Annotated in this window: 46 protein-coding genes, 1 tRNA gene, 1 pseudogene and 1 riboswitch (1 of these 49 running past the window's edge); of the genes and pseudogenes, 22 read left to right on the top strand and 26 right to left on the bottom strand. The window is 62.1% G+C overall.

Annotated features, from left to right (window positions below):
* A pseudogene (locus tag PQR67_RS24220) lies at positions 1–70 on the bottom strand (recombinase family protein) (its annotated part extends 173 nt beyond the left edge of the window); the annotation flags it as partial.
* Positions 71–358: 288 nt separating this feature from the next.
* Here PQR67_RS24220 and PQR67_RS24215 point away from each other — a divergent pair.
* From PQR67_RS24215 to PQR67_RS24200, 4 genes are all read left to right on the top strand, one after another.
* A complete protein-coding gene (locus tag PQR67_RS24215) occupies positions 359–8,860 on the top strand; it encodes a beta strand repeat-containing protein (RefSeq protein WP_408464839.1) in 8,502 nt (2,833 codons plus the stop codon).
* Between the two features lie 1,346 nt (positions 8,861–10,206).
* Entirely contained in the window at positions 10,207–12,264 is a 2,058-nt protein-coding gene (locus PQR67_RS24210; protein WP_408464837.1) for a two-partner secretion domain-containing protein, read from the top strand.
* Positions 12,265–12,332: 68 nt separating this feature from the next.
* Positions 12,333–14,075, top strand: coding sequence for a ShlB/FhaC/HecB family hemolysin secretion/activation protein (locus PQR67_RS24205; protein WP_408464969.1), 1,743 nt, complete (start codon positions 12,333–12,335; stop codon positions 14,073–14,075).
* A gap of 128 nt (positions 14,076–14,203) precedes the next feature.
* On the top strand, positions 14,204–14,923 hold the full coding sequence (locus PQR67_RS24200) for a peptidylprolyl isomerase (RefSeq protein ID WP_408464835.1): 720 nt from the start codon (positions 14,204–14,206) through the stop codon (positions 14,921–14,923).
* A gap of 270 nt (positions 14,924–15,193) precedes the next feature.
* Here PQR67_RS24200 and PQR67_RS24195 read toward each other — a convergent pair whose 3' ends face one another.
* The 3 genes from PQR67_RS24195 to PQR67_RS24185 form a co-directional block, all read right to left on the bottom strand.
* Positions 15,194–15,775: an acyltransferase gene (locus PQR67_RS24195; protein WP_408464833.1), complete on the bottom strand. Its 582-nt coding sequence runs from the start codon at positions 15,773–15,775 to the stop codon at positions 15,194–15,196.
* Positions 15,776–15,891: 116 nt separating this feature from the next.
* Positions 15,892–17,199 (bottom strand): toxin-antitoxin system YwqK family antitoxin, encoded by a 1,308-nt coding sequence (locus PQR67_RS24190; RefSeq protein ID WP_408464831.1) that lies wholly within the window; start codon positions 17,197–17,199, stop codon positions 15,892–15,894.
* A 10-nt stretch (positions 17,200–17,209) separates the two neighbouring features.
* Entirely contained in the window at positions 17,210–19,189 is a 1,980-nt protein-coding gene (locus tag PQR67_RS24185) for an acyltransferase family protein (RefSeq protein WP_408464829.1), read from the bottom strand.
* A gap of 158 nt (positions 19,190–19,347) precedes the next feature.
* Here PQR67_RS24185 and PQR67_RS24180 point away from each other — a divergent pair, with 158 nt between their 5' ends.
* The gene (locus PQR67_RS24180) at positions 19,348–19,716 is read left to right on the top strand and encodes a helix-turn-helix domain-containing protein (RefSeq protein ID WP_408464827.1); all 369 of its coding nucleotides are present in this window, start codon (positions 19,348–19,350) and stop codon (positions 19,714–19,716) included.
* Here PQR67_RS24180 and PQR67_RS24175 read toward each other — a convergent pair.
* From PQR67_RS24175 to PQR67_RS24140, 8 genes are all read right to left on the bottom strand, one after another.
* Complete coding sequence (locus PQR67_RS24175; protein ID WP_408464825.1) at positions 19,713–20,063, bottom strand: hypothetical protein; 351 nt, start codon at positions 20,061–20,063, stop codon at positions 19,713–19,715. The two genes, PQR67_RS24180 and PQR67_RS24175, sit on opposite strands and share 4 nt — an antisense overlap.
* Position 20,064: 1 nt before the next feature.
* The gene (locus PQR67_RS24170; protein WP_408464823.1) at positions 20,065–20,364 is read right to left on the bottom strand and encodes a hypothetical protein; all 300 of its coding nucleotides are present in this window, start codon (positions 20,362–20,364) and stop codon (positions 20,065–20,067) included.
* Between the two features lie 104 nt (positions 20,365–20,468).
* Positions 20,469–21,278, bottom strand: a complete 810-nt coding sequence (locus tag PQR67_RS24165; protein WP_408464821.1) for a DUF4942 domain-containing protein — start codon at positions 21,276–21,278, stop codon at positions 20,469–20,471.
* 58 nt (positions 21,279–21,336) lie between these two features.
* Positions 21,337–22,434, bottom strand: coding sequence for a hypothetical protein (locus PQR67_RS24160; RefSeq protein WP_408464967.1), 1,098 nt, complete (start codon positions 22,432–22,434; stop codon positions 21,337–21,339).
* Positions 22,434–23,348 carry a recombination directionality factor gene (locus PQR67_RS24155; RefSeq protein ID WP_408464819.1) on the bottom strand — a complete coding sequence of 305 codons (915 nt, stop codon included), beginning with the start codon at positions 23,346–23,348 and terminating at the stop codon, positions 22,434–22,436. Before PQR67_RS24155 ends, PQR67_RS24160 begins: the two co-directional genes overlap by 1 nt.
* A gap of 38 nt (positions 23,349–23,386) precedes the next feature.
* Positions 23,387–24,382, bottom strand: coding sequence for a YqaJ viral recombinase family nuclease (locus PQR67_RS24150; protein WP_408464817.1), 996 nt, complete (start codon positions 24,380–24,382; stop codon positions 23,387–23,389).
* A 78-nt stretch (positions 24,383–24,460) separates the two neighbouring features.
* Positions 24,461–25,474 carry a DUF932 domain-containing protein gene (locus PQR67_RS24145; protein ID WP_408464965.1) on the bottom strand — a complete coding sequence of 338 codons (1,014 nt, stop codon included), beginning with the start codon at positions 25,472–25,474 and terminating at the stop codon, positions 24,461–24,463.
* Positions 25,475–25,623: 149 nt separating this feature from the next.
* Entirely contained in the window at positions 25,624–26,328 is a 705-nt protein-coding gene (locus PQR67_RS24140) for a hypothetical protein (RefSeq protein ID WP_408464815.1), read from the bottom strand.
* A gap of 213 nt (positions 26,329–26,541) precedes the next feature.
* Here PQR67_RS24140 and PQR67_RS24135 point away from each other — a divergent pair, with 213 nt between their 5' ends.
* The 5 genes from PQR67_RS24135 (at position 26,542) to PQR67_RS24115 (ending at position 34,716) form a co-directional block, all read left to right on the top strand.
* Complete coding sequence (locus PQR67_RS24135) at positions 26,542–26,910, top strand: hypothetical protein (RefSeq protein WP_408464813.1); 369 nt, start codon at positions 26,542–26,544, stop codon at positions 26,908–26,910.
* 240 nt (positions 26,911–27,150) lie between these two features.
* A complete protein-coding gene (locus PQR67_RS24130) occupies positions 27,151–28,323 on the top strand; it encodes a hypothetical protein (protein ID WP_408464811.1) in 1,173 nt (390 codons plus the stop codon).
* On the top strand, positions 28,320–30,128 hold the full coding sequence (locus tag PQR67_RS24125) for a VMAP-C domain-containing protein (RefSeq protein ID WP_408464809.1): 1,809 nt from the start codon (positions 28,320–28,322) through the stop codon (positions 30,126–30,128). Before PQR67_RS24130 ends, PQR67_RS24125 begins: the two co-directional genes overlap by 4 nt.
* Positions 30,129–30,139: 11 nt before the next feature.
* Positions 30,140–31,180: an AAA family ATPase gene (locus PQR67_RS24120; protein WP_408464807.1), complete on the top strand. Its 1,041-nt coding sequence runs from the start codon at positions 30,140–30,142 to the stop codon at positions 31,178–31,180.
* Positions 31,177–34,716 (top strand): SAV_2336 N-terminal domain-related protein, encoded by a 3,540-nt coding sequence (locus PQR67_RS24115; RefSeq protein WP_408464805.1) that lies wholly within the window; start codon positions 31,177–31,179, stop codon positions 34,714–34,716. The genes PQR67_RS24120 and PQR67_RS24115 overlap by 4 nt, the downstream gene beginning before the upstream one ends.
* Positions 34,717–35,380: 664 nt before the next feature.
* Here PQR67_RS24115 and PQR67_RS24110 read toward each other — a convergent pair.
* The 9 genes from PQR67_RS24110 to ydfG all read right to left on the bottom strand — a co-directional run bounded on the left by PQR67_RS24110 (position 35,381) and on the right by ydfG (position 41,998).
* Positions 35,381–35,456 (bottom strand) — tRNA-Lys (locus tag PQR67_RS24110).
* Between the two features lie 208 nt (positions 35,457–35,664).
* Positions 35,665–36,414 carry a tol-pal system protein YbgF gene (gene ybgF / locus PQR67_RS24105; RefSeq protein ID WP_408464803.1) on the bottom strand — a complete coding sequence of 250 codons (750 nt, stop codon included), beginning with the start codon at positions 36,412–36,414 and terminating at the stop codon, positions 35,665–35,667.
* A gap of 19 nt (positions 36,415–36,433) precedes the next feature.
* Positions 36,434–36,943, bottom strand: coding sequence for a peptidoglycan-associated lipoprotein Pal (pal, locus tag PQR67_RS24100; RefSeq protein ID WP_408464801.1), 510 nt, complete (start codon positions 36,941–36,943; stop codon positions 36,434–36,436).
* A gap of 32 nt (positions 36,944–36,975) precedes the next feature.
* Positions 36,976–38,268 carry a Tol-Pal system beta propeller repeat protein TolB gene (tolB, locus tag PQR67_RS24095; RefSeq protein ID WP_408464799.1) on the bottom strand — a complete coding sequence of 431 codons (1,293 nt, stop codon included), beginning with the start codon at positions 38,266–38,268 and terminating at the stop codon, positions 36,976–36,978.
* 139 nt (positions 38,269–38,407) lie between these two features.
* Positions 38,408–39,418 (bottom strand): cell envelope integrity protein TolA, encoded by a 1,011-nt coding sequence (gene tolA, locus PQR67_RS24090; protein ID WP_408464797.1) that lies wholly within the window; start codon positions 39,416–39,418, stop codon positions 38,408–38,410.
* The gene (gene tolR / locus PQR67_RS24085) at positions 39,415–39,858 is read right to left on the bottom strand and encodes a protein TolR (RefSeq protein WP_408464795.1); all 444 of its coding nucleotides are present in this window, start codon (positions 39,856–39,858) and stop codon (positions 39,415–39,417) included. The genes tolA and tolR overlap by 4 nt, the downstream gene beginning before the upstream one ends.
* A gap of 10 nt (positions 39,859–39,868) precedes the next feature.
* Positions 39,869–40,546 (bottom strand): protein TolQ, encoded by a 678-nt coding sequence (tolQ, locus tag PQR67_RS24080; RefSeq protein WP_012431821.1) that lies wholly within the window; start codon positions 40,544–40,546, stop codon positions 39,869–39,871.
* 155 nt (positions 40,547–40,701) lie between these two features.
* The gene (gene ybgC / locus PQR67_RS24075; protein ID WP_408464793.1) at positions 40,702–41,181 is read right to left on the bottom strand and encodes a tol-pal system-associated acyl-CoA thioesterase; all 480 of its coding nucleotides are present in this window, start codon (positions 41,179–41,181) and stop codon (positions 40,702–40,704) included.
* Between the two features lie 70 nt (positions 41,182–41,251).
* A complete protein-coding gene (ydfG, locus tag PQR67_RS24070; protein ID WP_408464791.1) occupies positions 41,252–41,998 on the bottom strand; it encodes a bifunctional NADP-dependent 3-hydroxy acid dehydrogenase/3-hydroxypropionate dehydrogenase YdfG in 747 nt (248 codons plus the stop codon).
* Between the two features lie 238 nt (positions 41,999–42,236).
* Positions 42,237–42,345, top strand: a riboswitch (ZMP/ZTP riboswitch).
* A gap of 166 nt (positions 42,346–42,511) precedes the next feature.
* Here ydfG and glyA point away from each other — a divergent pair.
* The 7 genes from glyA (at position 42,512) to PQR67_RS24035 (ending at position 47,289) form a co-directional block, all read left to right on the top strand.
* Positions 42,512–43,759, top strand: a complete 1,248-nt coding sequence (gene glyA, locus PQR67_RS24065; RefSeq protein ID WP_408464789.1) for a serine hydroxymethyltransferase — start codon at positions 42,512–42,514, stop codon at positions 43,757–43,759.
* 6 nt (positions 43,760–43,765) lie between these two features.
* A complete protein-coding gene (nrdR, locus tag PQR67_RS24060; RefSeq protein WP_027799387.1) occupies positions 43,766–44,248 on the top strand; it encodes a transcriptional regulator NrdR in 483 nt (160 codons plus the stop codon).
* A 199-nt stretch (positions 44,249–44,447) separates the two neighbouring features.
* Positions 44,448–45,014 (top strand): GspH/FimT family pseudopilin, encoded by a 567-nt coding sequence (locus PQR67_RS24055; RefSeq protein ID WP_408464787.1) that lies wholly within the window; start codon positions 44,448–44,450, stop codon positions 45,012–45,014.
* The gene (locus tag PQR67_RS24050; RefSeq protein WP_408464785.1) at positions 44,996–45,466 is read left to right on the top strand and encodes a type IV pilus modification PilV family protein; all 471 of its coding nucleotides are present in this window, start codon (positions 44,996–44,998) and stop codon (positions 45,464–45,466) included. Before PQR67_RS24055 ends, PQR67_RS24050 begins: the two co-directional genes overlap by 19 nt.
* Entirely contained in the window at positions 45,463–46,272 is an 810-nt protein-coding gene (locus PQR67_RS24045) for a PilW family protein (protein WP_408464783.1), read from the top strand. Before PQR67_RS24050 ends, PQR67_RS24045 begins: the two co-directional genes overlap by 4 nt.
* 128 nt (positions 46,273–46,400) lie before the next feature.
* Positions 46,401–46,847 carry a pilus assembly PilX family protein gene (locus PQR67_RS24040; RefSeq protein ID WP_408464781.1) on the top strand — a complete coding sequence of 149 codons (447 nt, stop codon included), beginning with the start codon at positions 46,401–46,403 and terminating at the stop codon, positions 46,845–46,847.
* 10 nt (positions 46,848–46,857) lie between these two features.
* Complete coding sequence (locus PQR67_RS24035) at positions 46,858–47,289, top strand: type IV pilin protein (RefSeq protein WP_408464779.1); 432 nt, start codon at positions 46,858–46,860, stop codon at positions 47,287–47,289.
* Between the two features lie 77 nt (positions 47,290–47,366).
* Here the strand turns inward: PQR67_RS24035 and PQR67_RS24030 are convergent, their stop codons facing one another.
* The 3 genes from PQR67_RS24030 to PQR67_RS24020 all read right to left on the bottom strand — a co-directional run bounded on the left by PQR67_RS24030 (position 47,367) and on the right by PQR67_RS24020 (position 48,825).
* Positions 47,367–47,846 (bottom strand): DUF3318 domain-containing protein, encoded by a 480-nt coding sequence (locus PQR67_RS24030; RefSeq protein ID WP_408464777.1) that lies wholly within the window; start codon positions 47,844–47,846, stop codon positions 47,367–47,369.
* A gap of 141 nt (positions 47,847–47,987) precedes the next feature.
* Positions 47,988–48,374, bottom strand: a complete 387-nt coding sequence (locus PQR67_RS24025) for a phage holin family protein (protein WP_408464775.1) — start codon at positions 48,372–48,374, stop codon at positions 47,988–47,990.
* Between the two features lie 148 nt (positions 48,375–48,522).
* Positions 48,523–48,825 carry an ElaB/YgaM/YqjD family protein gene (locus PQR67_RS24020; RefSeq protein ID WP_028198798.1) on the bottom strand — a complete coding sequence of 101 codons (303 nt, stop codon included), beginning with the start codon at positions 48,823–48,825 and terminating at the stop codon, positions 48,523–48,525.
* A 387-nt stretch (positions 48,826–49,212) separates the two neighbouring features.
* Between PQR67_RS24020 and PQR67_RS24015 the strand changes: the two genes are divergently transcribed.
* Complete coding sequence (locus PQR67_RS24015) at positions 49,213–49,851, top strand: peroxiredoxin (RefSeq protein WP_120346150.1); 639 nt, start codon at positions 49,213–49,215, stop codon at positions 49,849–49,851.
* 159 nt (positions 49,852–50,010) lie between these two features.
* Here PQR67_RS24015 and PQR67_RS24010 read toward each other — a convergent pair whose 3' ends face one another.
* Entirely contained in the window at positions 50,011–51,201 is a 1,191-nt protein-coding gene (locus PQR67_RS24010; RefSeq protein ID WP_408464773.1) for an acyl-CoA dehydrogenase, read from the bottom strand.
* 104 nt (positions 51,202–51,305) lie between these two features.
* Between PQR67_RS24010 and PQR67_RS24005 the strand changes: the two genes are divergently transcribed.
* The gene (locus tag PQR67_RS24005) at positions 51,306–52,091 is read left to right on the top strand and encodes an IclR family transcriptional regulator (RefSeq protein WP_408464771.1); all 786 of its coding nucleotides are present in this window, start codon (positions 51,306–51,308) and stop codon (positions 52,089–52,091) included.
* A 63-nt stretch (positions 52,092–52,154) separates the two neighbouring features.
* Here PQR67_RS24005 and PQR67_RS24000 read toward each other — a convergent pair whose 3' ends face one another.
* Positions 52,155–52,988 (bottom strand): diguanylate phosphodiesterase, encoded by an 834-nt coding sequence (locus PQR67_RS24000; RefSeq protein WP_408464963.1) that lies wholly within the window; start codon positions 52,986–52,988, stop codon positions 52,155–52,157.
* Between the two features lie 318 nt (positions 52,989–53,306).
* Between PQR67_RS24000 and PQR67_RS23995 the strand changes: the two genes are divergently transcribed.
* Genes PQR67_RS23995 through fahA form a run of 3 tightly spaced genes read left to right on the top strand, consistent with a single transcriptional unit; the run spans position 53,307 to position 57,366 of the window.
* The gene (locus PQR67_RS23995; RefSeq protein WP_408464769.1) at positions 53,307–54,674 is read left to right on the top strand and encodes an MFS transporter; all 1,368 of its coding nucleotides are present in this window, start codon (positions 53,307–53,309) and stop codon (positions 54,672–54,674) included.
* A gap of 47 nt (positions 54,675–54,721) precedes the next feature.
* Complete coding sequence (hmgA, locus tag PQR67_RS23990) at positions 54,722–56,068, top strand: homogentisate 1,2-dioxygenase (protein ID WP_408464767.1); 1,347 nt, start codon at positions 54,722–54,724, stop codon at positions 56,066–56,068.
* A complete protein-coding gene (gene fahA / locus PQR67_RS23985) occupies positions 56,065–57,366 on the top strand; it encodes a fumarylacetoacetase (RefSeq protein WP_408464765.1) in 1,302 nt (433 codons plus the stop codon). The genes hmgA and fahA overlap by 4 nt, the downstream gene beginning before the upstream one ends.
* Positions 57,367–57,671: the final 305 nt, after the last annotated feature.

Raw genomic sequence — 57,671 nt, 5'->3', positions numbered from 1 at the left:
TGGAGTCTTTGGGCTTCCCGTCAAACGCCATTCCGCTGAGCGTGCATTCGACGCGAACACCGAGGTCCATTGATGTCGGTCACAGAGGCCTCGCCGCACTCCGTCGATATGCCACCGAATATCAGGAAATATAAATGTAAGCTTATGCATCTGGAATTAATGCATTTTAAATCTGTGTCTTGAAAAAGACAGGCGAACAGATATGACATTCATGTGTCGGAAGATTCGGTAAGATTCGATCCGAAAAAAACAATTCGGATAAAAAATAATGCTACGGGGTGCTCGTGAGAGCAGGCAGCGACTCGCCCAGATAGAGGCGGCGCGGCAGGCAAAAATGTTTGAGGCGGCGTCAAAAGGCATGGCGGAGCAAACACGGCCGCTATGGATGAAGGCGACCGCGTGCGTCATGGCGGTGGTGACCTACCTGCTGCCGGGCATGCTTACGCTGGACGAGGTCGCGCATGCTGCGCCGATCGTCGACCCGCGCGCACCTATTCCGTTTCAGCCCACCATTACCCAGACGAGTACCGGTATTCCGGCGGTCAATATCGCCGCGCCGAATGCCAACGGTATTAGCGTCAATAGCTATCAGTCATTCAATATCGACAGCAACGGCCTGGTGCTGAACAACAGCCTCACATCGGGTACGCCGTTGCTGGGCGGCACGCTTGGCGCCAACCCGAATCTTGCCGGTCGTGCGGCGAGCGTGATTGTGAATCAGGTCACTACCACAGGACCTGCTTCAACACTGGTCGGCCCGCTCGAGGTATTCGGCAGTCCCGCTTCGCTCATCATCAGTAATCCAAACGGAGTTTCCGTCAACGGGCTTTCGTTGACCAACGCGACAGGTCTCGTACTGACCACCGGCACACCGCAATTCCTGACCGGTGTCGGTGGTGCGTCGACGGACTTTGCTCATGCGGGCTCGCTTGCTTACAACGTGACGTCGGGCAATGTATCGATCAACGGTCCCGCTGGTGTAAACGGTCCTGGGGTCGGCATCGAGGGCACGGTTGGCAATATCGATGTGATCGCGCAGACGATCAGTCTGAACGCACCATTGCGGGCAGACCAGCGCATCAATCTGGTCACGGGCAATCAGCTCGTGAGCCCGACGGCATCAGACGCATCGGGCACGAACTATGGCACCGCAGCCAACGGCGCGGCCAATACGGCGGCCGCGATCGGGAACAACGCGGTAGCCATCGACGCAAACCAGTACGGCTCGGTGACGAGCGGGCAGATTTATATCGTCTCGACGGCCGCCGGCATGGGGGTGAATACCCAGGGCGCGTTGACGGCAACGGCGGGCAATCTCACCGTCACCTCGAACGGCGACATCGCGGTGAACTCGACTTACGCGCAACAGGCGGCAAGTCTGACTGGCGCCGGCAAGGTGTCGATGTCCGGTGGCAATCTTGCCAATCAATACACGGTCAGCGCGAGTGGGGATATTGCTGCAGCAACGGCGTCCGTGCAGTCGGTGCAGGACCTCAATATGAACGCGGGCGGTGGTCTGAACCTCGGCACAGCTCAGTCCAATGGGAGTGTCAACCTTCGGGCCGGCGCCGACATGTCGGTGGGTGCGGTGCAGACAGGCAATAACCTGTCGATGACGACAACGGGCAGCACAGGCAACGGTGATATGACCATCGGCGGCGCAGTGTCTGCGCCGGGTGTGGTCGCGCTGAGCGCTGCTCGTGACGTGACAGTGAACGGCGCGGTCACGGGCGGTAGTACCGTGCATGTTCTCGCCCAACGCAATGCGACGGTTAATGGCCGGGTGTCGTCGTCGGGCGATCTCACGCTGGCGGGACAAACAGGCAACGTAACGACTACAGGAGACGTGCAGACGAGTGGAAACCTCAGCGCCACTGCCGGTCGAACGATGGCACTGGGCGGCAACGTTGCGGCAAACGGCAACGCGACACTCATCGCAGGTGCCGATCTTGGTGTGTCCGGCACGCTCGCGGGCAATGGCACGGGTGTGTTGAGCGCGGGGGGCAATCTCACGGCGAACGGTGCCGTAACCTTCGGCCAGAACGCGGCGCTTACGGCCGGCCAGAACGTCAATCTGCCTGGCGCTGTGACGGCTGGCGGAACCTTGAACGTGACGGCCGGCAACAGCTTGACGGTGGGTTCCGCAGCGGCCGCAGGCGATACAACGCTGGCAGCGAGCGGTGGTGCCGCAACGATCAACGGTGCAATCCTCAGCGGCGGAAACACGGCGGTTAGCGCTGCAACAGACGTGGCCGTTGCGGGCAGCATTACAGGTAACAAAACAGGCAAGCTGAGCGGCGGTCGCGATGTCTCATCGACCGGAAGCGTGACGTTCGGGCAGGACGCGATCGTTACAGCGGGACGTAACGCTAACCTCGCCGCCGCGGTCAAGGCAGGTGGTAATTTCTCCGTGACTGCCGGCAGCAATGTGACGGTGGGCGGCGCGGGCGTGGTGGGCAATACGACGCTGACTGGAACAAGCGGCGCCGTAACCGTCAACGGCGCGCTCGCTACCGGTGGCAACACGATCGTGAGTGCCGCCACGGACGCCATCGTCTCTGGCGCGATCACGGGCAATGGCACGGGAAATCTGAGTGCGGGACGCAATCTGTCGGGCGGCGGCACGGCGGGCTTCGGGTCGGATGCAACCCTGAGTGCAGGGCAGGCGATCAACCTGTCCGGGTCGTTGCAAACTGGCGGCAATCTGAGTGCGACTGCGGGTACCGGTCTGACGGTGGGTGCCGCAACCGCAGTAGGCAATACCACGCTTAAAGCTAACGGAGGGGATGCCGCGATCAACGGCGCGGTCCTGAGTGGTGGCGATCTCAACGCACAGGCTGCCGGCAATCTCACCGTGACCGGGAGTGTGACCAGTCTCGGGAAGACCGCTTTGACAGCTCAGGGCGGCAATCTGAGCGCACAGGGCGGCCTCAACTCTGCTGGTGATGCAACGTTAGCGGCGGCCCAGACTCTCGCGGTGACAGGCACGACTCAGGTTGGCGGCGATGCGACCCTGACTGGTGCAAACATCAGCACGGGCGGCACGACCACCGTCGCGGGCAATCTCAAGGCGACCTCGCAGAACAGTCTCGACCTGTCGGCCGGACAACTGAATGTAGTCAAGAACGCGACGTTGTCCGGCGCCAATGTGACGACGGGCAACGCGTTGATCGGCGGGAATCTGAGCGCGAACGCGTCGAACCAGTTGACGATGGCGGGCGCCCAGACCCTCGTTCAAGGCTCGGCTACGTTGTCTGGTCAGAACGCAGTCGTCAACACCGGTGGCGTGCTGGCGGGCGGCGCATTGACGGTGACCGGCGCGAGCGTAACGAATGCGGCGAAGGCAAGCCTGATCTCGACGGCAGCGACGACCGTCAACGCGACGAACCTGAATAACCAGGGATCGATTGCCGGCTTGACGACAGCGGTTACGGCAAATGGCGCGCTCACGAACAACGGCGGCGCGATTATCGGCACGAATTCGCTGAACGTCACGACAGGGAACCTGGCCGGCAACAATAACGGCGTCATTTTCGCTGGCAGTACGAGCGCTACGAACCCTGGCACGCCGGCTGATGCGACTGTCACCGTGACGGGCGGCAATGGCACATTCAACAATACCGGCGGTCAGATTCTCGCCCAGCACAATCTGACGCTGAACCTGCTGAATCAGGCGTTCGACCCGTCAGCGGCCTCGAGCGGCACGTTCAATCTCGGCAACGCGCTGACGATCAATACGCTGCAGCTCAACAACGCCGGTACGTGGGCTATGCCCGGCAATAGCGTATCGATCAACGCGACGCAGGGTTTCAGCAATAGCGGCACGATCAGCAAGGCCGGTGACATCACGCTGTCGACCAGCGGCACGTTGACCAATAGCGGCACCATTAGCGCAGGCAATGACGTCAACCTGTCCGGCACGATCGTCAATCAGGCGGGCGGGACGATCCACGCGAATGAGGACGTCAATCTCAACGGCACGACGACCAACCAGGGGACGATTGGCGCCGTGCGCGACATCAACCTCAATGGCAGCAGTTACGACAACACCGGAGCATCGACAGCGGCGGGGCGCAACCTGACTGCGAACCTGTCGGGGGATCTGACGAATGTCGGCGGCAAGATCACCGCGCAGAACGACATTACGATCAATGCGGCCAATGTGAATAACAGCCAGGCCGGGGCGAACACGACGACTACGACGACGTCGGCCACCACGATTGCCGCGGCCGGCATGGGGGCGGCGTTCCTGTCCACACCGATCGGATCGCTCACCTTCACCACGACTGAGCTGTCATACGCGGATGGCAGCGTCACAGGCTCCCAGACATTCACGACAAGCATCACCGGCCGCGTTGGCGATATGCAACTGGCCACCGCGACAACACCCGTTGCTCCAGACCTGAGTGGCGGGACGTTCTACGGTATTGCGTTGCCCACGGTCACCCAGACAACCACGACGACGCAGCCTACCGGTCAAAGCAGTGTGATTGCAGCCGGACACGATCTGTCGATTACCACCGGTGCGTTAAACAATCACGGCAGCAAGATTTCCGCGGGGAACAACGTCACGCTGAACGTTGCGTCGCTCGACAATGGTGGCGACGCCGCCACCACGACGATCACCGACAGCAGTGATGCCGCTTCGTATGCGAGCTTCCTCGCGCAACTGAAGACAGCGTATACGGCAGGGACGGTGGTGCCGATGCTTGCGCTCATCGATGGTGGCCTGAATCTGACTGGCGAGGTGGCGAGTCCAACGGCGAACGTGATGACCAGCGCGCCGCCTCCCGCCCAAACGTCCACGCTCACCGTCTACACGAGCCAGAATGCCGGACAGATTGTGGCGGGCAACGATCTCTCGCTGACCGGGACCGGTGGGGGGCTGACGAATGCTGGGAGTCTGTATGCGGGACAGGATCTGCGCGTAACAGCGAGCAGTTTTACGAATCAGGGCTACCACATTGACAGGCTGACTTCGAGCACCGGATGCGCCGCTGGGGTGTCCGCGACGAATTGCGGCTACTTTGGGACAAATTCTGGGCCCACGACGTACATGTACGAGCGTCCGGGCCAGCAGTTCACTGACGCGATGACCAACGCGGCCCTCGCGCAGTATCTGGTGAGTGGCTACTCGGTCCCGTTCGGACCGGGAAACGATACCGCGAACCTGTACGCCGATCGTACCGTTACGCAAACCTATAGCTACACGCAGACCGACAACACGGTGTTCGCGGGGCGGGACCTGATCATCGCCGTACCGACGGTCAACAATACGTACGGCAATCTGCTTGCCGGCCGCGATGTGGTGATCGGCGGCACAGGGACGACGCGCAGCAACACCGATCCGAACAATCCGCAGACGAACCTCACGCAGGCGTCGGGTGTCACGAATACGTCAGGCAACATCCAGGCCGGACGCGATCTCGCAATCAGTACGGCAGCGCTTACCAACACGATGTCTGCGCCGGTGCAGGTGTACCAGAACTATGGCACGACCGCGCAGTTCGGCTGCAGCGGCGCGTCAGTCCATTACTGCGATGCCTTTGTCGACCAGCAGTCGGGGGATGCCTCGACGATCACGGCGAATCGCAACTTGTCGTTCAACGTGGGCACGCTGGTCAACACCGGCAGTCTGATTACGGCGGGCAGTCAGGCATCGATCTCCGCGGCATCGAGCGTGACCAACCAGGACCAGACGCTGAATGCGTACTGGCACGATGCCTTCTTTGGCATCGTGATTGGTGGCTCGAAACCGCCCGACAACTTCGGTTGTGGAACCGCGGCAAACTGCTCGACGCTGTTCGGCAGCGCGTATCACGGGGGCGACAGCGTGCAGCCGCCGACGCCGTACAAGAGCCTGTCGGGCACGATCCAGGCACCGTCGTTGTCAGTGACTGCTGGCGGCCAGTTGCAGAACTCCGGCAACGTGTTGGGCCGGCAGGTCGCGTTGACGGGCTCAACGCTCGTCAACGGCATGACGTCGCCGGCTGTTTATACGCCGCAACCAACCGGTTCGAATCAGGTCGTTCCGCTTGGTCCGGTGGGCACGCCGGTTGTTGCGGCAAACGCGGCGATTCTGGCCGGCGGTATCGTGACTATCGGAAGCGGTCTGACCGGCGCATCAGGTGTAGCGGGCGGCATTGCGGCCAGCTCCAGCGGATCGTTAGGCACGGCGGGCAGCACGTCCGCAGGCGTCACCGCCCCGGGAAATGCAGCAGGGTCGATTACCGCCCCGGCCCTGGAGTTGGGTCCTCCTCCGCCGCCGGTGTCGCCCGGCGTCGCGGTAGCAACGGGCGCGTCTGCCACTAGCGGCGCCCCCAACATCAACTATCTGGTCAACAGTCCGGCCTCGCTGGTGATCGGCAACATCGGGCCGAGCCAGTTGCTGGCGAATCTGCCGGCGAGCCTGCAGCCGACTACCACGCAGTTTTACTACGACCCGTTTACCGAAAATCAGTTGTTGCAGCAGGCTGCGCTGGCGCAGACGGGGCAGGCAAGTTTCGTGAGTGGGCTGTCTTATGACAACACGAAACAGTCGTCCGTCACGGACCAGGAAAAGAAAACGCTGTACGGTAACGCGATCCAGTACGCCGAGGCGAACAACATTGCGCTGGGCACAGCGCTGACGCAGAACCAGATCGCCACACTCGACAAGCCGATGCTCTGGTATGTCGAAGAAACGGTGCCCGAGCCGGGATGTACAGCGACAGGAACGGCGACCTGTCCGACGGTTGATGCGCTGATGCCGCAGGTGTATTTGCCGCAGAACTATGCGGTGGTTCAGCACGACGGCACGATCAGTGGGCAGGACGTCACGCTTACCGCGTCGAACGGTGGATCGATCACGAATACCGGCTCGATTACGGCGACGGGTACGCTGACGGTCAACGCGGGTTCGTTGACGAACGAGCAGCGTTCGACGGACATCGGGACGCAGAGCACCTACATTCCCGATCTCTATGAGTTGATCAAGACCACGGGCACCGTCGCGCAGCAGGGCGGCTTCATGTCGGCGGGCAATTACCAGCTGAATGTCGATGCGGTGAACTCGATCGGCGGCACGCTGCAGAAGCTCAATGCGGATGGCACGGTCGACACCGCGGGGACACAGCAGCAACTGGCTGCGCTGAAGGCGCAGTTGGGCAGCAGCTTCACGCAGTCGACGGTACAGAACGATCTGCATACGAGTGTGACCTCGCTGGCGGACAGCGAGGGGATGTTCCAGACGATCGGGATGCTGGCGGTGATGGTGGTCGCGTCGGTGATGACGGCGGGGGCTGCGTCGGCCGCGATTGGGGCGGGTGCGCCTGTTGGGAGCACGTTTGCGGCGGGTACGGCAGCGACGGCGGGGAGCGCCGCGGTGCCGGCGGGGTTGGCAAATATCGCATTGTCCGCGGGCATCGCGGGAATGACGAGCAGCGCGCTGGGACAGGCCGCAAATGGCACGTTCAGTCTCAACTCGATGCTTGTAGCTGGCGCTACGGCGTTCGTAACTGCAGGGCTCACCAATGGTATTACGGTGAGCGACGGCACCCCGGGATGGACGTGGACCGCGTCGCCGAACAGCCTTGCGTCGCTGGCGGGCGTGCAGAGCGTCGGCAATGCGCTGGTGCCGCAGGCAGGGCAGGTGACGGCGAGTACTGTGCTTGCGCAGGGTGCGGCGATTGCGGGCGAAGCGACGATTCAGGCCGGTGTGCAGACGGCGCTGGGAGGCGGCAGCTTCCTGACGAATTTGCGTAATAGTGCGGTGGCCGATGTGGCTGCGGCGGGGGCGTATGCGATTGGCAATGCGAACGCGGCGGGTGATTTCGGTACGGGTGTGCCGGGCGAACTCGGGTATGTGGCGGCCCACAGTCTGCTCGGCTGTGCGGCAAGTGCAGCAGAGGGGAATGGATGCGCCAGCGGAGCCTTAGGAGCTGCATCGAGTGCGGTGGTGACCCCGTTTGCCCTCGCCGGTATCGATCCGAATGAAACATCTTTGAACCTTGGGCAGACTGCGGCGATCGAAGCGATCGCTGTGCTTGCAGGTGGAGCCGCGGCCGGAGCCCTTGGCCAAAACGTGACAGCTGGTGCAACATGGGCTCAGAACGAGGCGTTGAATAACGACTCGGCTACGCCCGAGCATATTCAGGCGGCTATCGATGGCGTCAAATCTGTCGGAGCATGGATCAACAGTTTTGGTACTGCGCTGGTATCCTCGGCTGGTAATGCAGCCAAACAGGGCGTCCTGCAGCTGTACGACAATACCTTCTATTCGGGGGTGCCTGGGTCTCCTGGCCCACAAAGCGAGCTTTACCAATCGGTTGTCCAGAATGGTCTGGCGGGTACCGCGCAGGCAATGGGCTCTAACTTCGTGAGCGCAATTCAGGCTGCGGCAAATGGCAACCCGACGGCGATCGGATCACTCGCCGGTGGCATCGCCTTAGGCGCCGCACTTGGAGGGATTGCCGGGGGAGCCGAGGCTGCAGCGACAGCTGATGGTGTCCAACTCGTAGCGGGAATTGAGAACGGGACGTTGGGAGTAAAAGGTTCCGCGTCGAGCCGGGTTCCTACAGGGGGCGATTTTGATTTACCGAGCGTCTATAACAGCCAAGTGCAGAGCGCTGCCACAAACAACGCGCCTCTCGGTCTTGGTTCAACCGGACGGGCTGTCCCGAACAACCTGCAGGAGCAACTGGCTCTTCAACAGGCGATGTCGAACCCGGCGGCTGGAGTACAGTTGCCCATCCCCTTGGGCGACTCGCGATGGCCGGCCACCGACGGTTGGGTGAAAATGTCGCAAAACGTGAATGGTGTCGAAATACACTACGTCCGGAATGTCAACTCCGGTGCCGTTGATGATTTCAAATTCAAGTGAGAGCTATGCGCGTCCTTTGTCAATCTAATACCGGTGCAAGTCTTCCGGAGAACGCGCGGTGTCGCGGTGAAACGGATCGAACTGAATTTGCCCCGCTAAAAATCGGCGACGAGTACATTGTCTACGGCCTGATGTTCCTATTCAGTCGGGTCGACTTTCTAGTGTGTCCGGGAGGCACCGGTCCTTACTGGGTGCCGAGCAATTTATTTACGGTTACGGATTCGACCCTTCCTGCATGGCGGATATGTCTGACGGGACAGGTTCGTGACTATCAGGGGTTGCTAGCGACGTTTGGTATTGCAGCGCTTGTCGGTTACGACGCGTTGGTTAGTGACTATCAGCATTACGTCGGAATTCTCGAGCGTGACCCTGTTCAGCTTCAAAGGTTCTTCGCCGCAAAGCAATCGGTAGACCAATGGCAGAGCGCTCGAAGCGGGAGTGGTCTGAGTTAGGTTTAGCAACGTGATGGCGTTGCCACAAACAGCGTTGCGACGCCGTATGGGCCTGCTCTTCAATCGAACGCTCCGACTGCTATTAATGCGATCGGCCAAGTGCAACAAGGGGCGACTTTGTTCCGCATCGGGACGCTTGGTCAAAGTCAGGCAGCAGAGGCACAATTCTGGTCATTGCAAAATCCTTTGACCACGCCAAACTATCCGAGCCTATATGGGATTCCACCGGAAAACGTTACTAACGCCAACTTCGTAGAAACCGCCATCCTAAAACCGGATAGTCCATTTGTTACGCGTCCTGCTCCGCCGGTTGGCACAAATCCCGGAGGTGGGATCGAAGTTGTGGTGCCAAGCGGTGGGGTTCAAATGAAGTCTTTTGGTACTCAGTGAGCATCCGATGACAATTGACGCATATCAAGAAGCAAGAGCTATAGCCGACTCTCTCGAGAAAGTCGGCTTGGGTGAGTATGCTGGTCAAGTTCGTGGTTCGCTTGCCGAGGGGGCAACCGGTACGGAGATTTACATGATCTTGCGTTGGCGTTTGGCAAACATTGCCAACGATGCTGCCCTCCCAGCCGAATTGAAGACCCGTTTGCTGTCGTTGCACGACTACCTTGATAGGGCCTTGGGGCCTTAGAGGGAATCGTGTTTCGTAGGCCCATATCGCTCCGAAAAAATTCGCGCTAACGCAAAACGTTTTTACCACGGGCTAGCCTTGCATCGGTTATTGCCCGGACAGCAGCAATGAGACAAACCCGGCCGAGTGCCAGGTTTGTGCTTTATGGCGTCTGAGTGTGATGCGGTGCTGCGAACCAGGAAAAATGCCGCTAATGACGGCCAGCAGACATAAAAAACTAAAGATCGGGGAAGCACTTGAATACCAGCCTTCGAGGGATGAGGCATTTACCACGCCTGTCCCATCTACTGTTTGTGATTGCCGTTGACGCAACCCTCACAGTCGCAACAACTGCAGCCCACGCCGCCGCCATCGTCCCCGACGGCGGCACGGCTACGACCGTCACCACGTCTGCAACCGGCCGCCAAACCGTCAACCTCGCCCCCACCATCGGTGGCGTCTCAAACAACACCTACACCTCATTCAACGTGTCAAAAGCCGGGGCCGATCTGAACAACATCGGCATCAACGCACGCACGATCGTCAATCAGGTGACCAGCACGAACCCCTCGCTGATCCAGGGCGACATCAACGTGCTGGGCCCCCGCGCCAACGTGATTCTCGCGAACCCGAACGGCATCACGATCGACGGCGGCAGCTTCATCAACGCGGGCCACGTCGTCATTTCGACCGGCCAGGTGAGTTTCAACGACATCGTACCGGCTCCCGGTGTGACTCAACGCAACGTCGTGCTAACCACCAACCGCGGCGCAATCACCATCGGCCCTGGCGGCTTGAGCGGCACTCTCGTCAATCTCGACCTGATCGCCAAACAGCTATCGGTAAACGGTCCCGTAAAGAACGACTTCACAACCTCGACAGGCGGCGTGCGAGCGATCATCGGCGACAGCACGAATACCTACGACACCAGCCTGTCCCCTGGCGACAACAATCACGACTGGCTCGTCAACACGACCTCACCCGGCACAGTTAATTCCGCATTGGCCGTCGACATCACCGCTCTCGGAGGACTGACCGGTGGCCGTGTTCAACTCATCGTTACCGACAAAGGCGCGGGTGTTCGCAATCTAGGCGCGATCTATGCAAGCGCGGGTGACGTGGTGGTGTCGTCGCTCGGCGACATCGGCGTAACCGACGGATCGATCAAGGCGGAAAACAATATTCAGATCTCCACACCGGGTGCGTTCTCGTTGCAGGGCGCGCAGATGTCCGCCGCAAACGGTGTGACGCTCAGCGCGAACGGCATCACGCTAGTCGACGATGCTACCGGCGGCTCAACGCTCAGCGAGCAAAGCGGCGCGATCAAGCTGACCAGCACCGGTGACATCTCCAATACCGGCAGCCTGATTCAGGCGGGCGCTATTACCGCCACCGGTAGCGGAGTCGGCGGCGATGTGACATTGAGCGCCACAGGCAACATCCTGAATCGTTCGAGCGCGGCGAATCTGGGTGTTGTCTTCGCAGCGAATGGACAAACGTCGCTAAGCGCACAAGGCAACATCACCAACGAGAACGCTCGCATCCTGGCGAACGGAAAAACGAGCGTGACCGCTCAAGGCGACGTTTCCAACATCATCGATCACACCGACGGCACCAACGGCGGCCAGCCGCTCGCGTACTCGCATACGGGCGGCAGTTTCGTGTTCTTCACGCATAGCACCAGCGGTTTCGACATCGATTACGGCACCGTCGCGCAACCCGCCCAACTGGCCTATATCGCCTCGACCGGTGGTGCGGTCACGATCTCGGGGAAGAACGTCACCAACTCCGGCGGCCTGATCCAGTCGAATAAGGGAGACATATCGATTACCGCGCAGCAGTCCTTTACCAACACTGCGGTGTTCTCGGGGCAAGCCAGCTATTCGCGCGTCTGCTGGATATTCTGTCATGCGAGCGCGTCGAGCAATGTGATGCCTAATGGCGGCACGATCCAGTCCGGCGCGGACATCGCGATTTCCGCGGGAACGGTTGCGCGCAACATCGGCGGCAACGTCTTTGCAAGTGGCAACCTTAACGTGTCGGCACCCGTAACCTACGCACAGGGCGTAACCGGTTACTCGGCAATCAATCAGGACCGTGGTTTCAAGGCATTCTTCGGCAGTACGTGGGCGCAGATCATCGCGAGCGATGTCGGCGGAGGCTTCACGGCCAACGGTTCGGTGTCGCTGGTCGGCAGCGCCGTGATCGATGGCGGTTACATCACGGGTAACAACGGCGTCTCGGCGAGCGGTGGCGTGACGACTATCCGCGCGCCCGCGACGACACCGGTTCAGATCGGCCAGCATCTCGGCATGACGACGTGGTGGTGGCATTGATGCAATCCGTATCGACCAGACCGCGCCTGAAGTGCGCGGGGATAGTGCGTGCGGTCACGCTCGTCTTCATGCATAGCGTTGCCGTCCATGCGCAGACACCACCGTCGCCCGCCCAGGCCTTACCGTTGGCGCGTCCGATTCAGGACCCGGCGCAGCTGATCATCGACCAGCAGCGCGAACAGGCGACGCAGCGTCAACTGAATCAGCCGCCCGCATCGATCGCGCTGCCGGAGCCGGCTTCGCAAGGTTCACTCGACGTTCCACTGGACACGCCGGTCGATCAGATTGTCGAGACGGGACCCGCGTTTGCGATCAACCGCATCACCGTGGACGGCAATACGGTACTCGCGCAGAAGCGCATCGACGCTATCGTTGCACCGTTCGTCGGTCACGAACTCGGCTCGCATCGTCTGAACGTGCTGCTCAAACGATTGACCGACGCGTTCGTCGCATCCGGCTATATCACGACGCGCGCGTTTCTGGGCCCGCAGAATCTCGAGTCGGGTGTGCTGAAAATCAGAGTTCAGGTAGGCCGCATCGCGGGTTATACATTGAACGGCAAACCGTTAGGACAGCGCCTCAAGAAGGACGAGCAGTCAGCCGGTGGTGGACTCTTCACTGACGCGGGATCGGAGTGGGCATTTCCTGCGGCGCCTGGCGACGCGCTCAACCTTGGCGACATCGATCAAGGGGTGTCCCAGATCAACCGGTTGCGGCGCAATCAGGCCGAAATTCAGATTCTGCCCGGCCAATCGCCGGGTGATTCGATCGTCGCGATCAACAACCGGCCCGGCGACCGCCTTTACTACAGCCTGGGTGTCGACAACTACGGAAGCGCTGCGACTGGCATAACCCGCTACCGTGCGGGTGTGGAAGCGGACAACCTGATCGGCTTGCAGGAGTCGATCAGCCTGAATTTCCTCGACAGTGAGGACAGCAATGCGTTCGTGGGCTCGTTTGCGATGCCGTATGGCCGTCACACATTCAGCTATACGTTCTCCGATTCGGAATACCAGCAGCTGGTTGGCACGAGCGCGCTGATGTACGGGCGCACGCTGAGTCATATTCTCGGCTGGAACTACACGCTGGATCGCACGCAGGCCGGCATTGCAAACATCGACGCCACGTTGTCATGGCGGCGCACTGATCGCGAAATCAACGACATCGAATTGAATCCGCAGCATATTGCGGTACTTCGCGTCGGCGGTAACTGGTTGCGCAAATTCGTGCTGAACGACGCGCCAGGCAATGTCACGCTCGACGCCGGTGTCTCACAGGGATTGCCGTGGCTGGAGGCGGATCATGACGCACATGGAATTGGCCGTGACGACGCCCATAGCCAGTTCACCAAGCTGGACGCGACGGCATCGTTTACCGTGCCGCTTCCCAGGGCAGGTCGTGCCGCGTTCGCGTATCGCGGTGTTTTGAGTGGTCAGTTCACGAATGTCGCGCTGTACGGTTCCGAGCAGATCTATCTCGGTGGCATGGATACCATCCGCGGTTTTCGCTCCGGCGAGATCTCAGGCGACCGGGGTTTGTATTCGCGCAACGAGATCGCATGGGTGAATGCGCCCGCATGGCACGACGGGCGGATCGAACCGTACATCTTTGTCGATGCGGGAAAAGCAAGTCTCATTGCGCTCCAGGGATTCCCAACACTGGCGGGTGCGGGCGCCGGGTTGCGCGCGCAGTGGTTGTGGCATCGGCAGATGCTGTCGGCAGAAGCGCTCGTTGGCCGTGCACTGACTCAACCGGCTACGCTCGGCCCCAGGGCAACCCTGGTGCTTGCAACAATTAACTGGAACTACTAGTCGTGAAAAATTACCACCTGTTGTCCTTCATCGCAGCGAGCGCTGTTTATCTGGGCGCAGCCTCTACCGTTTCTGCACAGACGGTTGCTACAGACTTGCCAGCGGGTGTCGTGGCAGTTGTGAATGGAGTGCCCGTCCCGCAAATCCAGCTGGATGCTGCAGTACAGGCATCACGTCAACCGGACACACCGCGCCTGCGCCAGGTTCTCCGGCAGCAACTCATTGCCCGGGAACTCTTCAGGCAAAACGCGGAGAAGCAGCATTACGACTCGAAGCCGGAGGTGCAGCAGGCGATGGCTGCCGCGAGAGCTAACGCAGAGACGCAAATCTATCTGAGAGACAACATTCATCCGGAAGCCGTGACGGATGGGCAGATCAGAGCCCGCTACGATGAGATTGTGGCGTCGCTCGGCAAGGAGGAATACAAGCCGCGTGTTATCGCTGTTGCGGATGACGTGACGGCCAGCCTGGTGATCGCTCAACTGAAGACTGGCACAGCGTTCGATGCGTTGGCTCGCCAGTACAGTGTGGCGCCCAGCAAGGCGGCTGGTGGCGAAATGACGTGGGTGAGTTTCAAAACGCCAGTGACGGAGGGCCATACGCAGGGGCTGCCACTTGCGATAGCTCAGGCGATTACGCAGTTGCCGGTCGGTGGCGTCACGTCTACGCCGATTGCGACTGCAGATGCGCGCGTGATCGTCAAGCTCGATGCGAAGCGGGCCACACAGGTGCCGACTTTCGATCAGGCGAGGGATACGATCCTTCAGCAGTTGCAGACGCTCGCGCTGGAAAAGGCCGCGGCGACTTTTGTAGCAGATCAGGTCAGGAACGCAACGATTCAACAATAGCAATGAGGCGAAGCCGCCACATCGTCAATTCGGCAGACCGGTTCTGCGACCGTTTTGTTATCGGGCTGCCCGTAACCTGCGACTGTTATCGTGGAGGCAGATGGCGAGTCGCAATCGCCGTGACGCGCACACTGTCGCCGATCCGTTCGCCCCGATCGGTGTGGCGTATCTGACCGCTTTCCTTGCCCGATACGCCGTTGTCTTCAAGCGGTCCGTCCCGTGGGCAGCGTGCCCGCCGGGACGGAAAAACCTGTTGAGCGCAACAGGCTGCTATGGTTTTTTCATGAACTCTTCTTCGAGCTTGAGAAGCTTTCTCGACCGCGCACGAAGTCGTCTGGCGGGCGTGCCGAAGTAGACGCCCCACGGATCGAGGTTCTTCGTTACGAGCGACAGCGCCCCTATCGACGAGCCCTCGCCGATGGCACATCCCGGCAGGATGACGCTGCCCGATCCGACGATGACGTGGCGTCCCAGGTGCACCGGCGCAACCTTCACGTTCAGGTAACGACGCGGCACAGTCGGATTGGTGAGCGCGGCGCCGGAGTAGTCGTCCGAGGTGCTGTAGATACGCACGCCTTGCGACAGGCCGGAGAAATCGTCCAGTTCAATACCGCCGCCACCGGCGAGGAAGCACATGCCGCCGATGTGGACATGCGAACCGATGTGGATGTGGCCGCCTGATGCCGACAGAACCGTCGGTCCATCGATGCGCACGTTGTTGCCAATCGTCATATTTTCGATGCCGACGACGATACAGTTGCGTGCAATACGCACATTGTGTCCGACGGACGGCAGGCCCAGCTGGGACAGCTCATCTTCGGTAAAGTAGCCGGGATTCAACGGGTTATTCATGGTGGTCTCCTGCCGGGACACGGGCCTGTGTCCCGGTTCGTTGGTGAGGTACTGCGAGGTGGATGGATGTAGAGCGGGGCTGGCGGGTCAGCCGGGCTCCGTGATGTCTGACGGTGTCAGGGCGCGTGCTGCCCACGCTCGCACCACGACTGCCATTCGTTGCGCTGGTCAGCCGTGACAATGGCGTTGTCGCCGTTTTCACGGTGAAACGCTGTCGTCCATCCGTCGATGCAATTGGCGGCAGCCGGCCTGCCTGATGCTGTTGGCGGGGCCTGTGCGGGATCTGATGCCGGTGGGTGCTGGCCTGCGCGGCAGGACGATTCCCACTGTTGCCGCAGTTCTGCAGGCGGAAAGGCCTGATGGCCTGGCACGGCACGATAGGCGTCGTCCCATTCGTTCATGCAGCTACCAAAGCTGGAGCCGTCCGCGCCGACCTCGACACCGTTCGAGTAGGTCTTCCCAGCGACGGGGGCGCCACTTGCATCCCATTCCTGATACGCGCCGTTGAGTTTGCCATTCGCATAGGTCGCCCTGAGTGTGACCTGCTTGCCATCGGGCGCGTAGTGAACGACTTCGCCCTCGTATTTTCCGTCGACGAACGTTGCCCGCTTCACGAGCGCGCCAGTGCTGGCGTCGAACGCTTCTTCGGTGCCCGATGCGACGCCGTTGTTCCACGGGAAGGTGTGAACAAGCTTGTGCTCGGTCCAACCATAGACTTTCTGCGTACCGTCGGGCTGGCCGTTGCGGAACGTGACCTCCATCAGCGTGCCGTTGTCCTGCCCACCGGAGAGCCTGAAGGAACCGTCCAGTGCACCGTGCGTGAACGACGATTCGATGCGCACCACGTCCGATGACGGATCTTTGCAGACCGCCTTGCCGTCCGGCAGACCGTCGGTGATCTGGACATCGCATAACGCGCCGGACAGGAGCGTCGCTGCACCCGAGGCACCAAGGAACGATTGCGCGTTGCGTTCGACAGCAGGCGTGCTGTCGGCAAGCGCGATGCTGGTGAGCTTGCCGGTCAGCTGGAATCCGGCCTGTTCGATCAGTAGCGCACGATCCGGCACATTCGTGAGCTTCCCGGAAAATGGCGCGTTTGCGTTGCCGGCGTAGATCTTGCCGTTCACCATCTGGGCGTTGCGATAGTCGAGCACTTCGCCTTTGCAGCCCGCAAGCAGCGCTGCCGCAACGGTGATCGCAGTGAGCATCGCCATACGTCGATTTATGTGGAAGGTTTTCATGGGTTTCAGAGAGATGAGTGGCGATGGCTGCGTATAACCCGTGCGAACAGGGCGACAGGCAGCCACAGGGGAATAAAAAGCGCCGACCGGTGAACCGGCCGGCGAAAGGGTTCTGGCGATCCGAGAGTGACTTGCCAGAACCAGGACACCAGACACAGCATGCGATTGCGCGATGCGGAGCATGGCGACCGGATCAGCGACGCAGGAGCGGAAGGAACTGCGCGGCGACCAGACCGTTACCGTAGTCGGACAGGTGATCGCCGTAGCTGTAGAGGTAGTGGCGGTCCATCGTCATCGGACAGACATCCCGCTTCACGTCGCACAGCACGGCGGCGGGGTCGTAGACAAGCAGATCAGGATGGCGTTGCCTGAGTCTGTCGATCAGGTCCTGAAAGGACGCCTTGCGGACGACGTGCTCGCGGTAGCTGATCGCGCAGCGTTGTGCCGCGCTCATGTCGGTCACGCCAAGCGCATGCCGTACGAAAGGCCATGCGAGCGGTCGCCGGTCCATGCACTGCCGTGGATCGCGCAGGCGTGGGTTGTCGAGGACCAGCGCGACGCGCCGACCTGCGTGTTCGAGTGTTGTCACCGCCTGATCGAGACCGTCGAGCGCGGCGGTGGCACGGGGACTGGTCTGCCCGTCGAGGGCGAACGTCTGTCCGATCACGTCGCGGTCCGTCATGACGAGCACGACAGTCGTAAGCTCGTGATTACCGAGCAGCATCGGCAGCGCCTTCTGGTTGGCGTCGCGGCACGCCTGGGGATTGTCCCCCGCATTCGGCGACACCCGCTCAACGCCAACCATTGGTGCGCAGCTCGCGCGAGCGATCAGTGTCCAACTCTCTTCTGGTGGAGAGAGCCGCACCAGCCCCCAGTAAAGCGCATCTGCCTTGCTGTCACCCCATACCGCGTAGTGTGACGTTGCCCGTTTGTCCGTCGCACAGAACTGGAACAGATGCTGGTCCGACGATGCAACGCCGCAGGTCGGATTGACGAACTCGTGACCTGCGCCGAGCTTCGCCGTGCTTACATCTGCATCAGGGCTGTACCCCTTGCGGAAACCTAGGCCATCACGTGCATACGTCATACCGCCGGCATAGCCGAGGGCGAGCATCGCGACGCACGGTGCGATGAGTTTCCATCGAGCCGGTTGCCCGAAGCGTATGGGGCCCTCCACCGCAATGGTCGTAATCCACGCGAGTGCGATACTCAGGATAACGACGCTCGCGCGTACAACCGGTGACGCAGTGCCACCCGCGATGATGGTGACGAACGACAGTAGCGGCCAGTGCCACAGATAGAGCGCATAACTGATCCTGCCGAACCAGATCGCTACGGGATGGGCGAGTAGGCGTCGGTTTAGCCACGCTTTACTTCCAGCGGCTATCAGCGAAGCTGCTCCCAACACCGGCAACAATGCCCACCAGCCCGGAAACGCCAGTTGCGAGTTCAGACCGAAGAAGGACACTGCGCAAAACAGCAGGCCGAGACCTGACAGGGCGTTGGCGTTCGCACGCATCCGGCGGTGCCAGCTCCCGCCTTGCGACGCGATCGCAAGCCCCGCACCGACAAGCAATTCCCAGAAGCGCGTGACCGGCCAATAGAACGCCGCAGACGCGTGATGTTGGATAAGTGCGGTGTTCAGAATGAAGGAGCCCGCCCCCACGACAAGCGCTAGCAGCGGGATCCTGCCTCGCCTGAACGCGATAGCCAGCAGCAGCGGCCAGACGATGTAGAACTGTTCCTCGACCCCCAGTGACCACAGATGCAGCAGCGGCTTCGTATTCGCAGCATGGTCGAAATAGCCCGACTCCGTCCATAGCGTCCAGTTCGACACGAACCCCACACCCGAAAGGATGTGTTTGCCGAGTTCCCTGTACTCGTCCCCGTAGAGACAGAACCAGCCCATCGCATATGTAGCGAGCAGCACGACGGCGAGTGCCGGAAAAATTCGGCGTATACGTCGCGCATAGAACCGCACGATCGAAAACCGTTCTGCCAGAGGATCGGCAATGAGGATGCCGGTGATCAGGAAACCGGAGATGACAAAGAAGATGTCGACGCCGGTGAATCCGCCCGGCAATCCAGCGGGGAATGCGTGGAAGACGACAACGGCGAGCACGGCGACGGCGCGCAGGCCGTCGATGTCGGGACGGTAGACGAGAGCGTCCACCGCAGCTGTCGTTGATGCGGGAAGGGTTCGGGTCATGATCTCAAGTGTGGTGTTTATCCGCCGAGTGGACTTTTAGCTCAAAAGGTTGAATATCAACCTAAAAAGCCCTTCATGTCAAAGGGGCGATGCTCAACCATTCCGGTTGACCGGGAGGTAGCATGTCGAAATCGGACACTGAGGATCTGGCTGTGGTGGTGGGGCGGGCGATTGCGAAGCAGCGCGTTATTAGCGGCCTGACGCAGGACAAAGTGGCTGAACAGTTGGGAATTGGCCTGGAGGCCGTGTCCCGGATGGAGCGCGGGGTGGTTATCCCTACTGTGGTACGTCTGTTTGAGCTAGCAGACATCTTCCAGTGCGAGGCAGCCGACCTGCTGACTGAAGCCAGCAGCCGGTCCAGCGACCAGGCAAGTCATCTGAACCAGTTGCTGTCGCGGCTATCAATGGCCGATCGCACGATGCTGCTGGAGGTTTTCGAGCGTCTGTCGGTGCGTCTGACCCGTCGTCAGACGGATGCCGCGCGTCATTAATGCCCGCGCAGTGAGTCGCCAAGGGACCGCGCCAGCCGAAACCTCTCAACCGGTAGCAGCACGAAGGTCGCTGATCGCTCGTGTGTTGTGTGCATCCAAATTTTTTGCCCGGATGACAGGATGTAGCAAGACAGCAGGTAATCTCCTGTCGTGAGCGCACGTTCGTTGCGTTGCCAGTCCTCGTCGGTGAGCCGGCCCCAGTCGCCGCGCATGTGACGGATCAGGAAATGGACAGGCGGGACGCCGGCGGCGTGCAGCGCCTCGAGCGCACCCAATGACACGAAGACACAACCGAGTTTGACGCGGATCGGCGCACGGAGCCGGGTAGGAAGAACGCGGCTCGTCATTTCAATAGTCGCCCGGTAACAGGAACGTAGTCGAGGAACGATCCCATTCCGTGATGAGCCAGACAGTCTGCCGGTTGGGCAGAACATAGCTGGAGAGGATGCGCAGGCCGGTGTCGACCGACAACTCGTTCTGCTGGCGGTCGGACTCGGACAAGGCGCCCCAGTCGCCACGGAGATGCCGGAACAGCAGGTCGAGGATCGGGACGTGCGCATCGGCGATGACTTCGAGCGCAGCAGGCGTGGCGAAGATCCGGCCGGGCCTGAAGCGCGGGCCGGTGAGCCGGGTAGATGGCAGATTCATATTGGTTTTCTCCGGGAAACAGACGTGCGCGCACCTCCGGGCAAGCCGGATGCGAGATAGCTAAAACGGGGGGATGGAGCGCGGGACGCGGGACGCGCGGGGGGCTATCGGGCTTCCGAGGCGAGTGCGTTCGGGTAGTGCTTCGCGAGAATCAGGTTCATCTGCCTGACCAGTTCGGGCCGCTTGAACGTCACGTGCCCGTTGCCGTTCCTGAACCAGCGCAGATGGAAATAGGCGTTTTCCGCCTCAGTCTGCCGTGCCTGCTGCGCATCGGAGACGAGACAGTACGCGCCGTGACGGTGGTCCGGTTCCGGCTGTCCGTCGAGCACGCAGAACGCGCGGATCAGATCGTCCAGTTCATCGGTGACGCGGTGATTCGTGCTGCCCTGCGAAAGCAGGTACTTCACGATGATCCGCTTGCCGAATCTGAACGGCTGGTTGGCCCTGTAATCCCACGACAGCCGTCGGAAGCACTGGAGCACACCGCGTTCGAACATGTCGCCGCGCGAGCTGTAGAGCTGCGCGAACGTGGCCTCGATGTTGGCGGCGGTAAGTTCCGGTACGTCGCCTTCGGCAAGCTGTTTGCTCCACTGTTCCCGGGCGCTGGCGTCCATGAAGGTGCGCAGGCCCGATTCGGACAGCAGATAGCTCCAGCCGCGCGTGTCGATCGCGCTGACGATGGCGGCTTCAGCTTCGTCGCGCTTCGCATAGTCCCCGGTAATGGTCGGCTTGCCGCGACAGCCGTAGCTGTCGTCGAGCACGAGCCGCGGAAAGCCGAGGTTTGCGGCTCGCGCGAGCCGTTCGGCTTCGGCGAGCAGATCGAGCGCCTGCCGGACGCGTTCGACGACGGCAAGGCGTTGGTTAGCGAGATTGGTGATGCTGATGCTTTTGACGAGATCAGTGGTGGAGTCCATAACGCCCCAGTAAGGTTGGTAGCCAGGAAAAGAAAAAGCCGGGCACGAGGCCCGGCGCTTATGCCGTTATATGACGTTCGGCGAGCTGACGGCGCAGCGCGGCGGCGCGTGACTGGGCGCAACCCAGATGACGGCGGATGTCGGCGACGGTCGGTCTTATGTGCCCGGCGGCGATGTCACGAACGAGCCGGGCCACGTCGTCATCGATTGACCCGATCTCTCGTGATGGCGTGACAGGATCGTCGCGCGGCGTGTGAATGCCGGTCGGACTGCTGTGACTGGGAGTCACGCTTTCGCGACTAAAACTCCCGTCATGGTGGTCGGGTGTGACCGAAGTGACTCCCGATCCAGTCATGGCAGTCACTTTCGCGTCTGGCGTGACTGTCGGCCGAGTCGTGTCAGTCATGGTCGCGACGGGCGAGGCTGTTGACGGCGTTGCCTGAGTCGCGACCGCTACGTGAGCCGGTAAGGGAAATACCCGGAGCGCGACCGTCCACAGCAGGCAGGCAACCCCTTCGAGTACGGCCGCGAACAGTAGTCCCGACAGCACATCGACACGCGTGACGGTCGTACCGAGTAATACCGCGAGTCGCGCTGTGACCGGATCGGCGAATAACGCGTCGCGCTGCACCGTGATCCGGTCGTCCGCCGTCTGTTGTCGCCGGACGTCGTCGGCTTCGGCGTTCAGCGCGTCGAGTTTTGCGGTGAGCGTCACGCGACGCGCTTCCAGTGTCGGGCAGTCACGCGGACAGCGCTGCGCCTGCGCGAACGCAAGTTGACGTGTCACATTCAACCGCTCGGCCATCACGATGGTCAGACTGCGACCGGTGGACGCAACATCGACGGTCGCCACGGTTGCCGCCCGCCATTCTCCCGCGTGCTGCTGGGCGAGCACGAAGAACAGGACATGGCCGTAACACGCGGTCGCCAGACAGGCGCCCCATAGAAGGCTGCCTACGGCGCGCATGACGATCGGCGCATCCCGGATCAGCGCGGGCAGCAGATGCGCGCTGACCACCAGCACGACACCGACTGCTACCCACACCAGTCGCTCGGCCAGTGAGCCGCCGCGTTGCCAGTCGGCGAGAACCGACAGGCATAGCGCGGTGCCTGTTGTGCCGACTGCCAGCACGAAGGCCCAGCGACGCGTCCCGATCATGCGGCTTTTCCTCCGAGCAGTGCCGCCTTGCGCTCCAGCTTGTCGCGCAGCGTCGTGGGGGCGGGCGCATCCGTCGTGCTCCTGTCACCCGCATCCTGCCGGTCAGGCGCAGACTCCGGATAGAACTCTTCGGCAACGGCCGCCCGCTCGTCCGGACTGTCCTCAAAAGCGCCGTTGGCAAACCCGAGCCGTGCTGCGGTATCGAGCGCCGCCTGGTCAAAGCCTGCTGCCCGGCGTCTCGCGTCCAGCTCCTTCGCCTGTACGAGCGCGTCTTCGAGCGAGCTTCCCGAGCGCACACTGAGATCGACGTAATAGATTGGAGACCGGTAGCTCTGCGTGGTCGACTTGCCGCGCAGTTTCAGTTCCAGTTGTAGGCAGGCGAGCAGGTCGCCCGAGACCGCGCTGAAATAGTGAAGTCGCGCCGCAAGGGTGCGGATCGAGTTGTACGAGGTCGTTCTGAAAATGAACGAGCCGAGTTCGTCCTCGTCACCGATTGTGACGTTCAGCCGTCCATAGGGCTTGCAGTTGCCCGCACGACCGAATGCGCAGCCGTCTGGAGACGGGCAGGGCAGTTCCTCGATACCGGCGTCGCCCGCCCGCCTGCACGTCTCGCCGTTACCGACGCACACGGGACGACCGGTATCGCGGTCGAACAGCGAGTACTCCGCCCGCAGATTGAGGCCGGGATCGTTGAACAGGAAGCGCACGGGAATCGCGCGCAGTTTGCCCGTGGTGGCCTTGCGCAACGATTCATTCAGCGGATGCAGCATCCAGCCGTCGCGCTGCTGCACCTGGGTCGTCAGCGTAAACTGGTCGTCTGTTTCCGGCAGGCGCTTGCCCTGTTTTTCAACAATGCGCCCGATGGAAATCCTCCCGACAACGGGCGGCGTAATGGCTAATCCTTTCAACATAACGATTCCTTCAGATGGAGATGGGAAAGAGGGGGAAGTCAGACGGAGACGAGAAAGCGACGTGAGCCGGGTTTCGGGATGGCGTACTGCTGCTCTAGCTCGGGTCGATCGGCCAGCAGCCGCGTCAGATCGACCGACGACGAATCCTTGCTACACCTGAACGACACCGAGCCGGTTTCGAACACGGCGCGCACGGCATCGCCCATCGCCTGTTGCAGCGTTTGCTTCAGTTGTGCTTCGATTGCCTGTCGTGCCTCGATTTCGGCCCGCACGGCAACCAGATCGGCGAAGACAGAAGACAGGTGGCGATCGTCAGTGAAATCGACTGCGCCGCCGTTGCCCGGATGGAGATGCCGCAGCGCGCGATCGGCAGACTCCGAGCCGTCGGCGGGCGGCGGCTTGTCGGATTCCACGAACTGCCAGAAGCGCGTTTCGAGCTCAATCAACCGCCTGATCAGGGAGTCGTCGCGCTCGATGCGATGAACTTCGAGCGCCTGTCCCCACAACAAAACTGCGACGTGCGCAGCCTGTTTGCCTGTGACGGCCAACTGGTGCTGCACCTGAAGCTGCACGTACTCGGGCACGCCATCCCGCCATAGCCTTGCGCCGAATTCGCCGGCTGTCTTGCACTCGAGGACCTGCACACCGGGCACACCGACAACTTCCCTGTCGATGTTTGCCAGCATGAAAGGGACCGACCGATGACGGAGGATCGCGTTGACTTTGCGTACCTTGTTGCCGGTCTGCTGCGTGTAGGCAGCGGCGACGATAGGTTCGAGCAACGTGCCCCAATAAGTTGGCGACGTCGTATCGTCGGGATCAGGGCGGGGCAGACCGTCGGCGCGTCCGGTTTTGTCGAGCCACAGTTCGAGCTGGCTGACATACGGATTCAGGCCGACCGCTGCTGCGGCGTCTGATCCGCCGATTCCGGATTTCCTCACTTCCAGCCATTCGCTGCGCGACAGAGCCTTCGTGTCGACCAGCCGAAGCGCGGGACGCCTCCGGTCGTGGCCGTCTGTCTCAGGTTGACTCATACTGCCTCCAGAATGAACAACGCCCGGCTGATCGGAATCCGGCCGGGCGTGTATGCAGTAACTGCAACGGCGTGTGTCTCATGCGACGAGCTTCATCGCTTCGTCCCACGCACGCTGCTTGAGGGTGGCGCCTGCACCGAACCAGGCGGCGTCAAGCCGGTGATCGTCGCTGCGAGCGCGTCGATGGTGATCGCAATACTCGGTCACCGCGTTCAGCAGGCCCCATGCGGTGCCGGATGCGGATTGCAATTCCGCGCCCTTGCCTCGTCCTGCGTAGAGCTGGCCGACCGCCTTGATGGCGCGATCGTTGACGGTGGTCGCGTCGCGATCGGCCGGGCTCGTTGTGGAATAGGTGAGTACACGCCGCAGGAATTTTTCTGCGACCGCATCGGACACCTTGCGCTCGGACAACGCTTTCATCCGGACCATGAACGCATCCCACGACGACACGGCAATACCCAGCTGGCGTTTGACGGCCTGCGCATCGAACTGGCTCCGATGCGGTACCTTGACGGCTCCCGCGCCATCACTGAGTGCGATTGCGAGCGTGTTGTTGCAGACGACGCGCACGGAGGTAAATTGCGCAGTGGTTGCCAGCGTGCCGTCGCAGGCAGTGGCCAGGAGGATGTAGCCGTTGACCTCGTCGCGACCCTTGAGCATGGCCGACTGCCCGGTCTTTGCGAGCGCCCAGAACTTGCGGCCCTCCTTGAGTACGCCTGCCGTTTCCAGCTCGTAGCCACCGACTTCCGTCAGATCCCGGTAGAACTCCAGGATCTGGGCGGGTTGAACGACCTGATAGCGTGACGACACGACCGACAGCGGCGCGCACGTATCCGAGCGGTACAGGACTTTCTGTTCCGGGAAGGCGTGAATTGAACCGAGACCCGCGCGGTTGACTGCGCTGCCGGCTACAAAGCGCACTTCGGCCTCCTCGATACGCCAGTCCATGCCAGCGGCTTTGGCCCAGATGTCGAGAGGTTGATTAGGCGCGAGTTTGTTGCCGAGGCCGTGCCACGGTTCCTGGCCGACATAGGCCATGGTCTGGAGTTTGTTGCCGAGGCCGTGCCACGGTTCCTGGCCGACATAGGCCATGGTCTGGACAAGATGCATGTTGAACTCCGGGAAAATGAAAACGGCATATAGCCCGGCAGAAGCCGGACAGGTTTGGGATCAAGGGAAATGAAGCGGGGGATTGATGCAAAGAGGCGAAGAGCGGGGGCGAACGACAACGAAGACTGGTGTTACTGGGCGCTGAAGGTGTGACCGCAGGAGAGGCACTGGTGGTTGTCGAGCACGTTGTCGTCAATCGCGCCACCCACCGCGGAGCCGGCGGCGCAGCCTGCGGCGCTGCCGAGCAGCCCGGCGATCACCGCACCAGCAAGACCACCGAACACGGTGCCGACCGGGCCGGCGATTGAGCCGACGACTGCCCCCGTTTCCGCGCCAGCGAATGCAGCCGCCATGCCTCCTGTAGCCCCCGCCACACTGCCGATCGTGCTACCGGCCTTGCGGGCACGATTACGCGTGTCGATACGCGAGGACAGGCAACGCGGACAGCGGAGGACTGAGGCCGACGACGGCGCGGGGGCTGGCCTGGCAGATGGCTCCGGCGTCGCCGGCTCGCCCATCAACGAGCCAATCGCGTCGTGCAGATCGTGGCGGGCTTCCGCCGCATGAGATGCATGGACGGGTGCTTCCTGCTGGCCGAATGGGTGCCAGGGTCCCTGTGATCCGGTGCTGGATTCGTGCACCGGGTGAGTGACGTAATCGGGATACGGCGCACAGGCTTCCCACTCATCGGGTTCTTCAACTGCGACGGGAGCTGGCGTCGGTGTATCGGGCCGGGTCGGTCGATCCTTGGTGGCAATCGCATAGAGGCCATAGGCAAACATTGCAACGAGCGCTAGCGTCAGGGCGCCGGGCAGAAGGAAAGGGGTGAGATTCATGTGTACTCCTGAGCGAAGTGCGCCGATGCGGGAATGCACCGGCGGAGCGGCCTTGGTGGCCGTGCTCAGGGGAGTGATATGTAGCCAAAGAAATCTAGAATTCTCTTGAGGACGGGTAGCTACGCACTACAAAGTCGTCTGGGCGAGTTCACTCACGTCGATGACGACCCGTTGGGAGGACGAGATTTATCTCCGGACGATCGAAACAGATCGATGGGTCTTCCCACGACCGTCTCAGGTCGACCGATACTTTTGAAAAAGTCGCTGCGTGGCTTTTTCAATTCTCTGGCAAGAAAATCGACGATCTCAGATCGGCCTGCGTGCCGCTCGCGAACACCGGCCGAGGGTGAGAAGACCCCCGAAAACCTCGCAACAGAGGCAGGCAACGACTTTTTCAACAGTATCGACCCGAAGCAGTCACTCGAACCGATGCGTTTCAAGGAACGGAAACTGAACAAGATCGGTCATTGCGTGCCGTCACTTCGAAGCCAACGGGCGCACCGTGCTTTCCAGTCCCCTTGCCCGCGCGACGCGCTCAATTCTGCCAGGGTTTCACCGTTCGTTCGTGCGACGTCGCTTTGATGGCGTGGCGCGTCAACCATGAAACATGGAAAACATATTCGCGATTTGACAAAAAATCAGGCTTCGAATCATTTTGACCGGATCGCCGGAGCATTTTCACCCGCCCGCGCCAGCGCTTTTCGACTATCCTTTGCGCAACATCAAGACGACGCGACTCGACGCGGCAATATTCGCGCGATCTGCATTTATCGCTGCCGACGTCCGCTGCAATGCCGCGATCCGCAAATCAGGAAGACAAACATGGAAGACGGAAGCATCGTGCTGGTGCACGGCACCGGCGTGAGAATGAGCGCCTACCAGGCATCGCTGGCATTGGCCGAACGCACCGCGAAACAGGCCGGGATCGGCGCGAGGTTCGTGCCCTGCGCGTGGGGCAATGCGCTCGGCATCGATTTCCAGGGGTTGTCGCTGCCGCCGGATGCCCACACGGAGGAACGCGAACTAGAGCGCGAGGGCGAAGACTTCGCGCGCTGGTCATGGCTGATCGCCGATCCGTTGTGCGAACTGGAAAAACTGACCATCCGCGATCCCCACCGCGCGATGCCAGCGCCGCCTCCGGGTATCGATCCGCCTTGGCTGGCCGAATGGAAACGGATCGCGGCTTATCAACCGTCCGAAGGGATGCGGATCCTGTTCGAACGCGCTGGCCTCGACATGGCCGCATGGCAGAAAGCCTGGCATGCGGTCACCGCCGCCGATCTGATCGCGCGAACCGCCTTCCAGCGTTCAGCCCACGAACTCCCGGTAGCGGGCCAGGCACTCAGCCGCGCGGTCGTGGCGCAGCTGCTGCGCGATCTTCAGGATCGCGGCCTGCCGACGCCGAGCCGCAGCCTGCGCGATCGCATGGTGATCCAGTTGAATACCGATTGGGAAGTGCTCGTGCTGGCGCCGTCGGACTTCTTCGTGCGCGGACTCAAGCGGCTCGCGACCGGGGTGCTGAAGCGCTATCGCGACGGTCTCACCGACGCAATAGCGCCGTTCATCGGTGACATCCTGCTGTATCAGGCGCACGGCGAAGAGATCCGCCGGTTCATCGGCAACGAGATCCGCAACGCGCCCGCGCCGGTCACCGTGGTCGCGCACAGCCTCGGCGGTGTCGCCTGCTTCGATCTGTTCGCGCTGCCTGGCGCGCCGGAAATTGAGCGCCTTGTGACCGTCGGATCGCAGTCGCCGCTTTTCCACGAGATCGGCGTGCTCGCGTCGCTCGACTCGCGCCAGCCCTTGCCAGCGACGTTTCCTGACTGGCTCAACGTCTACGATCGCAACGACATGCTGAGCTACGTGGCCAAACGGCTGTTCCAGGGCGTGGAGGAATTCGAATCGGTGTCGGGCAAGCCGTTCCCGGATTCCCACAGCGACTACTTCGGCAACGACGCGGTGTGGGCCGAGATCAAGCGGTTCATGCAGCCGTGACGACGATCCGCGCGATGGTGGTCGGCATCGACCGCTACGAGGAACCAAACTGGAACGTGGACGGGCCGGTCGCCAGCGCCTGCGACGTCGCGCGCTGGCTGCTTGAATTGCCGGACGTGACGTTGCGGCTCGACCTGTTCGTCGATGAGGGTGCGGCGCTGGACGAGGACCTGCTCGCCCTGAAGGACAACGCGCGGTTCATCGTCCACTGCGAGACGTCGGCGCATACACTCAACCGCTTTGCGCGCGAGGGTCTGCCCAAGGACGCGCCGCCTGACTCGCACCTGTTCTTCTTTTGGGCAGGCCACGGCATGATCTGCAATACGTCCGACAAACGGATATTCGCCTGCGGCGACTACCGGAACGGACGGTCGGACGCCTTCTTCAACGCAAGCAACTTTGTCAAATTTCTGCATACGGCCGCGTTCAGCGCGTTTTCGACACAGATCGTGCTCGCGGACGTATGCAGCGTCCCTAGTGCCCAGGCGCAATTCACGTTTGAATCGCACGAGCCGGTCTGGTGGCCGCAGCAACTCGAGCGTTATGCATCGCTGGCTGGCGCGACCGCGAAGACGCCCACGGCCGGCGGCACGTTCGTGCGAACGGCGCTCGCGTTGCTCGGCGCGACGCCCGGCTATCCCCGCGATCTCGACAAACTGAGGGACGACTTCGACGCCGCAGGCCTTCGCGCCGACCCCAGCATGCATGGCGGCGTCGGCGGATCGCGCACGGCGTTGTTCGATTCCGCCTGGAAACTGCTGGACGGCGTCGATGCTCACGCGTTCTTCGGCCGTCACTACGAGCTCACGGTTGCCGATCTCGGCGTGCCGGCGAAGGCTCACGACCTCAGGTCGGCGCTGCAGGATCTGTGCGAGATGCGCGACATCGAGGGCGCCGTTCCGCATGGCCTGATGCAGTTCTTGATGCGCCTCGCCACGGTGAAGGAATTGTCAGCGAAGATCAGCGAATGGCTCGATCGCGAGGCAAAAGACCAGTCCTTCAGCCGCGGGAAGATCGCCGACAAGCTCAGGATGGAAAGCCGCCAGCGCGTGCTGCTCGTCGAGGTGGCGCGAACCGACGGCGACATCGGCTGGCTGAAGCCGTCGCTCTGTTTCGCGGACGGCTCGTTCGACCAGTCGCGCCCCTTCGACAAGCAGCCCGTGCGCGGCTGGAAGGCTTTCGAGACGGCCATGCATGCGCTTCTGACCGAGATCGAGAAGGATTGCCCGCTGGACGATATGCAGATCCAGTTCATCGTCGATCTGTCGCTGCTGGATCGTCCTTACCATCGACTCTCGGCGCCGAGCGGCAGCCTGCTCGGCCAGCAAGCCTGCGTGGTGGTGCGCGAGCGCAACCGCTTCTTCTCGGAGAATCCGAAGATCCTGAAGAAATGGATCGAGTACGCGTCGAGCCTGCGCAGCCAGAAGCCAGCAAAGGTCCGCTGGATCCGCATCGACGACGGGCCGAAGCTTTCCTCGGAGCAGGGCCTTTGCTTCGCCGGTTTCAGTCTGCCGCATCCCGTCGAGGGCGGTATGCGACCGGTGCCGGGCTTGGACGCGCTGAAGCGCGCAATCGGCCTCGGCGTGCCTTTCCTCTACATCCGGCACCTGCCGCCGCCGACGCCGGGCGAATGGGGTGATGTTGCTTGCGCGCTGCAGGCGTTAAGCAGCGAGCTGGGCAACCTCGAGGACTTCGTTGGGAAGTTTCACGACGAGCGGCTGCTCGGCACCGAGAACGCTCTCGACGCCTCGCTCCTCTGGGACGATCCTTCTTTCAGACCCTTTACGTATGCCTACGAGCGATAGGAACGACTGCCATGAATGCACCCACCCCGTCCCCTGACGCGGCGATCGACGGCGAACGCGACTGGAAAATTTTCACCGGCGGTGCGCCGCACGACGGCTTGACTACCCTGCCGCCACCGCCTCCGTGGCGTTTCGCGCACGCGCTGGCGCCGCTTGCACCGCCTGCCGCCGATCTCGCGGGCAGTGAGTCGGAAGCCCGCCGCGCAAGGCCGTTCATCGTCAGCGATCCGATGCGGATCGCGGTCAACGCCGCGCTGTATCTGCGCCGTCCGCTGCTGCTGACAGGGCGTCCCGGCACCGGCAAATCGACGCTGATTGCTAAGGTCGCGCACGAGCTGAGGCTCGGGGCCGTGCTGCGCTGGCCGATCAACTCGCGCTCTACGGTGCGCAGCGGTGTCTACGAGTACGATGCGGTGGGCCGCCTGCAGGCCGGACGCAACGAGCCGCCGGTGGAGCAATACCTCAAGCTCGGGCCGCTGGGGACGGCGCTGGTCGCGAGCGACTGGCCGCGCGCGTTGCTGATCGACGAGATCGACAAATCGGATCTGGACTTCGCCAACGATCTACTCAATGTCATCGAGGAAGGCGAATACGAGATTCCCGAGCTTCGACGGCTTGGCAAGGGCGACGAGCCGATTCCGGTCACAGACTTCGAAGGCAATACGGTGCCGATCGTCGGCGGCCGTTTGCAATGTCGGCAATTTCCTTTCGTGATGATGACCTCGAACGCCGAGCGTGAATTTCCGGCGCCGTTCCTGCGCCGCTGCGTACGCCTCGAGATCGAGCCGCCGGAGCCGGACGAACTGCTGCGCATCGTCGAGTCGCATCTCGCCGAACATGCCGGCGTGCTGGATCCGGCTGAAATCAAGGAACTCGTCGATCGCTTCGACAGCGATCAGCGCGAGAACCAGGACGTCGCCACCGACCAGTTGCTGAACGCGGTCTTCCTGACGGTGGCGATGAAGAACTTGCAGAAACGCAGGTTCAATAAGGAGGAACTGCTCGCGGTGCGTGAGCAGTTGATGCGACCGCTGAGCGGACAGGGCACGTGAGCCTGCAACGCTTTCTCGCGCGGCTGGAGGCGGCGAACTTCGACGCCGATGTCGAGCAACTGCTCGACGCTTTCTGGCTCGCGACCCAGGGCGTGAAGCTGTCGCTGGACGCGGTCGCGCCCGCCCGCAAGCACGCCCGAGCCGACGAGCCCGCGTCGGCGCGGGCGCCCGCCGATGCGGGCGAAACACCGTCGCAGCGCCCGGACCAGCGGCCGGCATCGGGAGAGAACTCGCCGGTTCCGGAGATCGTCGGCGACTCGGGGCTGCGGCTCGTGTTTCCGCGCATCACTAGCGACGAGTCCGCCGCGCTCGAACGGCCCGCGTCGCCGGTAATTCTGCCCGCCCCGCGCTCGCTGACGAACCGGCTAGCGTTGATGCGCGCGCTGCGGCCGCTGACGCGTCGCTGGCCGTCGCGTCAGTATCTCGATCTCGACGAGGACGGCACGGTTGACGCCTGCGCTCGCTTGTGGATGCACGAATCCGATCTCGTGATGCCGGTTTTCAAGCCGCGCCGTGAGCGCTGGTTCGACGTCGAGCTGGTGCTGGAAGACGACGGCGCGGCGCCGCTGTGGGAGGACATGCTGCGCGAGTTCGCCGCCCTGCTGCGCGAGACGGGCGCGTTTGGCCGCGTGCGGGAGTGGACCTTGCGCGTCGAGGGCGACGAAGGCATGCGCGCGGCGACGCTCGAGAACCGTCACGGCGTGCGCGCGCCGGTCGCGTCGTTGCAGGGCAAGGCGGCGCGCCGACTGATTCTGTTCGCCAGCAACGGCGCGTCCCGCCATTGGACGGACGGCGCGTACGCCAAGGTGCTGGTACCCTGGCTGTCCGACAGCTGCACGCTGCTGCTGCAACTGACGCCGACGGAGCGCTGGGCACGCAGCGGGCTCGGCGAGCCGCACGGCGTCGTGTCGACGACCGTTGCAGGCGCGCTGCCGCCGGCACTGGACATGCACCTGGACCGGTGGCGCATCGAGGACGACGAAGACGACGTGGACGCCACGCGCGCGGGCGAGACCGTCGCGTTGCCGGTCGCGCCGTTCAGCGCCGTTGGGCTCGCGCAATGGGCCGACATGCAGATGGCGCGAGGACGCCGCAACGCCGCGTATCGATTGCGTATGCCGAAGAAGTCGCGCGCGGCGCCGCCGGCCTGGATCAGCTCGGAGCGTCGCGACGATCCGACCGACGCGGCCGTCGCGCAGGCGTTGTCGCTGTTGAAGTATGAGTCGCCGAGCGCGTTCCGCCTCGCCGTGTTCCTGTGCACCAGTCCGTTCACACTGCCGGTCGCGCGCCTCGTGCAGGCCGTCAAGTTCGATTCGGCCGATCCGGGTCTGCTCGACGAGCTGCTGCGCAGCGGCGTGCTCGTGGCCTCGCAGCCGGGCGCCGCCGCCGACGATCGCGACCGGTCGTCGCGGTGGTATTCGGTGCGCCCACAGGCGCGCGAGCTGCTGCTGCGATCGCTGCGCGAGCGGGAAGCGCAGGAGATCGCCCGGGAGTTGCAGCGCCACGTGTCCCGCCACATCGAACGGCTGTCCGGCTCCGGTTCTAGCGTCCGCTCGACGCAACTGATCGCCGACGATGAGGGCCGCTTTCACTTGCCTGCGTGGGCGCAGCCTTTCGCGGACGTCGCGACGTCCCTGCTCGGGCTGCCCTCCAGCCAGCACGAAGCGCAGCGCCAGGTGCGCGATTTCCTGGAACGCGTCGAAAGCCGTGCGGCGCTGATCGTCGCCGACATCGCGGCGTCGGGCCGCCGACCTTCCGCCGAGACGATGCCAGAGTCGGCCTGGGAGGCGCTGTGCGCGGCGCGGCTGGTGCACCAGCGCGGCGACGGCAGTTGGGCATTCGCGCCCTACGCGCGCGATCTGCTGGCTTCGATCACGCCCAGAACGCCGCGCGACGACGTCGCCGACTGGCTCGAAATGGCGCTGGACATGCTGCAAGCGATGGCGCTCGCGTTCCACGTCTCGGCCATCACGGCGGTGAACGGCGAGCGCAATTCCAGCGTCCGCGATCTGCTCTCGGAATGGTCGGGCGAACGGCGCGCGCAGCTCGCGCACTGGCTGTACATGTCCGAGTACATCTTCTGGGGACCCACGCGCGAACTGCTGTTTACAGGTGAGGATCCGATCCGGCACTTCGACGTGGCCAAGGCGCGTGCCAATTACGAGCGCGATCTGACGGATGCCGAGAACTGGCTGGCCGGCACCGACGACGAGCCTTGGCGTTGGCATCGCGCCGTCGAGCGGCTACGGAACGCCGCCGGTCTGGCGCTGAAGCACGATCCGCAAGGATTCGAGAAAGCGACCCTGTCGGCGACGCTGCGCCTGTTGCGCGACTTCGCTGCCACGCCTATCGACGACGTGCTCGCCGATCACTACGGGCGCGACGAGCGCTTCATCATTCTACGGGCGCTGCGCGAGCGGGCGCAGCGCGAATCGTTGTCGGTCTACTACAGTCCGTTCTTCGAACGCTTCGGCACCGACGGCATGTCCGAGCTGGCCTTCAGCACCGATTACACGATCTATCTCGATCGCCTGATGTCGCTGTGGAAGGACGCGGTTGTCACTATCTTCGAGCGCTTGACCCCGGTTGCTCCGGACGTTCTAACGGTCGACTTTCCGGTGTCGCTGCAGGCTGTGGAGCGTGTCGCGAGGCGTTTCCCCGCGTACGGGATCCACATGGATTCGAGCGGCACCGACGTCGATATGGACGCCGGGCGCCAAGTCCGTTGGTCGATCTCGCGTACTGGTTATGTCGCGCTCATCGACGAGCTGGGTCAAATCGTCAGTACGGCGGTGGCGACGCGCCTTTCGCGGCCGCCGCGACGCCCGCGCGTGCTGTGGGTCGACGATCGCCCCGACAACAACGCCAATGAGCGCAACTACGGACTAGCGCAGGGCCAGCTGATATACGAACTCGCGACGACCACTGACGAAGGGCTGGCGAAGGCGCGCGAAGCGCTGTTCGACGTCGTGATCTCGGACATGGGCCGTCCGGGCGATTCGTCGGCGGGCTACACACTACTGAAGGCGCTGCGGCGCCAAGATAACTACGTTCCGTTCGTCATCTTCGCCATCGGGCGCAAGCCCGAGCACGTCGCCGCGGCGCTTCGCGCCGGCGCGATCGGCACGACGGATCATCACGGCGAGCTGGCGGCACTGGTGCTTCGCGCGGTCGGCCTGCAGGACGAGACGCTCAGGCGTCCGATCGACGAAAAATTGCTGCTGCAGTACACCGTATGGAAATTCCCCGGCATGGAAACCGCGGAGGAATGGAACAGGGAAGCGTTGCGCGATCTGTATCGCAGCCGCTTTGCGACGTTGCTGGATGTTGACGACGCTGTCGATCGCGCGTGGGAGGCTGTCGACGCCTATGCGCGCGAGCGACCGGACCTGTTCAGGACCGGCACCGATCGCCTCACGAAGTCGCTGGGATTCGTTAGCGCCCTGTTCCGCCGCCGTCACAGCTTCGAACGGGCCACGCTCGATGCCTTCACGCGCCACGCGCATCTTGTCCGGCCGAAGCGCAGTCGGGATTAGCACCGTTTGCAATCGATGACAGCGCAGACGATCGTGTCACTGCCAGTTCGACCCGCGTACACGAAGCTTACGCCGTTCGCCGCCGCGTGCAGAAGCGCATTGCCGGGATTCGGGGCCATGCGGCAGCGCGCACACTGAAATACTGCCGTTCTCGACCCGAAGCGGTTATTCGACCGCCATGCAACAACTGGCCGCTAGTGGCCGAACCTACTCCGACGACGACCGGTGACAACTGATCCGACGAATCCCGAAGCGCTCACTCTTTTTCGCGAAATTCGATGACTTCGATTTCGTTGCTTCCTCTAGAGATTTACCGCTTTCCCTTAGAGTTCCCCCAAAAAATCTCAGAGATGTCGTTCTGATTGAGACTCAGCGTGCCAGCACATTCGGCAAGAAGCGCATTGTCGAGACTCAGGGTTTCGTGTTGGAACGGTCTCATGTCTGCATTAATCTTTTGTGCAGTACCTATCCTAAAGCGGGCGAATTCGTGCGACGCTGACGCGCAAACACCACGTGAAAAGTAGCGCCAATTTGATCGCGACTCTACAACAAGCCGAGGATCCGAATTGATCTGTGTTGACCAAAAATGCCTACACAGCGCCTACACGGGCGGCGCAACAGAAAAAGGGCTTACATGCGTTCGCATGTAAGCCCTTGAATCTTTTGGTAGGCCGTACGGGATTCGAACCTGTGACCAACGGATTAAAAGTCCGCTGCTCTACCAGCTGAGCTAACGACCCAAAAGAGAAGCGAGATTATAGCGATAGCCCCCGCGAGCTGTCAACCCATGGTGGTTAGTCGAGATATCTGCACTTCAGATAGTGAAAAGCCCGAGGTATTGCTACCCCGGGCTTTCCGGCGAGAGGCGCGCGTGGCCGTTGATTTGGAAACTGCGTTGGAGACTGCGCAGCCACTGCGCGTTACATCAACTGCACAAAACGTGTACGACTACTTGATCTGCGACAGCTTGCTCTGAGCCGACTGCGCGACGTCCGAGCCGCTGTACTGCGCGACGATCTGCTCCAGCGTCTTTTTGGCCGCAGCCTTCTGGCCTTGCTCGAGTTGATTGTTCGCAATTGCGAGCAGCGCGTCCGGCGCACGCGGATGCTGCGGGTAGTTCTTCACCACACCTTGCCAGGTCGCCGTCGAGCCCTTGTAGTCACGCAGCGCATACAGTGCGTTGCCGAGCCAGTACTGCGCGGTCGGCTGGTAAGGGCTGTTCGGAAACTTGGCGATGAAGCTGCGGAACGACGCAGCCGCATTCTTGAAGTCGCCGTTGCGGAACTGCTGGGAAGCCGCATTGAACGAATCGGTTTCACCCGGCTGCACCTCGCCCTGGACGCCGTCCACCGTCTGTTGCTGCGGCTCGAATTTCTTCAGCCGCGTGTCCAGATCGGTGTAGTAGTCCTTCTGCTGTTTTTGCAGCGTGGTGAGTTGGTTACCCATATCTTCGTTCTGCCCACGCAACGTCGCGACCTGCTGATTCAGCTGATCGAGGCGGTTGGACTGATCGAGGATCGTGCGCTGCGCGGCCGACAGTTGGCTCGACAGGCTATCGGTCTTCGAACGCAGATCGAGAATGGCCTGACGGGCCTGATCGTCGTCGAAGATGCCCGCATGCGCGGGCACAGCCGTGAAGGCCGTCCCCGCGACGCAGGCCGCTGCGGCAAACCGCAGCCAGGAGAAACGATGCGTCATTCGGCTAGTCACCCGTTACTTACTGTTGGTACACGAGGTCGGCGCGGCGGTTTTGTGCCCACGACGATTCGTCATGACCGGTTGCTTGCGGCTTTTCCTTGCCGAGGCTCACGGCTTCCATTTCCGAGTCAGCCACGCCCATCAGCGACAGCGAACGGCGCACAGCTTCAGCACGCTTCTGGCCGAGTGCCAGGTTGTACTCGCTGGTGCCGCGTTCGTCGGTATTGCCCTGGATCAGGACGTGACGTTGCGGATGGCTCTTCAGGTATTGCGCGTGTTGTTGCAGCAGCGATTGATAGTCGTCCTTGACCGAGTAGCTGTCGAAGTCGAAGTAGATGCTGCGCTTGGCGAGCGGGCTGTTCGGATCGTTCAGCGGATCGACGTTGACCTGAGCGACATCAGTCGGATTCGGTTGCGTCGAAACTGCGCCACCCTTGTTAGCGTTTTCGTCGAGCTTGACGCCCGAGTGACATGCTGCCAGCGCACCGACCATCAATACGGCAAATGCGAAACGAAGTTTTGACGTCATTTTGTTACTCTCCTTGTGTTATTGCATCAACGTTACTGCATAAACGGGCCCCAGGATGGCTCGCGTACGCTGCCACCCTGAACGGACAGGACCTGCCGAGTGCGACCGTCGGTCGATACTGCGGCCAACACGCCACGGCCGTTCACCTGTGTGGCGTAAAGAATGTACTGACCGTTCGCCGCGAAGCTCGGCGATTCGTCATGTGTGGTGTCCGTCAGACCCGTGGCCGTATTGCCTTGCAGGTCCTGGATATAGAGCTTGAAGCCGCCGCCGACACGCGAGATGTAAGCGAGCTGCTTGCCGTCCGGGCTGACGCGCGGGCTGGTGTTGTAGTTGCCCGTGAAGGTCACGCGTTGCGCGGCGCCGGCGTTCTCGCCCTGAGCCGACATCTTGTAGATCTGCGGCTGGCCGCCACGGTCGCTGGTGAAATAGATCGACTGGCCGTCGGGAGAGAAACACGGTTCAGTGTCGATCGAACTACCTTGCGTCAGTCGCCGCAGGCCGCTGCCGTCCGCATTGACGGCGAAAATCTGTGTGTTGCCGGTGCGCGAGAGCGCGACGGCCAGCGTGCGGCCATCCGGCGACCACGCCGGCGCACTGTTGTTACCCTTCTGGTCCGATACGACCACGCGACGGCCCGTGGGCAGATCGTGGATGTAGACGATCGGCTTCTTCTTTTCAAACGAAACGTAAGCGACCTTGGTGCCGTCAGGCGACCATGCCGGCGAGATGATCGGCTCGGGGCTCGACAGCGCGATGTGCGCGTCCTGGCCATCCGAATCGGAAATCTGCAATTGATAACGGCCGCCCGTCTTGATGACGTACGACAGGCGTGTGGCGAATACGCCGCGGCCGCCCATCAGCTTCGCGTAGATATAGTCCGCGACCTTGTGCGCGCTCATGCGCAAGCCGCTTTCCGGGCTCACCAGCACGAGGCCGCCGAGGCTTTCGCCCTTGACGGTGTCGTACAGTTTAAAACGCACTTCATACTGGCCGTTGGGCAAGCGGTTCACGCTACCCGAGACGAACGCGTTGGCGCCCTTGGCTTTCCAGCTGCCGAGGTCGACGGAATCGGTTTCCGCGACCGGCGTGCTGCCCGCGTCGATATTCGTGAACTTCCCGCTGCGTTGCAGATCCTGACGCACGATCGTGCTGACCTGCTGCGGCGAATTCGCTTCATTGGCGAAATTTGCCGTTGCGATCGGAAACTGGGTGGACCCGACGCCCGTCACGAGGACGTTGAGCTGGGCATTGGCGGCGCCGCCGACGGCGATCAGGCACGACGCTACAAGTGTCCGCAGGCCTAGCTTGGTCATCAAACTCATGCTGAATGGTTTCCCCAAAAACGGTTTTACTAACACTTCATGACAGCAGAGAGACCCGAAAACAACTAATTCGTTCCCGGGCGCGCCGCGCCAGGCGGGGCGCGGGGTCTGCTGTCAACTGACTGTCAAATTGTTGCCATCAACCGGCCGGGCGCAAGGTGATCTTGAAGCTGGTCGGTGTTTTTCCGTCGATGTCCTGAGGCATCGGATTGGAACGCTGGACCGCTCGCAGTGCCGCATCGTCCCACGCCGGGTTGCCGCTGCTGCGTGCAATCTGCGCGTCCAGCAACGTGCCTGTCGGCGAGCAGCGTACGGAGATGACGGTTTCCAGACCCTCCGTTTCGCCACCCCACGAGATGTTCGGGCGCACTACACGACGCACCTTGTCCGCGTACCCCGGCGACGCTGCCGTACCACCCGAACCGCTGCCCGTGCCGCTCTTCGCCAGCCCATTGCCGGTCGAGCCTTCGCCGCCCGCCGAACCTTGCATCTGGGCAAGCCGCGCGCGACGTTCCGCATCCAGCTTCTTCGCTTGCGCCGCCGCATCGGCCTGGGCCTTGGCTTTCGCCGCTTTCTGCGCATCGGCCTTCTTCTGCGCGTCAGCTTGGGCCTGCTCCTGCTGCTGTTGTTCTTTCAACTGCTGCTGCTTTTGCTGATCGGCCAATTGCTGCTGCTTCTGTTTCTCGGCCTGCTGCTGCTGTTGCAACTGTTTCTGCCTGGTTGCGGCTGCTTTTTGCGCGGCGAGCTGCGCGGCCTGATCGGCCGCCAGTTGCTGTTGGCGCTTCGCGTCGGCTTCCTGCTGGGCTTGCAGCTTCTGCTGACGCTGCTGCTCGGCCAGTTGCGCCTGGCGGGCTGCTTCCTGTTGCTGGCGTTTCTTTTCCTGCAGCGCGATATCGGCCTGTTCGTCCGGCAGCGGCGGCGCGGGGGCGACCGGCACGGGTGGCGGAGGGGGCTGGCGCGGGATCGCCGTGTCGGGCACCTCGGTCCATAGTTCGGCTTCCGCGCCGGCCGGCGTGCTGTTTTGCCACTGAATGCCGTGGTACAGGAAGAATCCGAGCAGCGCATGCATCACCAGCGCGAACGCAAAGGCTCGCCCGGTGCCGCGTTCACGCGGTGGCTGGAGCGGGTATTCGGAATTCTTGCGGATCATTGCGATTTGACGAGCAATCCAACGCGCTTGACGCCCTGAGCTTTCAGCTCGGACATCACGTTCATCACGACTTCGTACTTCACGGTCTTGTCGGCAGCGATCACGACCGGCTGGTCGGGATGCGATTGCGCGCGGTCGGCGATGAAGCCGTTCAGATCGGCCTTGGTCATGTCTTCCTGCTGCTGCGCGCCGGCGTCGTCCTTGTATTTGACGCTCATATTGCCGTCCGCGCGGATGTTCACGATCACGGGCGGGGTTTGCTGCTGAGGCGCGGCGCCGCCGACGGTCGGCAGATTGACGATCGACGGGGCGACGAGCGGCGCGGTCACCATGAAGATCACGAGCAGCACGAGCATCACGTCGATGTACGGCACGACGTTGATGTCGGCCATGGCGCGGCGCTGACGGCTGCCGCGCATGCTTGAGGAAGAGCCTGCCATCGTGGACTCCTTACTGTGCCTGACGCTGAAGGATGTTCGAGAACTCTTCGATGAAGGTCTCGAAGCGGATCGCCAGACGGTCGATGTCGTGCGCGTAGCGGTTGTAGGCGACCACGGCCGGAATCGCGGCGAACAGGCCGATCGCGGTGGCGGTCAGCGCTTCGGCAATGCCTGGGGCGACGTTCGCAAGCGTAGCCTGCTGCACGTTGGCGAGGCCGCGGAATGCATTCATGATCCCCCACACCGTGCCGAACAGACCGATGTACGGGCTGACCGAGCCAACCGACGCAAGAAACGCCAGATTTGCCTCGAGCACGTCCATTTCACGTTGGAACGCGGCGCGCATGGCGCGGCGTGCGCCGTCAAGAATCGCCCCCGAATCGTTCAGGCGCTTTTCCTTGCCTTTCAGGAATTCGCGCATGCCGGACTCGAAAATCCGTTCGAGTGCGCCGATCGTGTGGCGGTTGTTCGCCGCGCTCTGATAGAGCGCCTGCAGGTCGCCGCCCGACCAGAAGTCGCGTTCGAAGCGTTCAGTTTGCGCGCGCGCCCGGCGGATCGCAAACCACTTGCGGAAGATAAAAGTCCACGACAACAGCGACAGCAGAAGCAGCAGCGCCATGACGGCCTGCGCCAGCAGGCTCGCATTGAGTACGAGTGAAACGATCGACAGATCTTGTGTAGTGTTCATAAAGGTTCGTTTTAACGTCCCGGAAGGGGGCGTCCGGCTGCAAGGTCACTCGAAGCTTGCCGTGAGCAAAACGGAAGCATCGGCGATATTGCAAGCCGAACCATGCTTTGTGTTGCTAGATCGATATGAGTTCACTGGCCCCGTAACAACGGGGTTCAGTCGTTGTCCGTTGACATACCGCCGCCATTCACGCTCGGCCCCCGCCGCAAAGCAGCGAGAACCGGTGCAGGAATCGCGGCCGGCCGCAGCGCAATGCGCTCGACGCAACCGACCCGGATGGCGCCGCTGGCAAGCAGCGTATCGTCACGCCATGCTTCCTGCGCAAAATCAACGGATGCGCGGCCCAGACGCTCGATCCGGCTTACCACATTGACGACATCGTCGAGCCGGGCCGGCGCCCGATAGTCGATTGCGGTGCTGCGAACGATGAAGATCGCGTTCGCTTCGTCGGCGAGCCGGTTCTGGTCGACGCCGCACGCGCGCAGCCATTCGGTGCGCGCCCGCTCAAAAAATTTCAGGTAATTCGCGTAAAACACGATGCCGCCGGCGTCGGTATCTTCGTAATACACGCGGATTGGCCACGTGAAGCCGATTTCCGTGCCGGGCTGGCTGGTCGACATATTCATGCGGCGCATTTTACCGGAACGCACACCCCGAGGTCTGTTTCAAGATGTGCGCCGCGCCTGGCGGGCCTCAGCGGGAATTTCAGCCGCGCTGGACCGACAAAGCGGAGAACGATTGCGCCACCGGCATCAGCTCGATCGTGTTGATGTTGACGTGGGCAGGCCGGGTGGCGATCCAGTAGATCGAGTCGGCGATATCTTCAGGTGTCAACGGTTGTACGTTCTCGTACATTTTGGCCGCTTTTTCGTCGTTCCCGCGGAAACGCACGTTCGAAAACTCGGTGCCGCCGCACAGACCCGGCTCGATGTTGGTTACGCGCAATGCCGTACCGGTCAGATCGGCGCGCAGATTCAGACTGAACTGGTGCACGAACGCCTTGGTGGCGCCATAGACGTTGCCACCCGCATACGGCCAGCTGCCGGCCGCCGAGCCCAGATTGAAAATGTGGCCGCGGTTGCGCTCCACCATGCCGGGCAGGAGGGCGTGCGTGATCTGCACGAGGCCCGTGCAGTTGGTCTCGATCATGGTGTTCCATTCGTCGAGGCTCGCCCTTTGCGCCGGTTCGATGCCGAGCGCAAGCCCGGCATTGTTGACGAGCACGTCGAGCGCGGCGAAATCGGCGGGCAGCGAGGCCGGCACAGCCTCGACGGCGGCGCGGTCGCGCACGTCGAGCTCATACGGCAGGAGCGCGTCGCCAAGTTCGTCTGCGAGTGCCTGCAGGCGGTCCTTGCGGCGCGCAGTGGCGACGACACGATGGCCGCCTTTGACGAAAGCACGAGCGATAGCGGCGCCGAATCCTGCGGACGCTCCGGTAACGAACACGATCATTGCAGTTCCCTGGTTGGTAAGAGAGAAAGGTCCCAAGCCTACTTCCAATGCGGCGCTGCGGCAAGGATGAACCAGCCGTACGAACGGCTGGGGCAGGGACGCACCACGGGCGCCGGGCGAGCGTTCATCGGGCATCGGCGCGCCGGTTGCGGCGCCGCCGCAACCGGTTTCGCGAGCGCCCGCGGGGCCGACAGGAAGCCGGTTGCCTATTCGATCCTCTTCCAATAAACTAACGCGCTCATCCCTGCGTGACTGGCGATAGAACCGATTCAAGCAATCGGGTTCAAGGTGGAACAACCCACCGTGAAGCGCAGGGTGCCGTTTTGCCGTTCGCCTGGGCAGCCGTGATCCGCGCGCATTTATCTGCGCTGCCGGTGGCTGTCCTGCCTCGCGTGTGCGGCGAATCTCTATCCGCCACGTCAGGGCTGGCCCAGCCGCCAGCAGCGCTGCGTACCCTCTACGCAAGATTCGGCGCACGATCCGGTCAACCTGAACACACTCAACGGAATCCGTATGTTTGATAGAGCCCAAAGCACCATCGCCAACGTCGATCCTGAACTCTGGAGCGTCATCCAGCAGGAAAACCGCCGTCAGGAAGAGCACATCGAGCTGATCGCGTCGGAAAACTACACGAGCCCGGCCGTCATGGCTGCGCAGGGCTCGCAACTCACCAACAAGTACGCCGAAGGGTATCCGGGCAAGCGCTACTACGGCGGCTGCGAGTTCGTGGACATCGCCGAGCAGCTGGCGATCGACCGGGTCAAGCAACTGTTCGGCGCTGAAGCCGCCAACGTGCAGCCGAACTCCGGTTCGCAGGCCAACCAGGGCGTGTTCTTCGCCATGCTCAAGCCGGGCGACACGATCATGGGCATGAGCCTCGCGCACGGCGGTCACTTGACGCACGGTTCGCCGGTCAACATGTCGGGCAAGTGGTTCAACGTGGTGAGCTACGGCCTGAACGAAGCCGAAGACATCGATTACGACGCGGCTGAGAAGCTGGCTCAGGAACATAAGCCGAAGCTGATCGTGGCGGGCGCGTCGGCGTTTTCGCTGCGCATCGACTTCGAACGGATGTCGAAGATCGCCAAGTCGGTTGGCGCGTATTTCATGGTCGACATGGCGCACTATGCCGGCCTGGTCGCCGCGGGTGTCTACCCGAACCCGGTGCCGCACGCCGATTTCGTTACCACTACCACGCACAAGAGCCTGCGCGGTCCGCGCGGTGGCGTGATCCTGATGAAGGCCGAGTTCGAAAAGCAGATCAACTCGGCAATTTTCCCGGGCATTCAAGGTGGTCCTCTGATGCACGTGATCGCCGGCAAGGCCGTCGCGTTCAAGGAAGCTCTGTCGCCGGAGTTCAAGACGTATCAGCAGCAAGTCGTCGAGAACGCGCGCGTGCTGGCGGAAACGCTGGTCAAGCGCGGTCTGCGCATCGTGTCGGGCCGTACCGAAAGCCATGTGATGCTGGTCGACCTGCGCGCGAAGAAGATCACCGGCAAGGCAGCGGAAGCTGCGCTCGGAGCGGCGCACATCACGGTCAACAAGAACGCGATCCCGAACGACCCGGAAAAGCCGTTTGTCACGAGCGGCGTGCGTCTCGGCTCGCCGGCCATGACCACGCGTGGCTTCGGCGTCAAGGAAGCGGAACAGGTGGGTAACCTGATCGCCGACGTGCTGGACAACCCGGAAGACGCTGCCACGATCGAACGTGTGCGTGCGCAAGTCGCCGAGTTGACCCAGCGCTTCCCGGTTTACCGCTAAGCCACTATGCACTGCCCCTTCTGCCGTCACGCCGATACGCAAGTTGTGGATTCCCGCGTATCCGAAGATGGCGCGACGATTCGCCGGCGCCGCCGCTGCCCGGCCTGCGACAAACGTTTCACGACGTATGAGCGGGTCGAGCTGGCGTTGCCGTCGGTCGTCAAGAAGGATGGCAGCCGCACGGAATTCGATCGCCGCAAGATCGTCGCAAGCATGCAACTGGCACTGCGCAAGCGCCCGGTTGCAGCGGACGCGATCGATGCGGCAGTCGCCCGCATCGAGTATCAACTGCTCGGCAGCGGCGAGCGTGAGGTGCGCAGCGAGCGCCTCGGCGAACTCGTGATGAACGAGTTGCGTGCGCTCGATACCATTGCTTATGTTCGTTTCGCCTCCGTCTACCGGCGCTTCGAAGACGTCTCCGAATTCGAGGATGTGATCGAGGAATTCCGCCGCGCCTCTTCTCCCCCCAAGCCGTCCCGCAAGCGCTGATTGCTGCCGTGCCTGAAGCTGCGCTCCAGCTTTTGTTGTCCGCTGCGTAGGTTCACGCATCTGCATCTCCGCTCCCGTTGTGGTTCGTCACGCGTGCATTTTTGCGCGGGATAGTGTCTGAGTGCCACCTGGCCATTCGGCCGATTGTCGACCCGTTTGCGAATCGCTAGATTGGCTGCATTCTTTGAAACGATCAGGGATGCAGATGAAATGGAAAGCAGTTCGTTGGCGACAGCGCCAAGGCTTTACGCTTGTCGAGACACTGGCTGTTGTCACGCTGATGTCGATAGTCGCGGTGATGGCCACGCCGTCGTTCGTTGCGTGGCACATGCGTGACCAGGTCGACGCACGCACGAAAGCCCTTGCTGCAACGCTTGCCTATGCGCGCAGCGAGGCATTGCGCCGCGGCGCTCGCGTCACGGTGTGCCGAATCGACGCGGCACGGCATTGTCTTGCCGCAGGGCAAGCTTGCGGCAGTGGCGTTACCGACTGGTCGTGCGGCTGGGCTGTATTGACCGAACGGGGTGGCACGCTCTCGCTGCTGCGCGCGCAGCCATCGCTCGCAGCGGTCAGCATCACCGGGACGCAGACCAATCTCACGTTTACGCCTCCGGCAGGGCAGTTGATCGGTGCCTTTCGCAGCTTTGATATCGCGCCGCGCGTGCAGTCGAAAGCGACACGGGGTGACGCGTGGCGGCGCTGCATCCGCATCGCGGCAGGCGGGCGCGCACGGATTGTCGAGGGCGCGTGTGGAGCAGCATTGTGAGCCGGTATCCGTCGAACCCACGAGCGCACAGCTCGGTACGCCGCACAACGAGGCATGGAGGCAGTTCGCTGATCGAAGTGATGCTGGCCGTTGCGCTGATGGCAGTGACGGCGCTCGGGGTGATCGCCGGTCAATTGTGGACTGCGCGCGAAGCCCGTGCGATGGCAATGCGCGAGCATGCGGCATGGATCGCCGATGCCGTGGTCGAAGCAACGCGTGAGCCACCGGCAAGTGATTCTGCGATCAGGCAATGGAGTTCGCGTGCAACGGCCCTGTTGCCGCACGGCGAAGCGATGGTACGGGAAAACGGCGGCGTGTCTGCCGCACGTGTCACGTGGGCGGCCCTACGTAACATGCCGCGTGCCGACGATGTCATCGATAAACCCGAGTCATGCGGTGGTGTGGATGTTCCTGCGGGCGCCTCATGCATCGCGCTGGCGTTCGCGAAATGATGCAGCGCATCGATATCGTGCGTGGTCATACGCTTGTCGAGTTCGTGATCGCAATTGCGCTGGGACTGGTGGTAACCGCCGGCGTGGTCTCGCTCTATTCAACGCAGCGCAACGTGTTCGAGCGCGAGAGCGATGCGATGCGGATCCACGAAGCAGGCCTGAGCGCGCTTACGCTGGTGGGTCAGCAACTTCAAATGGCCGGTTTCGTGCCTGCGGACGTCGTGAGGTTCAATAGTCCACCGCCGCTATTCGGCTGTTCGGGAGGACGCCCGACCGGCGCGGACAGCAGCGTTGCCTGCGAAGCATTGCCGAGCCGCTCGGATGGCATCGCGGTTCGTTATGTCGGAGACATCGTGTCGACGTGGCCGTCGACAACCGGGCAATCGACCGACTGCCTGGGGCAGGCCGTAGCGAACAACGATGCGGCGCTCGGTGGGCAGGGTGTCATGGTGGTCAACCGATACTTCGCGAGGCTCAGCGGGTCGACGGGCGAGCCGGAACTTTACTGTGAAGGCAATGGCAAGCCGGGATCCGCGCAGCCGCTGGTCGAAGGCGTAGAGCGCTTGCGATTCAGGTACTGGCTGCCCGGCGGGCTGGCGGCAGTAGACGCGTCGGTGGTGACTGCAAGTCAATGGGCAGAAATCGTCGCTGTCGATCTCTGCGTGCTTGTCCGCGGAGCGCCGCAAGGGCGGCGTGTGCGCTATGTCGATTGCGATGGCGTGAGTACTCTGGGCACCGACATGCGCGCGCGTCAGGCTTTCTGGCGGCGAGTGGCGATACGCAATCGTCAGGAGGGTCCGCTGTGACAAGAAGACCTTGCAGTCCGACGCGCCGTGCATCGTCGAAATATCTGGCGCGTCTTACCGGTGCTGGTCGTAGATCACGTCTCTGCAATCGCGGTACCGTCCTGCCGATCGTCCTGCTGATCTCCGCGATGATGTTGACCACTTCCGCCGCCTGGTTCGAAACATCGCTGGCAGCGGCGCGCGGCGCCAACTATGCGCGCGACTACTTGCAGGCATTTCACGCCGCGGATTCGGCGCTGACCTTATGTGCCCGGAGCGTGGTCGCTGCGGCAGGTTTCGACCCGCAGCCGGCAGCGTCGCTCTCACCCGGCGAACCGACGCAATGGAAGCACGAAGTCGCCTTTGAAGCCGGCGCTGTTGCGCCGGTCGCGCAATGGCCCGGATCGCTGCGTGCGCCGCAATGTTTGATCGAAGCGTGGCGTCTGGGCACGCGCGCCAATGCCCGCGCCTATTTACTGACTTCGCGTGGTTTCGGCCGCACGGAAGAGTCGCAGGTGTGGCTGCAGATGGAACTCGTGATCGCGGGTGAGCAGATTGAGCGCCATTGGCGTCGCGTCGCGGCGCGCCCATTTTGACGGGAGGTTCATGGCGAGGCAGCACACATTGGCATTTACGCTACTGGAACTGATGATTGCACTGGCAATCGCTGCCACGCTGGTCGTCTTTGCGGTGCCCTCCTACCGGAGTCATGTCGCGCGAACACACAGGATCGACGCGGCATCCGCACTTTATCGAGCCGCGCAATTTGTCGAGCAAGCGTCAAGCGATGGCGTCGCGACATTGCCGCCGGGTCTGGATCAGGCGCCACAATTCGGCACGCCAATCTACCGGTTGCAGGTGCTGCCGGCGGACGAAGCAAACGGAGGCTATTCGGTAGAGGCGGCGCCGACCGACGTCGGTTCAATGCGAGACGATGCTTGCGGCACCTTCACGCTCGATGCAACAGGGTTGCGAGGCAATAGAAGCGGCGCAAGCGGGACAGTGCCTGCAAGCGGCGAGTGCTGGAATACGAGCTAGGGAGCATCAGCGGGGAACGAGCCGGCCAGGGAATCGAAACGCAATGGCACGCCGACAGGCCGCACTTGCGCCGCGTCTCAATAGCCGCTATCGGCAGCCCCTTCATTGCCGCCGGCAGACGTGGCGGAATCGCTCTTCATCTGCTGCCAGATTCGATACGCTTCCCAGGCGGCAAGCGCAAGGCCGCCCCATTTGAGCGCGGGTTTTGCACCCGCGGCAATGGTTGCTCGCAGCGGCTTGGCCAGCAACAGCGAAGCGATCGAACTGATGAGCGGATACTGCTTGAGAAGCGCGCCGATGCTCGCCGCGTTGAGCAGGCCTGTCTTCGATCCGCTACCCACGCGCAAGCCGCCGAAGCCCGGCACAATGAATTTGAGCCAACTGAAGTGCGTAACGGCCTGCCGCAATTCGATGGTCGCCTGGGCGAGTTCCATGCGTTCGACATCCGCGCGCACCATCAGTAGTTCCTTGCGTAGCGCTCGCAGATGCGGCGCACTCAGATCTTTTGCCTGATAGCGTTTGTTGCGGAATGCGGTATCGGAATGGGATTGGCTCATAGCGTGTCGGCTGCAGTGGAAGTGGGGCGGTAAAACGGTGCTGCAAATCGCTCGAGTTGTCCGCAAAGTATCTGCAAAGAACTGCAGGGAGGTTGAGGCGCGCCCATTAACCCCGCCCACCAACCCATTCCGCCTGCCGCATCACGGTTTGCGGAACAGGTCGCGGTCTTTTTCGAACTCGGCAAGCGTGGCTTCGAACACCATTGGGGCATTGCGCAAACCACTGCGCGCTTTCAGTGCACAGGCGAGTCCGGCGATGGCATAAACCACCGTGATGCTGGCGAGCGCTTGCCATCGGTAGGTGTCCCAGAACGCGATCGCGATCAGCGCGGTCAATGCGATCAGGGCCATCGTCGCGAGCATCATGGCGGCGAGGCCGAGGAACAGCACGCCGATCAGACGATCTTTTTCTTCGGCGAGCTCGATGCCCACCAGTTCAAGCCGTGTTTGCAGAATAGCGAACACGGATCCGATGATACGGCGCAACGGACTGTGTTCGCCGTGCTGCGATTGTGTTTCGATCGTCATGGCTTTGGGCGTTGCGCGTGAAGGCTTAACCGGCGCGTGAAAACGAGCGCGCCAGGAGAAGCGGACCGGCCAGACGTGCGCCGGTCAACTTGATTCGCTGGTGTGCCGCGCGCGATACGACCTGGCAGCGTCACCAGCGTGAGCAGTGTTACTTGCGGTTGATCAACAGCCCGAGCAGTACGCCGGCACCCGCAGCGATGCCGATGGATGCCCACGGATGTTCGTGCACGTAATCGTCGGTGGCGCGCGCGGCCTTCTTGCCTTTCTCGACCACTACGACCTGTACGTCAGCCGCCTTTTCCTTCGCCTGCTTCAGGCGCGTAAGCGCCGTTTCACGCAGTTCCGAAGCGCGCTCGCCGGTGGCGCTCGCGGCCTGTTTCAGCAAATCTTCAGCGTCCGCGAGGACGGTTTTGATATCCGACATCAATCTCTCCTTGTTGACTTCCGACATTGACAGCTCCCCTTCGTCTCACGTCACGCGTGAATCGTAACCAAAGAAACGGCCGCTGGCGAGCGTGGTGCTCGATTCTTCAAAACGAACGCACGAACCGTTCCTGGTTGAAGCGAAGCCTTAAAAACTCTCTTTGCGGCGCCGTGCTGCAAAGTTTGCCTAAGATGGAGTTGATCTGTCCCGCAAAGTTTCCACTAAATCGGTGAAAATTACAAAAACGCATAAAGTAGTGACGCGATGTTCGTTAGCTGTGTACCGTCACTCCCGTATGCTGTAGTTTTGCCGGGGGCGCCTTAGCCGGGGGCGCCCTAGCCAGAGCACGCTTTAATGCGGCGTCGCGGGCGAATGCGCTCGGAATGTCTGAACACAATCAAGGAGAGCTGCACCATGAGTCTACGTCTTGGCGATATCGCGCCGGATTTCGAGCAGGAGTCGAGTGTTGGCCGCATCAAGTTCCACGAATGGCTGGGCGATAGTTGGGGCGTGCTGTTCTCGCACCCCGCCGATTTCACGCCGGTCTGCACGACCGAGCTGGGTTTGACGGCGAATCTGGCCGGCGAATTCGAGAAGCGGAATGTCAAGACGATTGCGTTGTCGGTCGATAGCGCCGAGTCGCACAAGGAATGGATCAAGGACATCAACGAGACGCAAGCCGCCAATGTCGGTTTCCCGATTCTCGCCGACGGGGACCGCAAGGTCTCCCAGTTGTACGACATGATCCACCCAAACGCCAGTGAGACGTTCACAGTCCGCTCGCTGTTCGTGATCGATCCGAACAAGAAGGTGCGTTTGATCATTACGTATCCGGCCAGCACCGGGCGCAACTTCGACGAAGTGCTGCGGGTGATCGACTCGCTGCAACTCACCGACTACCACTCGGTCGCTACACCCGGTAACTGGAAGCAGGGCGATGACGTGGTGATCGTGCCGTCGTTGAAAGATGAAGAAGTCATCAAGCAGAAATTCCCGAAGGGCTACAAGGCGCTGCGCCCGTACCTGCGTTTGACGCCGCAACCGAACAAGTAAGCGGCTGATGCATCACGAAGCGCACCGTTAGCTTTACCGCGGCGCCGAAATGGCAAAAGGCCGGTTCTCGCGAACCGGCCTTTTTCGTTCTACTTTTCGATTTTCCCGTCCGCGGCCAGGACGAAACCACGAAACGCCGCTATCAAGGTAATCAGTGCATCAGAAAAACGCCTGAATCCCGGTTTGCGCGCGCCCGAGGATCAGCGCGTGAATGTCGTGCGTACCTTCGTAGGTGTTCACGACTTCCAGATTCACCAGGTGCCGCGCGATGCCGAACTCGTCCGAGATACCGTTGCCGCCGAGCATGTCGCGCGCAAGCCGGGCAATGTCCAGCGCCTTGCCGCACGAATTGCGTTTCATGATCGACGTAATTTCGACGGCGGCCGTGCCTTCGTCTTTCATGCGGCCGAGACGTAAAACGCCTTGCAGGCCGAGCGTGATTTCGGTTTGCATGTCCGCGAGTTTTTTCTGGATCAACTGGTTCGCGGCGAGCGGCCGGCCGAACTGTTTGCGATCCAGCACGTATTGACGCGCCGTGTGCCAGCATGCTTCAGCCGCGCCGAGCGCGCCCCAGGCAATCCCGTAGCGCGCCGAGTTCAGGCACGTGAAGGGACCACGCAAGCCGCTCACTTCGGGGAAGCGATTTTCTTCCGGCACGAACACCTCGTCGAGCACGATCTCGCCGGTGATCGACGCACGCAGGCCCACCTTGCTATGGATGGTCGGCGCCGACAATCCCTTCCACCCTTTCTCGAGAATGAAGCCGCGGATCGAGTCCTTGCCGTTTTCCTCGAGCTTTGCCCACACGACGAACACGTCGGCGATCGGCGAATTGGTGATCCACATCTTCGAGCCCGACAGCGAATAGCCGCCGTCGACCTTTTTCGCGCGCGTGATCATGCTGCCCGGATCGGAGCCATGATTCGGTTCGGTCAGGCCGAAGCAGCCGATCCATTCGCCGCTGACGAGCTTCGGCAGGTACTTCTGCTTTTGCGCTTCCGAGCCGAATTCGTAGATCGGCACCATGACGAGCGACGACTGGACCGACATCATCGACCGGTAGCCGGAATCGACGCGCTCCACTTCCCGCGCGATCAGACCGTACGCCACGTAGTTCAGGCCAGGACCGCCGTATTGCTCAGGAATCGTCGGGCCGAGCAGGCCGAGTTCACCCATTTCGCGGAAGATTTCGATGTCGGTCTTCTCGTGACGGAACGCTTCGAGCACGCGCGGCTGCAACTTGTCCTGCGCGTAAGCGGCGGCGGCGTCGCGCACCATGCGTTCGTCTTCAGTGAGCTGCTGATCCAGCAGCAAGGGGTCTTCCCAGTGGAACTGCGCGGCCTCTGCCATGACGTATCTCCTGATTCCTAGCTTGAATAAAACGTGTCTGAGCTTGACTTAAGTTCCGCTATGCGGAACAATGTTTTGCAAACCACGACCGAGTGTATCACCACATGCCGCCCACATCCACTCCCGCTGAACCGCTCGACGAGCGAAAATTTGTCGTCGCCCTTGCACGCGGGTTGGACTTGCTGCGCGCGTTCAAGCCGGGTGACACGATGCTCGGTAATCGCGATTTCGTCGAGCGCACGGGTTTGCCGAAGGCGACCGTCAACCGTTTGACCTACACGCTGACCATGCTCGGCTATCTGCGGTTCGACGAAATCCTGGGTAAATATGCGCTCGACGCCGGCGTGCTGTCGCTAGGTTTCGCGCTGCTTTCGGGAACCGATACGCTTGAACTCGCGCGCCCGCACATGCGCACCTTCGCGCGCGAAGTGGGCGCGGCGGTGTCGCTCGGGTGCCGCGACGGCCTCGACATGATTTATCTGGAGACGATCCGCAGCGAAACCGCGCTGACACTCGGACTCGCCTCCGGTTCGAAGCTGTCGATGCTCACGAGCTCGATGGGGCGCGCGTATCTGGCGGTACAGCCGTTGGACGTGCGCGCCGCGTTGCTGGCCGAGCTTAAGAAGGCGGCCGGCAAGGAGGGCGCTGCATTGCTGGCGGATGCCGAAGAGGAAATCGGAACCTTCGCGCAGGAGCGTTGCTGCTATTCGTTCCGCGCGTGGCATGACGACGTGAACGCGGTCGCGGTGCCGTTTCGTGAGCCACGCGAAGGCCGCTGGCTGGTGCTGAGTTGCAGCGGGCCGGCGTCGTCGATGGGGGAGGAGGTGTTTCGGGACATCGTGGCGCCGCGCCTGAAGGCATTGGCGCGCCGCCTGGGGGATACCGGTTGAAGCGCTAGGTCGTTAAATCCGGGCTAACTCAAAACGAACCCCGGCCAACCTCGGCCAACTGAGTCACACCGCCCGGTCATGATAATGCGCAGTGAACAATGGCCCTTGCACGAAGCGCACGTCGTACTGCTGCAGCGCGAGGAACTGCGGCTCATCGATCACCCGATTGAAGATCAGCGGAATCCGCAGCCGGCTCGCGTAGCCGACCAGCGGCTTCACCATCGCATCGCGCAACGCGATTGCCGCATCCATCTTGATGAAGTCGAGCCGCGCCGTTTCCGATACCGACAGAATCTGCCCCGCGTTCGACAGATTCCCCGCCACCTTGAAGCCGTAGCGCTGGTAACTCGTGGTCAGATAGCCGAGGAATGTCTTGTGCGCGACCGCTGCCGCCGGCAACTCGATAACCACCCGCGACGGATTCAGTCCGAACGACACCAGCACGCTCGAGAAATGCCGTCCGTGGTCGTACTTGACGCTCTTGAGCAGGCGCTCGTGCACGCGCAGAAATAGCAGCCCGTGGCGCTGTGCGCCGAAGAAATTGATCGCGTGCAGCGCGCGCGACATGCGGTCGAGCGCGACCAGTTCCTGATCGTCGGCGATCCGGTCGAAGGGATCGAAGACATCAAAGGGTTCGCCGTCGAGACGTTGCGTGACCGCCTGAAACCCGAGTTCATCGCCGAAACGATCCACGCCTTCGGCACCCGATGTCAACGACTGCGCCAACGCATGGACGCTGATGTCGAAGATCGGCTCATAGGCGCTGGCGAGCTCGAAGTCGTCAAACCGGGCCAACGCGATCTCGCTATGCACACCCGTTCCCATCACCAGATGTTCGCCGAGAAATGGGTGCTCGGCGGCGCGGGCAATCAGGTTTGGGATGGTCGGCGGAATCATGTAGGCGAAAGGATAGAGATAGGTGCGCACTCGGCGCCCGGCAACGCGACTCGGTTGCCGTATCTGTTGATGGTAGCAGTCCGCGCCGCGCGCACTTGAACAAAATGCTTATAACGTTATCGGGCGAACGCCCGTCCTCATGGGCTGCCGGCGTTTTCGCGGCGGGCGTTCAGGGTATACGTTAATTTCACTATGCGTAATTCGTTTTACTATACGTAAATTGCAGCGCGGCTACGACGGAGAGGGTGTTTGCGTCTCCCGACCACGTGAAGCCTGCGCCGCGATCCAATAATCCAGTCAGGAAGAGGGGACGACCCAATGAGCGCCAAACCGGCCGTGGCCGCCGCCAATGCCAATGTCATCGAAGTCGAGCGCGTGCTCGGCGAAACGCATCACCCGTCATTCCAACTGATGCTGCTCGCGCTATGCGGGCTGTGTCTCGTGATCGACGGCTTCGACGCGCAAGCGATGGGCTACGTCGCGCCGAGCGTGATCGGTGAATGGCATGTCTCGAAGGCGGCGCTCGGACCCGTGTTCAGCGCCAGCCTGTTTGGCATGTTGCTGGGCGCGTTGGGCTTATCGGTGCTGGCTGACCGCATTGGCCGGCGTCCGGTTTTGATCGGCGCGACGTTCTTCTTCGCCCTGTCGATGCTGGCGACGCCCTTCGTCGCGACGATCCCCGCGTTAATCACGCTGCGCTTCATCACCGGGCTGGGCCTCGGCTGCATCATGCCGAACGCGATGGCGCTGGTCGGCGAGTTCTCCACCCCCGCGCATCGCGTCAAGCGCATGATGCTGGTGTCGTGTGGCTTCACGCTGGGCGCGGCGCTGGGTGGTTTCATCAGTGCCGCGCTGATTCCCGCGTACGGCTGGCGCGCGGTGTTCTGGCTGGGCGGCGCGGTGCCTTTGCTGCTCGCGTTCGCGATGCTGGCGGCGTTGCCGGAGTCGCTGCAATTTCTCGTCCTCCACGGGCGCAGTGATCGCGCGTTGCGCTGGCTCGCAAAGTTCGATCCGAGGCTGCCGATTGACGCGAACACGCGTGTCGTCGTGCGTGAGAAGGGCAACGGCGGCGCACCGGTCGCTGAACTGTTTCGTGCGGGGCGTGGCCCGGTCACGCTGATTCTGTGGGCGATCAGTTTCATGAACCTGATTGATCTTTATTTCCTGTCGAACTGGCTGCCCACCGTGATGCGCGATGCCGGCTACTCGCCGGGCACCGCGGTGATCGTCGGCACGGTGCTGCAAACCGGTGGCGTGGTCGGCACCTTGCTGCTCGGCTGGTTCATCGAGCGTTTTGGTTTTGTGCGCGTGCTGTTCGTGTGTTTCGCGGGCGCGGCGCTGACGGTCGGCGCCATCGGCACGGTGGCGCACGCGTTGCCGTGGCTGCTGCTGGTCGTGTTTGCCGGCGGCTTCTGCGTGGTTGGCGGACAGCCGGCGGTCAACGCGTTGGCCGGCCACTTTTATCCGACCACGTTGCGCTCCACCGGCATTGGCTGGAGCCTCGGCATCGGACGCATCGGGTCGGTGATCGGGCCGCTGGTCGGCGGACAACTGATTGCGCTGAACTGGTCGAACGAATCGCTGTTTCATGCGGCCGCAGTGCCGGTGCTGTGTTCCGCGTTGCTGGTGATCGGGTTGGCCGCGGCGACCCGGCAACGCGGCCCATCCGAGCCGCGCACGGCCTGAAGCAGAGCGCTCGCGCCGAAAGATCAAGTATCAACGGAGAACCTTGCATGGATACCTCAACCCGTACACCGAATACCGTCAATTCCCGGCTCGAGATCGAGCCGGGCTATCAGTCGGGATTCACAAACGAATTCGCCACCGAGGCTTTGCCGGGCGCGCTGCCCGAAGGCCGTAATTCGCCGCAACGCGCGGCCTACGGTTTGTACGCGGAACAACTGTCAGGCACCGCCTTCACTGCGCCGCGCGGACATAACCGGCGTTCGTGGCTGTACCGGATTCGTCCGGCGGCCGTGCACAAGCCCTTCACGCAATTGCCCTCAGACCGGCTGGTTGCCAACTTCGCCGAAGTGCCGCCGACGCCCCCCAACCAGTTGCGCTGGGATGCATTGCCGATGCCCACCGAGCCGACCGATTTCATCGACGGCTGGGTGACGATGGCGGGCAACGGGTCGGCCGAAGCGATGAACGGCTGCGCGATCCACCTGTACACGGCGAATCGCTCGATGAAGGATCGCTTCTTCTATAACGCCGACGGCGAATTGCTGATCGTGCCGCAGGAAGGCCGCCTGCATATCGCCACCGAAATGGGCCAACTCGATGTCGAACCATTCGAGATCGCGGTGATCCCGCGCGGCGTACGCTTCGCGGTGAGCCTGCCGGACGGCGCCGCGCGTGGCTATATCTGCGAGAACTTCGGTGCGCTGCTGCGTCTGCCGGATCTCGGCCCGATCGGCTCGAACGGCCTCGCCAATCCGCGCGATTTCCTCACGCCGAATGCCGCGTACGAAGACCGCGAAGGCGACTTCGAACTCGTCGCCAAACTGAACGGCAATCTGTGGCGCGCGGACATCGGCCATTCGCCGCTCGACGTGGTGGCATGGCACGGCAACTACGCGCCGTACAAATACGACCTGCGCCGCTTCAACACGATCGGTTCGATCAGCTTCGACCACCCGGACCCGTCGATCTTTCTGGTCCTGCAATCGCAAAGTGATACGCCGGGCGTCGATACGATCGATTTCGTGATTTTCCCGCCGCGCTGGCTGGCGGCCGAAGATACGTTCCGGCCGCCCTGGTTCCATCGCAACGTCGCGAGCGAATTCATGGGTCTGGTGCATGGCGTGTACGACGCGAAGGCCGAGGGCTTCGTGCCGGGCGGCGCGAGTTTGCACAACTGTATGGCGGGTCATGGACCGGACGCGGACACCTTCGAGAAAGCCTCGCATGGCGATACGTCCACGCCGAAGAAAGTCGGCGACACGATGGCCTTCATGGTCGAAACGCGCACGCTGATCAAGCCGACGCGCTTCGCGCTCGAAACCGCGCAACTGCAGGCGAATTATTACGAGTGCTGGCAAGGCCTCAAGAAACACTTCAACCCGGAGCAACGATGAACGCATTGAGCGATCTTCAGGCGACGCTCGATCCGTCGCGCAAGAGCTGGGTCGAGTCGGCGAACGACTCGACTAACGATTTTTCGATCCAGAACCTGCCGTTCGGTATTTTCAGCGACAAGAGTAATGACACGCGCCGCGTGGGCGTGGCGATCGGCGACGAGATCGTCGATCTGGCGGCGCTGCAAGCAGCAGGTTTGCTCAATGTGCAATCGAAGGCTGACGTTTTTGCACGCGACGCGCTCAACGATTTCATCTCGCTTGGCCGCGATGCATGGCGCAGCGTGCGTATCCAGTTGAGCAATCTGCTGGCGCGCAATACCGCGACCTTGCGCGACGACGCCGCCTTGCGTTCGAAAGCCCTGGTGCGTCAGGCCGATGCGCAACTGCATCTGCCTGTGCAGATTCCCGGCTACACCGATTTCTACTCGTCGAAAGAACACGCGACGAATGTCGGCTCGATGTTCCGCGATCCGAAGAATGCGCTGTTGCCGAACTGGTCGGAGATGCCGATCGGCTACAACGGACGCGCGTCGTCCGTGGTGGTGAGCGGCACGCCGGTGCGGCGTCCTAACGGCCAGTTGAAACTGCCGGATCAGGAGCGTCCGGTGTTCGGCGCATGCCGCAAGCTCGACATAGAACTGGAGACCGGTTTTGTGATCGGCCGTGGCAATACGTTGGGCGAGCCGATTGCCTGTGCCGATGCCGAAGCGCACATCTTCGGCATGGTGCTGCTGAACGACTGGAGCGCGCGCGATATCCAGCAGTGGGAATACGTGCCGCTCGGTCCGTTCAACTCCAAGGGGTTCGCGACCACCATCTCGCCGTGGATCGTGACGCTCGACGCGCTCGAACCGTTCCGCGTCGGGCAGCCGGCGCAGGAGCCGCAGCCGTTGGCGTACTTGCGCCACGACGGCAAGCATGCGTTCGACATCTCGCTCGAGGTGACACTGCGGCCGCAAACGGCCAGCCAGGCCACCACGCTCTCGCGGACCAACTTCAAGCACATGTACTGGACAATGGCGCAACAGCTCGCGCATCACACGGTATCGGGCTGCAATACGCGGGTCGGCGATCTGATGGGTTCGGGCACGATCAGCGGCCCGACTGAGGACTCGTGCGGCAGCCTGCTCGAATCCACGTGGAACGGCAAGAATCCGTTGGAATTGAAAGAAGGCGGCACACGAGGATTTATCGAAGACGGCGACGAACTCACGCTTGCCGGATGGTGCCAGGGCGATGGGTACCGCGTGGGCTTCGGGACGTGTGTCGGGGAGATTCTGCCGGCGCAGAAGTAACGGCGCCGGCGAAGCTTGCCGCCTGGCAGAAAACGGGGAAGCTATGATGGCTTCCCCGTTTTCATATCGGCACGGCGCGACGTCAAATCGGGGGCTCGGGTAGGGCATTTCGCCGGGCAAGGGAATGGATCCCGACGAGCCGTAAATGGGACTCCTGGTTCCCCATGCATACCCATCCGCGACGCACGTAGTGCGGAGTGGGAGCTGATGAGCCCTTTGTCACTGACGAGGAAGGTGCGAGGGCACGGATTCCAGATGCACCACTACCGTAGCTGTGCGAGGGACCCGCTTATGGGCTGGCGGTG

Source organism: Paraburkholderia fungorum (assembly GCF_046026025.1).
In the GTDB taxonomy this organism is placed as follows: domain Bacteria; phylum Pseudomonadota; class Gammaproteobacteria; order Burkholderiales; family Burkholderiaceae; genus Paraburkholderia; species Paraburkholderia fungorum_E.
Note: the sequence above shows the minus strand (reverse complement) of the source record. Positions and strands in the feature narration are given on the sequence as shown.

What these genes read in the sequence shown, in the direction of transcription:
- PQR67_RS24135 (WP_408464813.1), top strand. Translation starts at nt 26,542, where the DNA reads ATGGGTCTTCCCACGACCGTCTCAGGTCGACCGATACTTTTGAAAAAG.
- hmgA (WP_408464767.1), top strand. Translation starts at nt 54,722, where the DNA reads ATGGATACCTCAACCCGTACACCGAATACCGTCAATTCCCGGCTCGAG.
- PQR67_RS24145 (WP_408464965.1), bottom strand. Translation starts at nt 25,474, where the DNA reads ATGGCCTATGTCGGCCAGGAACCGTGGCACGGCCTCGGCAACAAACTC.
- pal (WP_408464801.1), bottom strand. Translation starts at nt 36,943, where the DNA reads ATGACGTCAAAACTTCGTTTCGCATTTGCCGTATTGATGGTCGGTGCG.
- PQR67_RS24045 (WP_408464783.1), top strand. Translation starts at nt 45,463, where the DNA reads ATGATGCAGCGCATCGATATCGTGCGTGGTCATACGCTTGTCGAGTTC.
- tolR (WP_408464795.1), bottom strand. Translation starts at nt 39,858, where the DNA reads ATGGCAGGCTCTTCCTCAAGCATGCGCGGCAGCCGTCAGCGCCGCGCC.
- PQR67_RS24215 (WP_408464839.1), top strand. Translation starts at nt 359, where the DNA reads ATGGCGGAGCAAACACGGCCGCTATGGATGAAGGCGACCGCGTGCGTC.
- PQR67_RS24210 (WP_408464837.1), top strand. Translation starts at nt 10,207, where the DNA reads ATGAGGCATTTACCACGCCTGTCCCATCTACTGTTTGTGATTGCCGTT.
- PQR67_RS24030 (WP_408464777.1), bottom strand. Translation starts at nt 47,846, where the DNA reads ATGAGCCAATCCCATTCCGATACCGCATTCCGCAACAAACGCTATCAG.
- PQR67_RS24195 (WP_408464833.1), bottom strand. Translation starts at nt 15,775, where the DNA reads ATGAATAACCCGTTGAATCCCGGCTACTTTACCGAAGATGAGCTGTCC.
- PQR67_RS24040 (WP_408464781.1), top strand. Translation starts at nt 46,401, where the DNA reads ATGATGTTGACCACTTCCGCCGCCTGGTTCGAAACATCGCTGGCAGCG.
- PQR67_RS24165 (WP_408464821.1), bottom strand. Translation starts at nt 21,278, where the DNA reads ATGGACTCCACCACTGATCTCGTCAAAAGCATCAGCATCACCAATCTC.
- ydfG (WP_408464791.1), bottom strand. Translation starts at nt 41,998, where the DNA reads ATGATCGTGTTCGTTACCGGAGCGTCCGCAGGATTCGGCGCCGCTATC.
- PQR67_RS24035 (WP_408464779.1), top strand. Translation starts at nt 46,858, where the DNA reads ATGGCGAGGCAGCACACATTGGCATTTACGCTACTGGAACTGATGATT.
- PQR67_RS24120 (WP_408464807.1), top strand. Translation starts at nt 30,140, where the DNA reads ATGAATGCACCCACCCCGTCCCCTGACGCGGCGATCGACGGCGAACGC.
- nrdR (WP_027799387.1), top strand. Translation starts at nt 43,766, where the DNA reads ATGCACTGCCCCTTCTGCCGTCACGCCGATACGCAAGTTGTGGATTCC.
- PQR67_RS24015 (WP_120346150.1), top strand. Translation starts at nt 49,213, where the DNA reads ATGAGTCTACGTCTTGGCGATATCGCGCCGGATTTCGAGCAGGAGTCG.
- PQR67_RS24170 (WP_408464823.1), bottom strand. Translation starts at nt 20,364, where the DNA reads ATGAATCTGCCATCTACCCGGCTCACCGGCCCGCGCTTCAGGCCCGGC.
- PQR67_RS23995 (WP_408464769.1), top strand. Translation starts at nt 53,307, where the DNA reads ATGAGCGCCAAACCGGCCGTGGCCGCCGCCAATGCCAATGTCATCGAA.
- PQR67_RS24055 (WP_408464787.1), top strand. Translation starts at nt 44,448, where the DNA reads ATGCAGATGAAATGGAAAGCAGTTCGTTGGCGACAGCGCCAAGGCTTT.
- PQR67_RS24005 (WP_408464771.1), top strand. Translation starts at nt 51,306, where the DNA reads ATGCCGCCCACATCCACTCCCGCTGAACCGCTCGACGAGCGAAAATTT.
- PQR67_RS24175 (WP_408464825.1), bottom strand. Translation starts at nt 20,063, where the DNA reads ATGACGAGCCGCGTTCTTCCTACCCGGCTCCGTGCGCCGATCCGCGTC.
- PQR67_RS24020 (WP_028198798.1), bottom strand. Translation starts at nt 48,825, where the DNA reads ATGTCGGAAGTCAACAAGGAGAGATTGATGTCGGATATCAAAACCGTC.
- fahA (WP_408464765.1), top strand. Translation starts at nt 56,065, where the DNA reads ATGAACGCATTGAGCGATCTTCAGGCGACGCTCGATCCGTCGCGCAAG.
- ybgC (WP_408464793.1), bottom strand. Translation starts at nt 41,181, where the DNA reads ATGCGCCGCATGAATATGTCGACCAGCCAGCCCGGCACGGAAATCGGC.
- PQR67_RS24155 (WP_408464819.1), bottom strand. Translation starts at nt 23,348, where the DNA reads ATGTTGAAAGGATTAGCCATTACGCCGCCCGTTGTCGGGAGGATTTCC.
- PQR67_RS24000 (WP_408464963.1), bottom strand. Translation starts at nt 52,988, where the DNA reads ATGATTCCGCCGACCATCCCAAACCTGATTGCCCGCGCCGCCGAGCAC.
- tolA (WP_408464797.1), bottom strand. Translation starts at nt 39,418, where the DNA reads ATGATCCGCAAGAATTCCGAATACCCGCTCCAGCCACCGCGTGAACGC.
- PQR67_RS24180 (WP_408464827.1), top strand. Translation starts at nt 19,348, where the DNA reads ATGTCGAAATCGGACACTGAGGATCTGGCTGTGGTGGTGGGGCGGGCG.
- PQR67_RS24190 (WP_408464831.1), bottom strand. Translation starts at nt 17,199, where the DNA reads ATGCTCCGCATCGCGCAATCGCATGCTGTGTCTGGTGTCCTGGTTCTG.
- ybgF (WP_408464803.1), bottom strand. Translation starts at nt 36,414, where the DNA reads ATGACGCATCGTTTCTCCTGGCTGCGGTTTGCCGCAGCGGCCTGCGTC.
- PQR67_RS24010 (WP_408464773.1), bottom strand. Translation starts at nt 51,201, where the DNA reads ATGGCAGAGGCCGCGCAGTTCCACTGGGAAGACCCCTTGCTGCTGGAT.
- tolQ (WP_012431821.1), bottom strand. Translation starts at nt 40,546, where the DNA reads ATGAACACTACACAAGATCTGTCGATCGTTTCACTCGTACTCAATGCG.
- PQR67_RS24150 (WP_408464817.1), bottom strand. Translation starts at nt 24,382, where the DNA reads ATGAGTCAACCTGAGACAGACGGCCACGACCGGAGGCGTCCCGCGCTT.
- PQR67_RS24025 (WP_408464775.1), bottom strand. Translation starts at nt 48,374, where the DNA reads ATGACGATCGAAACACAATCGCAGCACGGCGAACACAGTCCGTTGCGC.
- glyA (WP_408464789.1), top strand. Translation starts at nt 42,512, where the DNA reads ATGTTTGATAGAGCCCAAAGCACCATCGCCAACGTCGATCCTGAACTC.
- tolB (WP_408464799.1), bottom strand. Translation starts at nt 38,268, where the DNA reads ATGAGTTTGATGACCAAGCTAGGCCTGCGGACACTTGTAGCGTCGTGC.
- PQR67_RS24130 (WP_408464811.1), top strand. Translation starts at nt 27,151, where the DNA reads ATGGAAGACGGAAGCATCGTGCTGGTGCACGGCACCGGCGTGAGAATG.
- PQR67_RS24205 (WP_408464969.1), top strand. Translation starts at nt 12,333, where the DNA reads ATGCATAGCGTTGCCGTCCATGCGCAGACACCACCGTCGCCCGCCCAG.
- PQR67_RS24140 (WP_408464815.1), bottom strand. Translation starts at nt 26,328, where the DNA reads ATGAATCTCACCCCTTTCCTTCTGCCCGGCGCCCTGACGCTAGCGCTC.